Source organism: Cyclobacterium sp. L-R, from assembly GCF_056859355.1.
In genome coordinates this window covers 1-57671 of sequence record NZ_JBSXOH010000073.1, presented here as the reverse complement: position 1 = coordinate 57671, position 57671 = coordinate 1, and the positions used below count along the sequence as shown (strand labels likewise).

Sequence of the window (57671 nt, the reverse complement as noted above, 5' to 3'; positions counted from 1 at the left end):
TCATTGTCAGGGTTGATCAGAATTCTGGGAACGGCAGCAAAATGCACCACTGCATCAAATTTTGGTACCCCATTGCCAGGCTCTAATTCATCTAAAGCGGCGTAGGAACTCATGGCATTGAACATTTGCCCGGAGTCTGTTATATCCGCTATCAAATTGTCCACCCCAGGATGATCCAAAGGTTTCAGGTCTACATTCATCACCCTATGTCCTTGGGCGAGCAGATAGGGAACCACATGTTTACCTGCTTTTCCCGATCCACCAGTAAAAAGAATTCGTTTTTTAGTCATGTATTTTCTTGTTAAATAGGTTTGAATATATTGTTGGTAAAAACATTGTCAAGGGAATGTCGATGGCAGCTTTTCAATCAATACCTTATTGAGGAGTGATCCTTAAAATTTTGTCTGGTTGATTAAGCACCACATATAATGCACCATCAGGCCCAAATTTAAGGTCTCGAACCCTGCCATAACCTTTAAGGATCATTTCTTGTTGTACCACCTTATGGCCGTCGATAGTTAGTCTTCTTACTTCCTCAAAGGCAAGTGCCCCTATGAATAAATTGTTTTTCCATTGGGGAAACAAGGGACTGTCAGAGAATTCAGCTGGGGAAACGGCAATGGATGGATTCCAGTAGATAATGGGCTGCAACATTCCTTCCTGATTTGTTTGGGTAGATACAACACTCCCATCATAGTCTATTCCATAGGTAATATTAGGCCAGCCATAATTACCGGCTTTCTGTAAGATGTTCAATTCATCACCTCCCATAGGGCCATGTTCTGTAAACCAGATTTCACCAGTATCGGGATGTTGAGCGATTCCTTGAACATTTCTGTTGCCTATTGTAAACAATTGAGGCAATGCACCGGGTTTATTTATAAATGGGTTGTCAGTGGGAATACTTCCATCAGGATTGATACGGTAAATCTTTGCTACTGGCTTACTCAGATCCTGAGCGTCTTCGGCATATCCCATATCACCAATCGAAAAATACAGGTACCCAGCTTTGTCAAATAAAAACCTGCATCCCCATCGATTTCCTTTGGTCACCAGAAGGTCATTCGGTACTTCAAACAGGGTTTGTTCGGCTATCCATTGGTTTTGATTAATTTTTCCTCTTACAATTTTGGTCATGGCAGGAGCAGAGTCATCAGTAATACGCTCTGGGGCATAACTAAAAGCCAGATAGATCCATCCATTTTTTTGATATTCAGGATCAATGGCAATATCCATATATCCACCAGTTCTGAACTCTTGGGATTGAGGAACTCCTTTAATCGGGTCTTCTGAAGGGGTTCCTTCCACTATCCAGCGAAGCATTCCACGCCTTTCAGATACTAGTGCACGGTTCTTAGAGACAAACTCAAGGGCCCAAGGAGTTTTGATAGCATCAATTACCCATTCCTCAATCTTCAAATCATATTTTTCAGTTTGAATATCCTTAGGAATGGAACGATCCATATTTGGTTGAATTTTCTGGGCCTCAGAAATAAAATCGACCAATGATTTGATCTGATCAGTACTCAAAACCTGATTCCAGGCAATCATTTCGGTTTCGGGTATCCCAAAAGTAATATTCCTAATCATCAGGCTTGTGCTTCTACCATATTTCCACTCTGTTTTGATAAGGGAACTGGCTGAATTGCCTTCCAGATTAGCTCCATGGCACCCTGCACAATAGGTTTTATATAATTTCCCCCCTTCTTGTGCAAGCACTACTATGGACAAGACTGAGAATTGGAGCAACAATAGCCAAAGTATTTTGAAAATTTTCTTCATTATTATGGTGACCTTTATGCAGCATTAAGAATAATGAAATATACTATTTTTGGATATTGCATCCAATTTTGGTGCACCTGGAGTATTTATACTTTCGATTTTTAAGTTAAAAAAACCTAATTTAACATTCTGCAATATTGACCGGGATTTTTGCCAGGCCTCCTTCAGATGTTTCTTTGTATTTAGATTTCATGTCCAAAGCCGTTTCCCACATTACCTGAATGACATTGTCTAAACTCAGGCGGGCTGCTGAAGCGTCGCTTTCCAGAGCCATGTAAGAGGCAGTGATGGCCTTAATGGCCCCCATGCTATTTCTTTCAATACAAGGAATTTGTACCAAACCGCCAATTGGATCACAAGTCATGCCCAAGTGGTGTTCCATGGCGATTTCTGCGGCTTGGCATACCTGTTCTTTTCTCCCGCCAAGTGCTTCTGTAAGGGCGCCTGCTGCCATAGAACTTGAGACACCTATTTCAGCCTGACATCCTCCCATGGCTGCAGAAATAGTTGCCCCTTTTTTATAGAGGGTACCGATCTCTCCTGCAGTGAGTATGAATTTCACGATTTCATCCTCATCAAAATTTGGCGTAAAACAGTAAGCATACATCAGTACAGCAGGGATTACGCCAGAGGCCCCATTGGTAGGTGCAGTAATGATTCTACCAAAAGAGGCATTTTCTTCATTTACCGCTAAGGCAAAAACACTTATCCATTTGTTGACAGTGTTAAAATCTTTTGGCCCTTTTTTTATGGACTTGATCCAATCCGCTACATTATTAAATTTTTGTCCCTGCAAAAATTTTTTGTTCAGATCGTAAGCCCTTCGCCTAACCTTAAGTCCTCCCGGTAATAGCCCTGATTTATTTACACCTCTAAAAATACAGTTTTTTATTTCGTTCCAAATGTAAAGGGCTTGTTTTCTGGTTTCGGCCTCACTTTGCCAGGCTGTTTCGTTAAGCATTACCAGCTCAGAAATGGTCAGGTTTAGTTTGTTACAGTTATCCAAAAGGTCTTTTTGAGAATGGCAGGGGTATTCTGTTTTGATAGGGTTTTGGGCTATTTGATCAGTAGCCTGGGTAACCACAAAACCACCACCTACGGAAAAATATTCCCGAGAAACAAGATTACCATCACTTAGACTAGCATCAAACCGCATCCCATTCGGATGGTAATCCAAACTTTTTTTGAATTCAAAAAGGATGTGTTGCTTGTAGTTAAAAGGAATGGCATGGCTTTCTGAAATATTGATGCAAGCGTTTTGATTTATTTGGTCAATTTTCTCGTCTATTTTATCCGTATCGATAGTAAGGAAATCCTCATTAGAGAGTCCCAGCATCACGGCTTTGTCGGTACCATGTCCTAAGCCTGTTTTTGCGAGTGAACCATACAAGTAGGTTTTAATCTCTGTGACTTTGTTGATTTGCTTGTTTTTATTCAGGTGATTTAAAAAAGACAAGGCTGCCCTCCAGGGTCCCATGGTATGGGAACTGGATGGTCCAATGCCAACTTTTATTATTTCAAAAATGCTTATTGATTCCATATTGATTTTTGGCCTAACCAATTACCATTTGTAATATCATGTAATTTACGTCTAAGGATTCAATAGGTAATAATCTAATGGGGCTTTAATTGATTTAACGCTCATTGAGTCAAATCAAATTATGAATTTTTGGCTAAACAGAAAATCTATCTTTCTGCCAATTCAATTGATTGGTCGCGATGTAATGTTGTATCCTTTCGAAGGAGGCTGAATTTCGGATGATTTAGTCCTGTCCAACAAATTAACAATTATCCATTAGTAATTAACAATTGCCATTCCTTTTATCCAATGGTATGCGCTTTTTTGGATTGCTTTTTAGTGAACGCATGAAGGAATTCAGGGGCAAAGTCTGCCCCACAATCCCAGCCAATTGTCCAGCGGTCTTTGGTGAAATTTTTAAAATAATTAATATCCTTCAATGGTTCGAAAACCTCTCCCCATATTTCGTCTTTTAAGTCTACGGTCCCAGTTAATCCGTCCGAAAAAGTTAACCTTATTTGGTAATCTGATACGTATTCCGCTTGTTTGACTTTTATGAGTAGTGTATTCCCTGTTATTAGTCCAATGGTTTAATTTTGTTAAGAGGTTTCCGTTCTTCTATTCGTTACCAGTTTTCAAGTAGCGCTTCTTTGTTTTGATCCAGCCATTCATATACAAGACCTAGTGCTCTTCTTGAAATTTTACCAGTTAATTCTCCTGTTTCAATATTTACAATCGCCTCATAATCCTGATACTCTACGTGAAAATGAGGAGGATTATATTCATTGAAGTACATTTTGATAATTATTCCGTAAAATCTGCTAATCTCTGGCATCCTTATTATTCAAACTTTAACATTTTAATATAGGTAAACCTGATGTAAACAATTGGCTTTAAATGGATAAAATCTGGCTTTGCAATTATTTCCTATTCTATTTTTCAATTCACAGGATTGCTTATCACGATGTATTTAAGCCTAGTTATTTAAAATAATTTGCATAAAATAAAGAAAAATGTTTTTTCTTTATTCCTTAGTTTATGCCTAATTTTTTTAATGTTATTATACAAAGCCTTCCACCTATCTCCTATAGATTGCCCTTGGATAATCTGACATTCTAATATGGTCTTTCTCTAATTCATTCAATGCATTCTTTGCAATCCATTTTGCTGTAGGGCTTTCAGTATCCAGAATTTCCTGGGCTACTAATATGGCTTTTTTATTGAGGTCAGTGTTTCTTTTCCCAATATTACGGAATGCCCAATTCACCGCTTTTTTGACATAGATTCTCTCATCATTTACTTCTCGCTTAATGATGGGGAAGAAGGGTTCAAATATTGAATTGTCTGACAATTTATCTGCCATACAGTAGGAAGCCATAATTGTAAAGCCTGCTCTTTTTTCAAATTCAGGTTTCCTTTTTGTCCATTCCAAGATCTTTTCAAGGGCGAATTCACTTTTAGCAAACAGCCCCATAGAAAAACTATCACATACCTCCCAATTCTCAAAAGTTTTGACCCATTTTTCCATCAAGTCAACGGTAACATCCTTGGGCTTGAAAATTTTGCTACATAAAATGCGGGCTTCGTAAATACCGCTATCAAAAAGTTGCAGGGCAAGTTCATTGTCCTTGCCAATCTCTTTAGCGATCTTCTTTAGTTCTGAATGATATATCCCCAAAGAGTTATTAGAGACAATCCCAAATTTCCTTTCCTTAAAAACGACCTTTTCAGGATTTTGAAGCGCGTAAAGTAGTTCTATGGTTTCCTTATAGGTCACTGGTTTCTATATTTTTAAATTGATATTATCCGCCTAAACCCTAATTTTCACTCCAAAATTTCGGAACATTAACAATTAATAATTAACCATTAATATTTATCATGAATAAAATACAATAGCTTTTGCAATTCTTTCTTCTGCACGCTGGAGCTTCCTATGTAATTGTTAAAGAAGGTGCTGAAGAGCAGTACTTTTCCACTTTTGGTGAATAAATAACCACTGAGTGCGGTGCTCATAGCAAGGGTGCCTGTTTTAGCGAAAATATAGGCAGGTTGCCCCGGATCTGCCGGGTACCAGTTGCGGATAGTTCCAGATTCTCCACCTGCCGGGAAGTAGGCTTTGATCTTTTCCATAGGGATTTCCGTATGGATTTTTTGAAGCAACTTTACTACCGAGCGAGGGGTAAACATATTCTGTGGAGAAAGCCCAGATCCATCCACCCACTGTGGCTCATCAGGCAGATCTGCCAACCATTGTTTTTTGGCATAGGCGATGCCTCCATTGATATTGATGGAGTCTAAAACAGCATCAGAGACCAGGGCCATCAGCTGTTCGGCCAAGAAATTATCACTAATTTTCATCATCTGCGCATACAAGGAATCTGCCTTAACCGTTTGCAATTTCTCATGTGACCCTTGGGTAATGCCCTTGTTTTCTAGGAGTGTTATTTGTTTTCCCACAGCTTCCTGCAAGAGGTTTTTGGTCAATGTGGCAGAGGTAATAAATGGTTTATCGGTTGCAAAAGTCAAGCTGTCTTTTTCTTTGTTTATGGCATATTCATAGGTATTTCTTTTAAAGTCTCTTTGGATAAAATAATTATCTGGAGGCGTTCGATTTGATGGCATTAGCGGTAAAAGGACAGATTTTGGATAGGGTGATGCTTCCGCTAACTCAGCTCTTTTAGAAAAGCGCAAAACATTTCCATAAATGGGCATGGCGGATCGCTCAGCAGCAAAATAGTAAGGAAACCAGTTCCATGACCAACCCGGGCCATAGCTGGAAAGCTGCTCAAAATTATCCACTAGATACAATTTTTTATCCTCCTTTTTTAGAAAGTTCACAACAGTACTGTCCTTAAAGTCCGGGTGCAAAAGTGAGGGGTCACCTGTTCCCCAAAAAATTAGCGAATCGCCCTGGTAGGTATAATTTAGCCCATTGATATATCCATCACCAAGGGCTTTGTAGCTGGTGTAAAAGGTGAATATTTTAGTATTGGAGGCAGGAATAAAGTACTTGGCTTCATTCAATTTCACCAGGGTTTTGTCCTTTACCGGATCATAAAGCATAAAACCCATGTGCCCTTTTTCAAACACATCTGAAGTACGTACAGTCTTGTTGATTTTTTGAACGGTGCAGGAAAAGAATAGCAATATGCACAACCATTTACAATGTTTCATAGGAAAGGTCTCTGAGAAATACATTTTAATCTGGCTTTTAAGCCCTAGGAAAAGTAACATTTTCCGGCCAATTGGGGAAGTGATTTTAGCAATTACTGGCTATACACTGCTTTAATTGTGATCAATCAGTTTCACAACAAAGCTTAGGTAAATTGATTTTGTCAGCATTGTTGCAGAAAAAAAGGGAAAATACTGCCAAAATCCGGAGTCGGGTATACAATTTACCATGGGAGCAGCCCATGGCTACATGTACATCATTCTTTCTGGCCTGAAAGGAAAGTTTTCGTTGTTTTTAAGAAAAATCCCCTCTTTTTGTCATAAAGAGGGGATTTAAAACTATTACTCGTTCCACCAAATCCTGTCCAAAAGGGTGACATCAGGGACATTTTGCCCATTTCTGCTCACCTCATTGTCTGGATAGGCCAGCCTTCTGATGTACTGTCCGTTGAGATTGCCATTTAGGTTATCAGGTAAGGTCATGTCTTTATAACTGTAATCAAACCTTCTGGCATCATTCCAGGTTTCTGGGTGGAGGAAGAGGGCCACCCATTTTTCTTTCATGATATCTGCTAGGCTAAGAGAGGATGCTCCCATGCTTACTTCTGGATTATTGAGATATGCCATTTTATCGTCAGCGCTTACCTCTAGCATGTCCATATGGGCTTCAATTCCCTCAAGATAGGCCGCATATGCCCTGTCGGGGTCCGTTGGTAAAGCAACTTCTGCTTCTATGAATTTCTGCTCTGCATAGGTGGCAATTAAAAGAGGGGATTGCTCAGAAGTATAATATTGTCCGGGAATCAGGGTAGATCTTGCACCTTGTTCAGGTGCATTGCCTCTGCCTGCCCCATTGGTGACACCTATGTACTCCCCATCATCCGTGGCCCCAATCATCAAAGGCATTCTTGGATCCATTGTAGAATAGGACGTTCCATCCAATGCTTCTATAAATTGGGTTGAAATCCATCCTCCTAAAAGTAGGTTTTCATTGTCAATAGCCTCTTGAGCCCAGGGGTTGAATCGCTGCTCAAAGAACACCACAGTGGCATCATCTTCATTGCTCATCATGCCATTGTCTAGGGCGGTTAAAATGGTCTGCGCATTATAAGCCGCTTTTCCTTTTGTGTGAAGCATAAACCTGGCCTTAAGCATGTTACCAAATTTTATCCAGGAAGAAACGTCCCCTTTGAAGATGAAATCGTCATCTCCTAGGGAAAGGGCCGTAGTTCCTGAGAGATTTTGGATCCCTTGATCGAGTAGGCTAAATACCTCTGTATACAATTGCTGGTCATCATTATAAACTGGTGTGACCGAAGTAAAATCAAAACCTTCTGAATAAGGGACGTCTCCAAAAATATCAACAGTCATTCCCAGGTTAAGTGCCATTAGGATTTGGCCGGCCCCTAGATAGTGTCCTGCATCTTCTTCTTCGGCCTTTTGCATCAGGTCTGTCAAATCTGTCATCACATTGTACAAATCAAACCACAGCCCACTATAATTGCTCGCATCCATAATATCTGAAGCACCAGCTGGATTGGGCGAGGCCAGGTATTGTACATAATGGGAGGTGATGCTACCAATTGCTTGTACATTGAGAGAAGTCTCGTAAGTAGCATTGGTCATCAGTCCAGAAATAGGTGAATCCTGCGGATTATTAGGATTTTCGTTGACATCGAGAAAATTCTCACATGAGCTTAAAGCTAAAAAGAGCATTAGGCCGAGTATAGTATATATCACTTTCATAATTGCAGTTTTTAAAGTCCAAGGTTCAGGTTAAAGAAAAAGCTCTGTACGCCGGGATAGCCCAGACCAGTTAAACCAATGGCATTACCGCCAGCCCCGGCAGAAAAAGACTCTGGATCAAATCCGTCCCAAGGGGTGTAAAGGATAATATTATTGGCAGCTATAGAAACTCTTGCTGTTCTAAACGGAGTTCTTTCCAGTAGACCAGGGTTTAGATTGTAACCAAGGGTGATGTTGCGTAATTTGATAAAACTGGCATCACTGACAAAATTCTCACTTGTAGTTCTGTAATGATTTCTCCAGTATCCAGCCCCATAATCTATGCCATCAGGTCCTTCTCCTTGACCCAGCCAAACTTCTTTTGTGTTAAGACTTCCATCAGCCAGCACTCCATCAAAAACCCTAAAATCTTCCCGAGCCTCCGTGAATTCATTCTTGCCAAATGCAGAAAGGAAGTTCGCATATTGATTGTATTGTTCTAAACCTGTTCTGAAGTCGATAAGGAAGGATAATTCGAAATCTTTGTAGTTGAAATCATTTCGAATTCCACCAATCCATTTGGGCACAGCATTACCTAAGATAAGCTGTGTACCAGTTCTAGATGGAAAACCATTGGCCCCAATAATTACCGGAAGACTGCGGTCCAAAAACAAATTGTCAGGATCTGAACCAAACCTTTGGTAAGAACTACCAAAAATATTACCATAGGCTTCTCCTTCCAATAGTTTCATAGTAACGGTTGATCCCGCGTACCCAAATTGGCTTCCCACCACAATTTCATCAATGCCTTCCTTGATGGCTTTAATTTCATTATTATTGATGGATAAGTTGGCGGAAATGTTCCATGAAAAACCTTGGCTTTCTATTGGACTTCCGCCCAAGATAAATTCAAATCCACTGTTTTGGATCTCACCAGCATTGGTGATATAAGAAGAAAAGCCTGTGGCATCGGATACCGGAACAGGGATAATCTGATCTCTCGCATTAGATTTATAATAGGTGACATCAAAATTGGCCCTATTGTTCAAAAATGCGGTTTGCAAACCAAACTCAATAGAAGTAGTCTGCTCTGGCTTAAGTGCCAAATCTCCATAAACCGAATTTCTTGTAAAACCTACCTGACCATTCAAAGGAAAAATGGAAGGTGAGACATAAGTAGCACCTAGGATATGTGGATCAGTATCTTTCCCTACCTGTGCCCATGAGGCCCTTAATTTACCGAATGTCAACCAGGAAGGTAGCTCCATATTTTCGCTAAACACATAACCCAAGTTAAAGGAAGAGTAGAAAAAGGAGTTGTTGTCCTTGGGTAGGGTAGAAGAAATGTCATTCCGTCCGGTGATGTTCAGGAAGAGGTAATTTTTATAATCAACCATCAAATCTCCATAAAAACCTACCAATCTTCTTATGGATTTGTATTGACTGGCAAAAATCTGAGAGGCTGCACTGAGGTTGTAAAATTCAGGAATAACAAAATTTTCACCACGTGCTGTAACTCGGTCATATTTTCGCTCAAATATATCATTACCCAACCTCAGGCTGGTATTAAGGTCAGTAGAAAACTGTTTCTTTAAAGTAAGGTAGAAGTTAGAGGTTAGGTCCCTGCTGTTGATCCTTGTTTCCTCCAAATAACCTGTTGAACTTAAAGGAACCTCTCCGTCAATACCTTTTGGTCCAGGAGTGATTTCTGTACGTTGGTCGCTGTAGAAGTCATTTCCCAGGCGATAAGAAAAGGCAAGCCAGTCGGTAGGGCTGTAATTAAAATTGATATTTCCTATTACCCTATTGACATCATCTTCATAAGTTGCAAAACGCGCATCATAGATTGGATTGGTGTTGGAATAGGTTCTCATCGTTCCATCCTCATTGATATAATCCCGGACATCGGTGGTTTCGGACCAGTACATCATACGCTCCATAAACCGGTCATGAGGAACCCTATTTCCTCCCGAGTTGCTGTAATTGACAGATCCAGAGAAATCAAACTTCTCAGAAACCTTCACGTTTCCTGATAATTTGGCGGTGGTTCTGTCCCAACTAGAAAAAGGGATGATACCTTCCTGTTTTAGGTTGCCAAAGGAACCATAAAAAGTAGCCTTTTCATTACCTCCGGAAATGCTCAGGTTATTGTCGAGCTGTACGCCGGTATTAAAAACCCGGTTCCAGTTGTCCTGGTATTTGTGATCGGGAACGGTTTGTTGTACTTCTGCTATAGGCGCTCCCCAAGATGGCCAAAAGCTAGATGGCTGGTACTCTCCACTAAAGCCCTGACCATATTTGTCCTGTAATTTTGGCAATTGGTTGAGGGTTTCAAAACCTACTGAGCCATTGTAATTAACCCTGACTTCTCCTGCCTTGCCCTTTTTGGTGGTGACAATTACCGCACCATTTGCAGCCCTTACTCCATAGAGAGCGGTTGCTGCTGCACCTTTCAGTACAGAAATGGAGGCCACATCATTGGGGTTAAGGTCGGCCATTCTGTTCGATAGGCCCCTTGGCGTACCAGTAGACTCGATGGTGGAGTTATCCACAGGCACACCATCCACGACAAAGAGCGGTTGGTTGTTAGCTCCTGGGTCTAGGGAGTTGATCCCTCTGATGATGATCCTTGCTGACTGGCCTGGAGCACCACCTGAGTTGGTTATCTGAACACCAGCTGCTTGACCTTGAAGGGAATTCACCAAGTTGGGCTGTTTTGTTTTGGTAATGGCTTCTGCATCTATGTTTTGAGCAGCATAGCCCAGTGATTTTTTCTCCTGGGAAATACCAAATGCCGTCACAATAAATTCATCCAAACCTTTTGCTTCGGATTCCATTACTACATTTAGGTTCTGCTGGTTGCCTACCGTAATGGTCTGGGAAGCATACCCAATATAGGAGAAAACCAGTTCGGTGTTTGAATCAGGGACATTAATGCTGAAGTTCCCGTTAATATCAGAGACCGTACCGGTACCTGTACCTTTTGCTACAATGCTAACACCTGGAAGACCTTCCTGATCCTCTGCAGATGTCACTTTTCCGTTGACAGTACTTTGCTGAGCCATAAGGCTACCGTTAATTAGCAATAGTAACAACGTGAATAAACAATAAGTAAAATTTTTCTTCATAAAATTTAACCGATTAATTGACGATAATTTAACAATTCAAATAGTCTTTAATTTTTAACCTGAAATGGCTAATAAGGCTAAAGGGAAGTTGATTTTATCAAAATTTTCTTCCCAAAAACGATGTTTTTGCCTAATAGAGGTTAAATGGGGTTAATTTGTGTTAATGAATTACCATTTAAGTTAATTATAAATAATTCAAAACCTCCAAAAAGCCAAAATAATTATCAATTAATTAAATTTAATTTTGACAATGGAAAAGTCAATTTATGGGTTATTATCACTACTTGCCTCAGGGGTTTTCTCGAGGAGATAAATATTAGCACATTTGTTCCCTTACTTTTTATAAAGATTTAATGACTTTTCTTAAAATTTGTATTTAACCTCGCTCTTGAGAAAATTGATATATTTGAATATGAAAAGAACCAAAAAAGTCAGCAATATCAATACCATGGAAATGATTTCTCCTGAGGGTTTGAATGAAAGCCAGGCAAATTTGATAAACTTGGCAAACAAAGCAACTGACAAGGCCTATGCACCTTACTCTAATTTCCGGGTTGGTGCAGCGCTTGTTTTAGAAGATGGACAAACTTTCTGGGCAAATAATCAGGAAAACATATGTTACCCTGCAGGGATTTGTGCAGAACGGGTACTTTTAAGTTATACACATTCCAATTTTCCAGACTTAAAACCCCTATCAATAGCCATTGTGGCCAAAAAATCTGATAATTCTGGTTTGGCTACTGTTACTCCTTGTGGCTTGTGCAGACAGACAATTAGTGAATACGAGATGAAATTTGACAGCCCTATTGAGGTGCTGATGCTCCGTGCCGATGGGCATGTTTTAAAGGCTGATGGAATTGACCAATTGCTTCCTTATAAACTTGAAGATTTAAATGAATAATGGTTCAAAATGAAATACAGTTTCAGGCCAAGCAGACTTTTTCGCTTAGCCATGCACCCTTAGGAGAGGAAAAAACGATTTGGATTGTCTTTCATGGATATGGTCAACTGGCCAAATTTTTCCTAAGGAAATTCAATTTATTATTTGAAGACAATACCTTAATAGTGGCTCCAGAGGGGCTCAACCATTTTTACCTTAAAGGTTTTTCGGGAAGAGTAGGGGCCAATTGGATGACCAAACATGAGCGAGAAATTGACATCACCAATAGTAATGCTTACCTCAATGGAATAATAGAAGAATTGCTTCTCAAGTATGAAAATATGCCTCAAATTAATGTTTTGGGGTTTTCCCAAGGAGCGGCCACTATGAGTCGATGGATCTGTCAATCAAATCTAAAACCAACAAAAGTGGTTTTTTGGGGTGGAGCCCCTGCTTATGATTTGGAAACTTCCCTAATGCTTGAAAGGCTTAACAGCAGTCAGGTCATTTTGGCATTGGGTGACAATGATCCCTTTTTACAATCAGATATTTATACCCAAGTGGAAAACCGCCTTTCCGATGCTGGTTTTGCCAATTTTAAAGAACTGAAGTATTCAGGAGGCCATGAATTAGAGGCAGGATTGCTCAAAGAAATATTTTTGATGTAATTTTGCCCCATGAGGATTTTGTATAACCTGGGAATGAATTTGCTCGATCGGCTAATGAGAATTGGCAGTAAACGATCTGACAAGCTCAAGCTCGCTGTAATAGGAAGAAAAAAGACCTTTGAAGAAATAATCTCCTTTAGGAAATCAAATCCTCAGGAGCTGGCTTGGTTTCACGTGGCCTCTCTAGGTGAATATTTACAAGCAAAACCTGTCATTGAAGCATTTAAAAAAGAACATCCACTTTGGTCGGTAGCTGTTTCTTTTTTCAGCCCTTCAGGTTATGAACAAGCCATCAAAAAAAAGCAGGATTGGGTAGATTTTATTTGCTACCTCCCTATTGATACCCCCAAAAATGCCAATCGATTTGTGGACTTACTTTCACCTGACATGGCTTTTTTCATTAAATATGATTTGTGGGCCAATCACATCCTTGCAGTTAAAAAGAATAAAATCCCCCTTTATCTGGTGGCAGCGTCTTTTAGGAAAAAGCAGGTGTATTTTTCTTGGTATGGTGGTTTTTTTAAACAACTGCTCTTTTGCTTTGATCATGTCTTTGTACAGAATGGAGAGTCCAAAGCCTTACTTAAAAAAGCAGGAATTAAAAATATCAGTTTGACAGGAGATCCTCGGTTCGACAATGTATACAAGACCAGGCTTCAACCTAAGTTGTTTCCTGAGATAGCACAAGGTATCACTAAGAAGGTGATGGTGCTTGGTAGTGTATGGCAGGAAGACATGGATAATCTGATTCCTTTTATTAATCAATCACATGGCTTTCAATTTATTATTGCTCCTCATGATATTCATCTAGGAACCATTGAAAATTGGCAGAAGGCAATTACCTTGCCTTCAATAAAATATTCTGAATATAGAAAAGAGGAGCAATCTGGTACCTGGGATGTTTTGATCATTGATAATATTGGTATGCTTTCTTCCTTGTATCAGTTTGCCTATTGTGCGTATATTGGCGGTGCTATGGGTAAAGGGCTTCACAATATCCTAGAGCCCTTGGCTTTTGGAATACCTGTTTTGTTTGGTCCATTAAAGAAGGTTTCGAAGTTTCCAGAAGCTGAAATAAGTAAGCAATATGGATGTGGATTTGCTGTAAAGGATGAAACAGAAATTAGGACAGTCATGGAAAACCTTGGCGGAAAAGCAGCCTATGAACAAGCTTGCGATTCAGCAAATAGCTTGGTGAAGGAAAATTTGGGAAGTGCTGAAAGGACGGTTGCAATCATTAAGAAAGAGACATGGAAGGAAGAGTGATCAAGACAACGGGCTCATGGTATGAGGTGAAAGTTGGAGACAAGATGATCAAAGCCAGGCTTAGAGGAAAGTTCAAGCAGGACAACCTTAAATTAACCAACCCCATAGCCGTAGGTGATTATGTCATTCTGGATAGGGAAAAAAACCAGGAAACAGCGGTAATAAACACCATAGTTCCGAGGGATAATTATATCATTAGGAAATCCACCCGAAAACAACATTTTTCGCATATTCTGGCGGCCAATGTTGATCAGGCTTACCTTATGGTGACGGTTAGAGATCCAAGAACTTCTTTGGGTTTTATTGATCGTTTTTTGGTAAGTACAGAAAGTTTTAGAATTCCCTGCACGCTACTTGTCAATAAGGTAGAGACTTTAACTAAGAAAAAGGACCTGGATTTTTTAGAAGAGCTTCATGACATTTATGCTCCTCTGGGTTATCCAATTATTGAGCTTTCTGCCTTACATGATAAGGATTTAATGGAAAAATTTGAACCTGGACTGACAGGGAAAACTACCTTGATGGCAGGACATTCAGGTGTAGGGAAATCTACATTGCTCAATAGATTGGTACCGCAAGCAACTCAGGCAACTCAGGAAGTTTCAAAATTTTCTTCAAAAGGAGTACATACTACTACCTTTGCAGAGATGTTTCCATTTGGTGAGTCTGGGTATTTTATAGACACTCCCGGTATCAAAGAGTTCGGGATTCTGGATATTGATGACCAGGAACTTTCTCACTATTTTGTAGAATTAAGGAAATACCTGGGACAGTGTAAATACAATAATTGTAAACATATCAATGAACCCGGTTGTAAAGTCCTGGAGGTTCTGGAACAGGGGTATATACATCCTTATCGCTATGAAAACTACCTGAAAATTATGAGTGAGGAGGACAGTCACCGCTAAATATAGTGAACCTAAATTCCTTTGGTTATTGGCAAAGTAAAAAGTGAATCAATACTTTGAAAGCAAGGGCGATTCGGTTAATTTCATTAAAATTTTGACAAAGGCACAGAAATGACGCAAAAAGCAAAAATATTGGTATTGAACCATCACCAAATCCAACAAAAAATAACGCGAATAGCGTTTGAGATTTATGAAAGGAATGCTGGTGAGAAGCAGTTGACCATTGCCGGACTTACCGGAATGGGGTATGTGTTCGCGGAGTTAATGGTCGCTAAATTAAGGGAAATAGCTTCTTTTGATGTGCAGTTAATTAAAGTGGACTTAGACAAAGAAAATCCAAAAATTGAAGAAGTGGTTCTTTCACCACATGCTCCCTTAAAGGGGAAGTCCATAATCTTGGTGGACGACGTTTTGAATACTGGTAAAACGCTTGCCTTTGCAATGGTTCCATTTCTTGAACATGAGGTTAAAAAAATGGAAGTTTTGGTTTTTGTCAATAGGAGTCATAAACTCTTTCCAGTAGCCCCAGATTATACAGGCTACGAGCTTGCCACCACCCTTAGTGAGCATATAACTGTAAACTTAGACCCAAAAGCATCCACCGTTCACCTTCACTGATATGTCTGTACACCAATCTACCCACCTGAAGCGAATTACTACCCACATTCTTCAGGAAATGAAAAAACGAAAGGAAAAAATTTCCATGCTTACGGCCTATGATTTTTCCATGGCTGGCATAGTGGATGCTGCAGGAATTGACATGATATTGGTAGGGGATTCAGCTTCAAATGTAATGGCTGGACATGAAACTACCTTGCCTATCACATTAGACCAGATGATCTACCATGCCACCTCCGTGGTTAGGGCAGTAGAGCGAGCATTGGTAGTGGTGGACATTCCTTTTGGTTCTTATCAAGGCAACAGTTCCGAAGCACTAAGGTCTGCCATCCGTATCATGAAAGAGTCAGGAGCACACGCTGTTAAAGTGGAAGGTGGGGCTGAAATCAAAGAGTCAGTGATTCGAATTTTAAGTGCAGGTGTACCTGTAATGGGACACCTTGGATTGACTCCTCAGTCCATATACAAATTTGGAACTTATACTGTAAGGGCCAAAGAAAAGGATGAGGCCAATAAGCTTTTGGAGGATGCGAAGATTCTAGAGGAGTGTGGCTGTTTTGCGCTAGTACTTGAAAAAATTCCAGCTGCTTTGGCCAAAGAAGTTGCAGCAGCAGTAAGCATACCTGTCATAGGTATTGGGGCTGGACCGGATGTTGATGGTCAGGTGCTTGTACTTCATGACATGCTGGGAATTACACAAGAGTTTCAACCTAGGTTTCTTAGACAATACGCAGACATTAGAAATACCATGCTAAAAGCTGTAGGCAATTATATAAAAGACGTTAAGTCTAAGGATTTCCCGAATCAAGATGAGAGTTATTAGCTACTATCTATAACCTAGGGGGAAAATGGGAATATTTTGGGTTTTCATGTATTTTTGGCCTACCATTGGTACCTGATTATTCTACTTTATGTATACTATCCTCCTTAGGCTTATTATTTCTTCTAATCTAGAGGCTTGGCCTTCTGATAAAGATATTTTTCGTAATTTAGCTGACAATTTTAAATTGGAATTCATTTTAAATACAATCAGAAAACATAAATACATATGAGTGACAAAACCCCCAAAATTCTTTATACCCTTACGGATGAGGCACCGGCATTAGCCACCTATTCTTTATTGCCTATCATAAAAGCATTTACTGACTCGGCTGGGGTGTCTGTAGAAACAAGAGATATTTCCCTTTCAGGTAGAATCATCGCAACGTTTCCTGAGTTTTTGAAAGAAGAGCAGAGAATCAGTGACGCCCTTACCGAGCTAGGAGAAATAGCTAAAACCCCTGAGGCCAACATCGTAAAGTTACCGAACATCAGTGCTTCTATTCCACAACTAAAAACAGCCATTAAGGAGTTGCAGGAACAAGGGTATGGGTTACCAGATTATCCAGATGATCCGAAAAATGAACAAGAGCAAAACATTAAAGACAAATACGATAAAATTAAAGGTTCTGCAGTAAATCCTGTATTGAGGGAAGGTAATTCAGATAGAAGGGCGCCGCAGGCTGTTAAGCAATTCGCTAGAAACAATCCTCATAGCATGGGAAAATGGAGCCAAGACTCTAAATCTCATGTGTCAAGTATGACTGAGGGGGATTTTTATGGTAGTGAAAAATCAGTGACCCTTCCTTCAGAAACTAGTGTTAGTATAGTGCTTCATGGAAAGGATGGTAAACAAACTAGCTTAAAAGAAGGCCTTCCTTTGCTGAAAGGTGAGATTATTGATGCTGCTGTTTTAAGTGTATCTGCATTGAGAAAATTCCTTAAAGAGCAAATAGCTGAAGCCAAAAAACAAGGTGTTTTGTTTTCATTGCATATGAAAGCCACTATGATGAAAGTTTCTGACCCTATCATCTTTGGCCATGCAGTAACTGTTTTCTTTGCACCGGTATTTGAAAAACACGCAGCTGTACTTAAAGAAGCTGGGGTAGATCCAAACAATGGCTTTGGAGACCTTATTGCTGCTTTGGATAAGCTACCAGCAGATACGCGCAAAGCGATAGAAGCTGATATTGATGCATGTTATGCAGACAGTCCTGATTTGGCTATGGTTAACTCTGACAAAGGCATTACCAATCTACACGTACCTAGTGATGTAATTATTGATGCTTCCATGCCTGCTATGATCAGAAGTAGTGGACAAATGTGGAACAAAAACAATCAACTTCAGGATACAAAAGCAGTAATACCTGATAGATCCTATGCGGGTGTTTACCAAGAAACCATTGATTTTTGTAAGAAAAATGGTGCTTTAGATCCAACCACAATGGGATCTGTACCTAATGTAGGCCTTATGGCTCAAAAAGCAGAAGAGTATGGTTCTCATGACAAAACTTTCGAAATCCCTTCTTCTGGTACTGTAAAGGTAACAAACGCTTCAGGTCAGGTTATTCTTGAAAATGAAGTTGAAGAAGGTGATATATGGAGAATGTGTCAGGTAAAAGATGCACCAATTCAGGATTGGGTAAAGCTCGCTGTTAACCGAGCAAGAGCTACAGGTGTTCCTGCAGTCTTTTGGTTAGACAAAAACAGGTCTCATGATGCTGCGCTTATCTCAAAGGTTGAAACCTACCTGAAAGATCACGATACACAGGGGTTAGATATTTCTATCATGTCGCCTAAAGAAGCTACTCGCTTTTCTCTTGAGCGCATAAAAGATGGAAAAGATACCATATCAGTAACGGGTAATGTATTGAGAGATTACTTGACCGATTTATTCCCAATTTTAGAATTAGGTACAAGCGCTAAAATGCTTTCTATAGTACCTTTGATGAATGGTGGAGGTTTATTTGAAACCGGTGCCGGAGGATCTGCGCCTAAGCATGTTCAGCAATTTGTTGAAGAAGGACACCTTCGTTGGGACTCATTGGGTGAGTTTTTAGCTCTTGCGGTATCTTTGGATCATTTGGGGGATACCTTTAACAATGACAGGGCAAAGGTCTTGGGGAAAACATTAGACCAGGCAACGGCTAAATTCCTAGATAAAGGCAAGTCTCCTTCTAGAAAAGTAAATGAACTGGATAACCGAGGAAGTCATTTTTATCTTGCCATGTATTGGGCAGAAACTTTGGCCAATCAGGATGATGATGCAGCATTGAAAACAATTTTCACCCCAGTGGCTAAAACCATGGCTGAGAATGAGGAAAAAATTGTTAGTGAATTGAATGGTGTGCAGGGAAGTCCTGTTGACATTGGAGGTTATTACAAACCTGATGAGGAAAAAACATCCGCAGCCATGCGACCTAGCCAGACTTTAAATGATATATTAAAAACAATCATAGCATAGTTGCTCGATTGAAATTAAATAAGCGTAAAAAAGCCGGAAGAAATTTTCTTCCGGCTTTTTTTATGTGTTTCCCAATTCATTTCACTAAAGAATTGGGAGTAAAACCTATAACTTACTTATAGTCTTTTGATTTTGATATTTTTAAACCACACATCATCTCCGTGGTCTTGAAGTACAATTTTGCCTTCCTTGAACTTGGCAAAGTCTTCCCATTTCGAGAATTTACTTTCAGCTACCATAGCATTCCACTGATCATCCCAAAGAGATGTTTCTACAGTCTTCACACCATTTAGGAAAAACTGCAATGTGTTATTGTTGATAACAATTTCAGTTTTGTTCCATTCACCTACTGGTTTTGAAGCGTCTTGAGTAGATTCAATCATGTCATAAAGATCACCTGTTCGGTGGGTAATGATTTTACCATCTTTATGTCCATCGTTGTCAAGCAACTGGTACTCTGGACCTGTATGGTAAGGTCTGTCGTAGTTTCCGTTGTCCTGAACATGGAACATGATGCCGCTATTTCCGTTTTCAGAAATTTTCCATTCTATTTCAAGGTGAAAATTGCCAAAGGTTTCTTTGGTGATCAAATCTCCTCCGTCCTCTTTTTCAGAATTAAAGTAGAGCACACCATCGGCAGCCTCCCAGGCTTCTCCTGGCTGGTCTTTGCCATATCCAGTCCATCCTGTCAGGCTATTGCCATCAAATAAACTTATCCACTCTTCCTCAGTCACGATGATTTCTTCAATATTTTCCTCCGCAGTACTGTTATTACTTGTAGCAGGGCCACAGCCCACTACTGCAAGTGAAAGTGCTGCCATAGACAAAGTTGTTCTTATCATTTCAAATTATTTCTTTAACAAGAGAACGAATTTTGCAAGATTTTTGGCATCTTCTTCAGAAAGATTAGGGTGAGCTGGCATAGGTATTTCTCCCCAAGTACCTACACTACCTGCTATAACTTTACCTGCCAAAAGCTCAATATTCTCGTCAGTTGACTCATATTTAGCTGCAACATCAGCATAAGAAGGTCCAACGATTTTCCTTTCAAGCATATGGCAAGAAGGGCAATCGTTTTGTCCCATTAACTCTGATCCTTTGATGAAAATAGGATCATCTTTGTACTTTTCTTCCAAACTGATTTCTACAGGAGCTGGTGGAGGTGCAGCAGCAGCGCTTTCGCTAGATGCGGATTCAGAACTACCGGAGCCACCACAGGCTGAAACGGCTACCATTGCGCTGGCCATAACAGCCATACTTAAATTCAAATTAAACTTCATGGTTTGTAATAGTTAGATTAATTAATTCCCAATAATTTTTTATTTAAACCTTCATCCATTCCCGTGGATGCAAAATCATCGAAGGTTTTTTCAGTTACATGTATTATTTTGTCGCTTATAAATTTAGCTCCTTCGATTGCACCATCTTCAGGGTGCTTAATGGCACATTCCCATTCTAGGACAGCCCATCCATCAAAATCATATTGCGAAAGTTTACTAAAAATAGCGTTAAAATCAACCTGGCCATCTCCCAATGAGCGGAATCTTCCTGCTCTTTCTATCCAGCTAGAATAGCCACCATAAACACCTTGTCTCCCTGTAGGATTAAACTCTGCATCCTTAACATGAAACATTTTAATTCTGTCTTTATATATATCGATAAAATCAACATAATTGAGACACTGTAATACAAAGTGACTTGGGTCATAAAGGATATTGGCTCTTTTATGGTGATTTACCTTTTCTAAGAACAAATCAAAGGTAACGCCATCGTGCAAGTCTTCTCCAGGATGTAGTTCATAACAAACGTCTACACCATATTTATCGAATTCATCCAATATTGGCAACCATCTTTTTGCCAATTCTTCAAAACCTGTATCCACAAGTCCAGCGGGACGCTGAGGCCATGGATAAACAGTGTGCCACATTAAAGCACCACTAAAGGTACCATGGGTGGTCAAGCCAAAGTTTTTACTGGCTTTTGCGGCCATCATGAGTTGATTGGTAGCCCATTCTTGTTTGCCTTTAAGATCACCCGCTAGTTCTGCAGGAGCAAAAGCGTCAAAGAGTTCATTGTATGTAGGACTTACAGCTACGAGTTGTCCTTGTAAATGCGTAGAAAAATCAGATATTTCAACACCAGCTTCTTTTACGGTATTTTTAATTTGGTTGACATAGTCCATGTCCTCCGCTGCTTTCTTCAAGTCGATCAGTCTGGCATCCCATGTAGGGATTTGAACTGCTTTGTATCCGATGCTTGCAGCCCAGGTACAAATGTCTTTTAAATTATTAAAAGGGGCTTTATCATCTACAAACTGGGCCAAGAATAAGGCTGGTCCTTTAATGGTTTTCATAAAGATTTAGGTTATTTAAAGTTCAAATTTAGTCCATTTTTCATTAGAATTACTACTTTTTACCACATGCTCTACAAAAGCCATTCCTCTTAAGCCATCTTCAGCACCTGGAAAGTCTTCCCATTCTTTTTTCGGTGTTTCACCATTCTTTCTGGCGTAAAGGCATCGGGCAAAGTTTCTATATAAATTGGCAAAAGCTTCTAGGTAACCTTCAGGGTGTCCTCCTGGTGTTCGGACGTTTTCTGTAGCCGCTGAAGACAAGTAAGGAATATTACCTCCTGCTCTATATATCTGATCAGGTGCTTCAGGGTGACGTACTATTAAAGTATTGGCATTGTCCTGTTCCCATTCCAAACCAGCTTTCTCACCGTAGACCCTGATTTTGATGTTGTTTTCTGCGCCTGGAGCAATTTGGGTTGCCATCAAGACGCCTGATGCGCCATCTTCAAACTTCAACAATACGGCCCCATCATCATCAAGGGTTCTTCCCTCCACCACACAATTAAGATCCGCACATAATTTAGTCATTTTCAATCCACTTACGTATTCGGCAAGGTTGAATGCATGAGTTCCAATGTCTCCCATACAGTTGGCAATACCGCTTTTGCTAGGATCTGTTCTCCAGATCGCTTGCTTATAATCGGTGTTTTCCAGTTTGTTCCATAACCAACCTTGAGGGTATTCTACATAAACTTTTCTTACTTTACCTATAACACCGGTAGAAATTAAATGTTTGGCCTCCTTCACCATTGGGTAGCCGGTATAGGTATGGGTTAAGCAGAACATCAGTCCTGTTTCTTCAATGATTTTGTTCAGTTCTTTGGCTTCTTCATAGCTAAAAGTCATAGGCTTGTCTAAAACAACATGAAACCCATTCTGCAATGCCTTTTTGGTAGGATCAAAATGTACGTGGTTAGGGGTGACTATTGCCACAAAATCGATTCTTTCAGATTCGGGTAATAACAGTTCCTTTTCAAACATTTCATCGTAAGAGGCATACACCCTCTCAGATGGAAGAAAAAGTTCTTTACCTGTTTCCGCAGATTTTTCCGCACTGCTACTAAAAGCACCAGCGGCCAATTCAATGATGCCGTCCATTGCAGCGGATATTCTGTGGACAGCCCCTATGAAGGAGCCCGGTCCACCTCCGATCATCCCCATTTTAAGTTTTCTGTTACTCATTCTTTTGGTCTTTGGTTTTTTTGATTTCTATATTTCCCTTTTTTCTTTATATATTTCAATGGTTGATAATGAACCTACTATTTTTTGCAAATAGAAGAAAATATTTTTAAGAAATTGAGAAATAGTAAGCTTGCTTTCTGAAGTGATAAATTTACGTTAAATTGGCTTAAATTTTAAATTATTCTACAGATTGTTTACTAAGGGTTCTTGACTAAATTCGATCAAACTAAACGCTAACATACCAAAAACTATGACTTTAAATAATAGGTTTAAGCTTTCCCTAATGATGTTTCTTGAATTTTTTGTTTGGGGATCCTGGTACGTTACTTTAGGTACATTTTTAGGGAACAACCTTCAAGCAAATGGAAGTCAATTGGCCGCCGCATTTTCTACCCAGTCCATAGGTGCCATAGTGGCTCCTTTTGTAATTGGCTTAATAGCAGATAGGTTTTTTAATGCAGAGAAAATTTTAGGGGTATTGCATTTGTTGGGTGCGGGCTTGATGTACATGATGTTTTCATCTTATAGCTTTATCGCATTTTACCCATATGTTCTGGCTTATATGATTATATATATGCCCACTCTTGCATTGGTTAACTCCGTTTCATTTAACCAGATGAAAGATCCGGCTAAGGAATTCAGTACGATTAGAGTTTGGGGAACCGTAGGGTGGATCGCTTCAGGGTTGATGATCAGTTACTTTTTTGTGTGGGATAGTTCAGCTTCAATTGGTGAAGGAATGCTTAGAAATACCTTCTTGATGTCTTCAATTTCTTCGGTAGTTCTAGGGCTTTTTGCTTTTACACTTCCTAAAACACCTCCTGTTGTATCTCAAAAGGGGGATAAGCAATCCATTGTTGAAATACTAGGTTTAGATGCACTTAAGCTATTGAAAGACAAGGATTTTGCTATTTTCTTTCTATCCTCTATTTTGATATGTATTCCATTGGCCTTTTACTATCAAAACGCCAATCCATTTCTTTCAGAAGTTGGCCTGACCAATCCCACAGGGAAAATGACAATAGGACAGGTATCTGAGGTATTGTTTCTTCTTATGATGCCCTTCTTTTTCAAGAAATTCGGATTGAAAATTACCTTGATTGTAGGGATGGTGGCCTGGGTTGTGAGGTACGTATTTTTTGCCTTTGGTGATGCGGGTGAGGGCACCTATCTATTACTTATAGGTATTGCATTACATGGTATTTGTTACGATTTCTTCTTTGTTGCTGGTCAAATATATACAGATTCTAAAGCTGGACCCAAATACAAAAGTTCTGCTCAGGGTCTTATTACCTTGGCCACTTATGGAGTAGGAATGCTTATAGGTTTTTGGATAGCTGGAATTGTTTCTGATTCTTATTTAGAAGCAGACGGAATGCATATTTGGAAAAATATTTGGCTAATACCTTCTGGTATTGCTTTGCTGGTGACCGTTATTTTTGTTTTGTTTTTCAAAGACAAAGATTTTATCAAAGCCAATGCTGAAAGGGACAGTTTGAAGAACAATAATATCACTGAATAGTTGTGTGGGCGTATTGGCTATGAATCAGTCTATTTAGAGTATTTATAAATTGGAACAGTTGAATTCAGGAAAAAGGAAAAATTATAACATTTCTTTAATAAAATCAATATTATTGCAATACCTAAAATAAACAATTAAAGCATATGGCTAATCAAAGTTATGACGCTATTGTCGTTGGATCAGGGATCAGCGGCGGTTGGGCGGCAAAAGAATTAACGGAGAAGGGGTTAAAAGTACTTCTTCTGGAAAGGGGTCCTAACGTAGAGCACGTAAAAGATTATAAAAACGCGACCAAAGCACCTTGGGAAATACCTCATAGAGGAAGGCGTACAATCGAGATGTTGGAAAATCACCCGAATCTTAGAAGAGATTATGTTTTGAATGAGCTTAACCTTGATTGGTGGGCGCATGAGGATGATTCTCCATATGTAGAAAAAAAGCCTTTCACCTGGTTTCGTGGTTACCAAGTAGGAGGTCGTTCCTTGCTTTGGGGAAGACAAAGTTACCGTTGGTCTGATACTGATTTTGAAGCCAATGGCAAGCAAGGCATAGCAGTAGATTGGCCTATCAGGTACAAAGATCTTGCACCTTGGTACAGTTATGTGGAAAAATTTGCAGGTATTTCTGGAAACAGAGATGGTCTTGATATTCTTCCTGATGGAGAATTTATGCCTGCAATGCCTTTGAACTGTGTTGAAAAGAGTGTGGCTGACAGGGTCAAAGACCATTTTAAAGGTGCCAGAGTTATGACAAATGCTCGGATTGCCAATATTAGCCAGCCTCTTCCGGGTAGGCCTGGCTGTCAATACCGAAATAAATGTTCTCTTGGTTGTCCTTATGGTGGTTACTTTAGTACCCAATCCTCTACATTGCCAGCAGCAGTGGCTACAGGAAACCTTACATTAAGGCCTTGGTCAATTGTTACCAAAGTGCTTTATGACAAAGACAGTAAAAAAGCTACTGGAGTAGAGATACTCGATGGTGAAACAAATGAAACCATTGAATTCAATTCTAAAATTGTATTCCTTTGTGCTTCAGCATTCAATTCAGCCGCAATTTTGATGCGTTCAGCTACGGAAGTGTGGCCTGAAGGATTAGGAAGTAGTTCTGGAGAGCTTGGACATAATGTAATGGATCACCATTTCAGACTTGGTGCCAGAGGAGTAGTAGAAGGCTTTGAAGATAAATATTACTTTGGAAGAAGGCCTGGAGGATTTTATGTTCCAAGGTACAGAAACCTAGGAAACGAAAGTAGAGATTATATTAGAGGCTTTGGCTTCCAGGGTGGTGCCAGCAGACAAGGTTGGAGCAGAACCGTTGCTGAATTGGACTTTGGTGCACCTTTAAAAGCAGAACTTACAGAGCCAGGCGACTGGACTATAGGTATGACTGCTTTCGGTGAAATCCTTCCTTACCACACCAATACCATAAAGCTCAGCAAAACCGTAACCGACAAGTGGGGAATCCCTGTCTTGGAAATGGATGCAGAAATCCACGAAAATGAGAAAAAAATGAGGGTGGACATGAAAAATGATGCAGCAGAAATGCTTGAAGCTGCAGGTGTAAAAAATGTCACCACTTATGATACTGGATATACCTTCGGACAAGGTATTCATGAAATGGGTACAGCAAGAATGGGAAGAGATCCTAAATCTTCTGTTTTGAATGGCCACAATCAAGTGTGGGATGCGAAAAATGTATTTGTGACTGATGGAGCAGCAATGACTTCAGCTGCTGCACAAAACCCTTCGTTGACCTACATGGCCATGACTGCTAGGGCAGCAAGTTTCGCTGTTGAAGAATTGAAAAAAGGTAATCTGTAAACCCAAACTGAAGAGATATGAATTTTATGAATAGAAGAGAAGCACTTAAAAGTGTGGTCCTCATGATGGGAGGGACCATGGTAGGTGCTAACGTTATTTTAACTGGATGTGCTCCTGATTCACAGATTGAAGGACTTGATTTTTCTGAAGATGAATTGGCCTATATGGATGAGATCGGAGAAGCAATTATCCCTACTACGGATACTCCCGGAGCAAAAGCTGCGGGTATAGGTTCGTTTATGGCCATGATGGTGAAATCTACTTATACTGAAGAACAACAAAAATCCTTTATTAACGGTCTTAATAAGTTGAAGAGCGATTTCAAGGCGGCTAACAAAAAGGATTTTATGGATGCTACGGTAGAAGAAAGGACAAATTTCTTAAACCAAGTTAATAAAAAGGCCATGGTTCCTGCTACTGAAGACAATAAAGAGGACAAGTATATTTTAATGATAAAAGATCTGACTTTATTGGGCTATTTTACTTCGGAAATCGGCGCTACTCAAGCGCTTAGGTTTGTGGAAACCCCAGGTAGGTATGAACCTTGTATTGAATATAAAAAAGGGGATAGGGCTTGGGCTATCTAACCCTTCTTAACTAAAAAATACAAATCCCGCCTGTAATTGGCGGGATTTTTTTATGTGTATTTTTTGGAATGCTACGTGAAATTATGTATTATACATGGATAAACCATCTGTAAAACATGATATATCTAATATGCAATATTATAATTTCCTTAAACCTTTTGCTGATCTGCAATTCTGATGGGAGATTCAACAATAATGAGCTTGCAACCGAAACTCAAACTCATTTTAATTCGAACCAAAATTTGGAAAAATTTGCTACAAATAAAGTTATTCCCAATGAGATCAGGGAATTAACACTGGAAGCCCTGTCTTATTTTCCAGATTTGATTAACACAAAAATTGACTTTCAGTTCAAAAATAATATTCACGGATCTGTAATGCAGGCACAACCAAAGGTGGGTTCCTTATTTGTGCATTCAAAAGAAAACCGTGCTTACAAAATAAAAATCTCGAGGAACCTATTTCTTGAAGACAACCCTATCCCTATTGAGCAGTTGCCTGATGATGTGTTGTTGGGCTGGATAGGCCATGAGCTTGGTCATATTCAAGATTACATAGAAAGAGGCTCTATGAACTTATTGGGCTTTGGTATCAAATACTATTTGTCTAATAGTTTTGTGACAAAGGCAGAAATTGCAGCGGATAGCTATGCCGTCGCTCATGGACTTGGTGAGAAAATAATAGCTACCAAAAACTTTGTGCTTAACCATGACCAAATCCCTCTGGCCTACAAGCAAAAGATAGAAGCACTTTATTTATCTCCAGGTGAAATACTTAGTATGGTAGATCCTGAACTTGGTGAGGAGAATAATACCTTGGAAGAAGAATGAGTTCTAAGTAAAATTGTGATTAATCGGTGAAAGGTTAATAAAGAATGCGTTGTGTTACATCATTTTTTTCACTTCTCTTTTTCCTACTACCATGTAGCTTTTTACAAACTCACTGCCGTGAATGTGTTCAGCAGAGGCAGGGGCAGAGAGGCTTTGCTTGATTAATGTTTATAGCGATTAGATTTTAGAAATATCTGCTTTTCGGATATAGGCTTCTTTATTGCCCCACTGAACCTGGTACCACATGTCCTTGCTAGAAGTGATTGTTACCCGGTGCCCTGCTTCGACTCTCCTTACGAGATTTCCAGCTGCCGAAGGGCTATCCATAATTAATACTGGTCCCCCAGTTATGATTCCCGTGTCAGGCTTGTTTATGAAGTTATTACTTACGAATGCAATGACTAGAAATAGAAGGGAGGGATAATAGAACACCGTACGTTTTTTAGGAATTACAAAGACCAGGATTAAGAACACAAGCATTAGTAAAGCTGCTGTGCCAGAAATTATGGTTTTGTACTCCAACAATAACCTCAAAAATCTATCTTGGTCAGAAACCTGATAGCCTTCGAGCGAGGATTGGCCGGTCAAAGATTTTATTTTATCAATGACTTCGGGGTTGGGATTGTAATCATAATACTTCGACAAATACAGCGATGCTTTTCCATAGTCACCCAAGCCTTCAGAAATGAAGCCCATCTTTAAAAGCATTGCAGGAGAATAGGCTTCCTCTTCATAAAGTAGAGTTTCGTAGCCTTCTAAAGCCTCTTTGTATTTTTTTTCTCCAAACAAACTATCAGCAGTGATCAGGTTAGTTTTTCCCGTGGTCTGACTGTCAGCCTGATGTGAATAAAGTAATGAGAAAGCTGATAAAAAAACAAGAAAGATCCGTCTAAGATTTGGCATTTTCAATATAGTCCTTTAAATTTGCAGTCCAATTACGGGAAACTAAGGCGAAAAACCAAGTATTCTTTTGATATTAAACCTTGCAAAAGGGAGGTCATATAATTGGGAATTTTGATTCTGTAGCTCAGCTGGTAGAGCATAACACTTTTAATGTTAGGGTCCTGGGTTCGAACCCCAGCGGGATCACATCAAAACAAAAAAAACCTGTTCATTTGAACAGGTTTTTTGTTTTACAGTCCCCTGTTCAAGAATTTTAAGGTAAGTCAGGCAGTGTTCTAGTTTTTTTTTTGCTTTAAGAAAATAATGACCATCTCATATATATTCTATTTAATGAATTTGGCCTAGTTTTTAATTGACTCATTCTATGATATCTTCAAAAAATATGGGAATTGGGTGAAATTTCGGTTAAATTTATTTTGACAATAAATTAACCTAGGTAAGACAATGTTTCGCAGATTGATTTTTATATTTCTGGTGATCACGGGATTGTCCTGTAAGCCCAATTTACCTGATCCAATAGCTCAGGCAATGGAAGAACTTCCAGAGCAGGTGGATTTTAATATCCATGTTAAACCTATCCTTTCAGACAATTGCTTCTCTTGCCACGGCCCTGATGAAGCTGCCAGAGAAGCGGGAATGAGGCTGGACCTTCCTGATGCTGCCTATGCAGCGACCGAGGAAAGTGGGAAAATACCTTTAACCCCAGGAAAATTAAACCAAAGTGAAGTCTTTCACCGGATCATTTCTGAAGATCCAGATTACCTGATGCCTACGCCTGAGTCTCACCTCACCTTAACCAATAGACAAAAGGCAATACTTATTAAATGGATTCAATCCGGAGCAAAGTACCAACCTCATTGGGCTTTTATTACTCCTAAATTACCTGCACTTCCTGCTCCTAAAATTAAAGATTGGTCCAATCAACCCATTGACCTGTTTATTGGTCAAAAACTCGTGGAACATGGACTTGAACCTTCTCCATCTGCCTCCAAAGAATTGCTCCTTAGAAGATTGAGCCTGGATGTAACCGGTTTGCCTCCAAGTTTAGAAGAATTGGATGCCTTTATAGCGGATGATTCAGAAAATGCCTATGAGAAGCAAGTTGATCGTTTGCTAAGCTCACCACATTATGGTGAACAAATGGCGATGTTTTGGATGGACTTGTCAAGGTTTGCAGATACCCACGGATACACCGTCGATAGGTTTAGAGACATGTCTCCATGGAGGGATTGGGTGATAGAGGCTTACAACCAAAACATGCCCTATGACCAATTCATTATAGAACAGCTGGCAGGAGATCAACTTCCCAATCCTACTAAAAAGCAAAAGCTTGCGACGGCTTTCAACCGAATACATCCCCAAAATATGGAGGGAGGAATCGTTCAGGAAGAATTTAGGGTAGAATATGTTGCAGACAGGACCAATACACTTGGCAAGGCCTTTATGGCCCTAAGTCTGGAATGTGCAAGATGCCATGACCATAAATTTGATCCGGTAAGTCAAAAAGAATATTTTCAGTTAAGTAGCTTTTTCAATCAGGTAGATGAAGCAGGGCAAATTTCCTGGGACAATGCCATGCCTGTTCCTACCATGCTTTGGACGGATGAAGAAAAAGACAAACTGTTGAAGATGTTAAAGAATGACATTGCCAAGGCAGAAGTTGCCTTGGTAAACATCAAAAAAGAAGAACAGGCCAATCTTGAAAGCTGGATAAACAATCAGTCTTATAAAAACACCCGCTTTTACATTCCATCCAAATCACTAATTGCCCATTTTGACTTCGATAAGCTCCCTATTCAGGACAGAATAAAGCCAACTGTTCAAGGCATTATGGAAGGTATTGGAGAAAAAAGTAGGCAACCCGATTTGGTAGAAGGGTATAAAGGAAAAGCAGCCACGCTCAATGGGGATAGTTGGTTGAAAATGGGAGGCGTTGGTAGTTTTTCGAAAGACCAGGCTTTTAGTGTAGGGATTTGGGTAAATATTCCTGCAAATCTTGAAAATGGGGTCATCTTTCATACTGGCAACGGTGCTGTATTGTTCAATAGAAGAGGTTACCATTTGTATTTAAAGGAGAACAGGCTGGAAATGATACTCGCACACACGGCTCCTTATAACGTCATTAGTAACCATACCCTGGAAGATATACCAAGAGACGAATGGGTTCATCTGTTGATGACCTATGATGGCTCTTCCAAAGCAAAAGGAATAAAAACCTATGCCAATGGGAAGTTAATGGCCAGCGAAATGTCCAGAGATAATTTGTATAAAGACATTCTATTTGATGGTAATGACCAACCAGGCATTCAGTTGGGCGCTGTTTGGAGAGGAAGAGGATTGAAAGGAGCCGCTGTTGATGAACTTACGATATTCAATAAAGAATTGTCGCCTTTGGAAATATTGGAATGGATTCAACCAGATCTATTGGCACAAACGTTGAAAAAGAGTGCTAAAGATTTAAATGCTGAAGAAAGACTTTCCTTAGAAACTTTCTACTGGAACAACATCTCCCCCAATTATCAAAGCCAATTAAAAAAACTAGAAGCCGCTCGATCTGAACATTCTGCTGCTGTAGAGCCGATACAAGAGGTGATGGTCATGGATGACATGAATCCAAAAAGGAATACCTATATATTGGAGCGCGGGGAGTATGCTGCACACGGGGAAGAGGTAGATCCCAACACGCCGACCTCTATTCTTCCCATGCCCGAAGATTATCCAAAAAACCGACTTGGTCTTGCGCGCTGGTTGGTAAATGACAAACATCCGCTTACGGCGAGGGTGGCAGTTAACCGTCTTTGGCAGCAGTTTTTTGGTAGAGGATTGGTAGCCACTTCTTCGGATTTTGGTAATCAGGGAGAAATGCCAAGCCATCCGGAATTGCTGGATTGGCTGGCCGTTACTTTCAGAGAATCGGGTTGGGATGTGAAAAAAATGCAGAAAATGATCCTTATGTCTGCCACTTACAGACAATCCTCACTGGCAAGTAAAGAACTTCAGGAAAAAGATTATGACAATATTTGGTTGGCAAGAGGTCCATCAGGTAGGATGCCTGGGGAGATGATTCGTGACAACGCCCTTTATGCGAGCAATATGCTTGGCAAAGCTTTGGGGGGACCAAGTGTCAAACCTTATCAGCCGGATGGCTTGTGGTCTGTAAATGGTGGGCAATACGTAGAGGATACTGGGGAGAACCTATTCAGAAGAAGTTTATACACCTTATGGAAAAGATCTGTTCCCAATCCTACTTTGCACATATTCGATGCTCCAGAAAGGTCTGAGGCTACAATTAAAAGGCAAGAAACAAATACCCCACTTCAAGCATTGGTATTGATGAATGATCCTATTTATGTGGAAATTGCTAAGGTCATGGGCATGCAGATTGCCACCCAGCAAGATACGAGCAAGGCTATTCAAGATGCTTTTCGAAAACTCACCGGAAGGTTTCCAAAAGAACAGGAATTGGCACTTTTGCTAGATTTAAGAGAAATAGAGCTAAAAAAGTTTAAAGAAGCACCAGAGAAAATGGATGGATGGCTCAATAAGGGGTCTTATCCTATCGAAGAAAAGCCGGACAGGTACCAGTGGGCTGCAAATACAGTTGTGGCCAGCGCTATTCTTAACGCGGATGCTACCATTACCAAAAGATAATATGTGCAATCACCATAAAAATAATCGCTTTCAAGCCTACCCAGACCTTCACGAGCTGGAGAAAAAAATAGACCGTAGGCATTTTCTTACCAAAACGGCCATGGGCATGGGGGGACTGGCTTTGGCCTCCTTATTTTCTGATGATGGGTTGATGGCTAAAGACATGGATTCTAGTTTGGGGACAGCCCTGCCAGGGCTTCCTCACCATGCGCCAAAGGCAAAAAGGATTATTTATCTCTTTCAAAGTGGAGGTCCTTCGCAATTGGATCTTTTTGATTACAAACCAGGCTTAAGCGATATGCACGGCAAAGACCTTCCCGAGTCCATTAGGGGAGGACAGCGACTTACAGGTATGAGTGCCAATCAAAGTATTTTTCCCGTGGCGCAGTCCAATTTTAAATTTCAGCAATACGGAAAAAGCCGAACCTGGGTGAGTGAGTTAATGCCCCATACGGCAGAGGTGGTGGATGAACTTTGCTTTATCAAATCCATGATCACTGAGCAAATAAATCATGATCCAGCCATAACCTTTATGCAAACCGGTCATCAGTTGCCCGGAAGACCCTCTATGGGTGCCTGGCTTTCTTACGGATTGGGTTCCGAAAATCAAAACTTACCAGGCTTTGTGGTCTTGGTGTCCAAAAATGCGGTTAGGGATCAACCTCTGTATGCCAGACTTTGGGGCAATGGCTTTCTGCCTTCCCAGCATCAAGGCGTACAATTCAGGTCAGGTAAAGATCCTGTGCTCTTCTTGAGCAACCCGGAGAACTATGACGGACATGATCGAAAGGAAATGTTGGATTACCTCAAGGACTTAAATGGCATCCAGTTTGATACCTATGGTGATCCTGAGATCAATGCCAGAATTGCCCAGTACGAAATGGCCTTCCGTATGCAAACTTCTGTTCCTGAAGTATCGGACATGACCGATGAGCCGGATTGGGTATTTGATTTGTATGGTGAAGAAAGTCGTGATCCCGGAACCTATGCTGCCAATTGTCTTTTGGCAAGGAAGCTGATAGAGAAAGATGTGAAGTTCGTCCAGCTTTACCATCAGGGTTGGGACCAACATGGAAACCTTCCAGGTGGAATAAAGAACCAATGCGCAAAAACCGATCAGGCCACCGCGGCCCTGATTAAGGACCTTAAACAAAGAGGCTTGCTCGAGGACACCCTGGTAGTTTGGGGTGGAGAGTTTGGGAGAACAGTTTACAGCCAGGGAACCCTTACAGCCGATAATTATGGAAGGGACCATCATCCACGTTGCTTTACCATGTGGATGGCGGGTGCAGGAGTGAAGCCTGGGTTTACTTATGGAGCTACGGATGATTTTGGATACAATGTGATCCAAGACCCAGTGCATGTGCATGATTTTCATGCAAGTTTAATGCATCTATTCGGAGTGGATCACGAAAAACTCATCTTTAAACACCAGGGCAGAAGGTACCGCCTTACCGATGTGGCAGGGAATGTGGTCAATGACCTGTTTACATAATTTTTGGACGAAAAAAAATATATAGCTTACGACATAACTTTGTCTCGACTTATAGGTAGAAACCTAACCTGGGGCCAAAGTAATGCCCCCTCTTTTTAAAAAATTGATTGTAATAAACTGCCCCCCTGAATTCCTATACTCCATTTGTTGTTAAATTCCTTCCGCAAACTAAATTGAGCAGGAAAAGTTATGACTTGAGAATAATCGTCTACATTAAAAAACCAAACCTACTGTTTTTTGGTATTACATTAGGTTCCAACCAAAACGGGAAAGCTTATGAGATAAATAGGGTGTTACTTTTGAATAGCATCAAATCGTTTTTGTAGATCCTCAAGGTCATTCTTTTCATCAATTGAGCGTTCGGCCAAGCTAAGGATCATTTCAGCATGCTTTTTTATCACTTGCTTGTGTTGCTGGTCCACTGCAAAATCATGAAGTGTGGCCATGGCTTCCATCAAGTGGATTATTACAGGAGGGTTAGCCTTTGAGTATTGTCTAATAGCATTGTATGCGGCCCCCATCATTCCTTCAAAAGTCAATGCATTGGCGTAGATTCTCAACCTATTCTGTTCTCCAACTCTATAAGGTGAAGGAAACTTTACCGTGGTCAGGTAAGCCATGGTATTGCTTAGGTTGTCAATACAGGCGATGGCTGTATAAGGGTCATTTATACCCGGTGACAGCGCCCTGGCAGCTATTTCCACCATCTGGTGGATGGCATGCTCTGCATCCTGTTGGGAGGTGCGTGTTCTGCCGGTTAGGAAGTTGTCTTTTAGAGGTTCCAGCTCTTCTTCAGACAAGTTTTTATGAGAATAAACCTTTCCTATTTCTCTGTCTATAAATAAATAGTCTCCGGGGCGAAAATAAAGCTCAAGAAAAAGGTCTTCACCGGAAACGTGTTCCATTAACTTTTCAGGATCCACATATTGTAAATAGCCTTCTTTATTGCTTTTCAGAGGCTTTGAATAGGTAAATCCGGCCTTAATTTTTTCTAAGTCAAAAGAGAAAGTTGCCGCATCACCGATTTGTTCCGGGAAAAGGATTTTTAAATTCTGAGAAAGATTTTTGGAGATTTTGTCAATAATATTGTCCGCTTGAATGCTATTGGCTACATGATGTATAAAAATAATTAGCAATACGATATTGCCTATGGTCATCAATAAGGCAAAAAACACGGAAATGATAGGTGTAAATTCCAGTTGATCGGTATCTTTCACTGTATTGAGCACAATCAAGCAGTAAATGTACAAGGATACGTAAGTCCCTAATACCGTCTGATTGATCCGGTCATACATGAAATTCTTTATTAGCCTCGGGCCAAATTGACTGCTTGCCAGTGTGAGGGCTACCAGCGTAATGGAGAAGACAGTTCCTGCCACTCCAATCATTGCACCTGCTATTGTAGAGAGAATATCCTTAGCGGCATTTGGACTGCTGGGGAACAAATATTTCCAGCCACCTTTGGGCTCAAATCCATGCGTGTTATCCAGATAAACTAGCCAGAATGGTAGGGCGATACCAAGAGCAATAATCAAAACAGGTACAAACCAAAAAGTAGACTTGAGTTTAGACCACCAGAAAAATAATTTTTTCATACAAAACCTTTTGTGTAACTGAATTCAAGTTACCAAATAACCCTCAATTTCCTACGAAAAAAATCTTCAAGAGGAATACACGCATTTTTTAGAAAGAAGCTGATTTCATGTGGTCCTTAAAGGGCTACCAATCAATTCATCAATATTTACGCTATAGAAGGGGAGGGATTCACTGGGTTTTGGCGGCATTGTTGCCTTTTTTTCTGCAACAATGCTGACAAAATCAACCTATTTTTTCACCGTAAAGGCAGCCACTATGCCCGAAGTAACAATGCCCATGATTGGAGCTCCCAATACACTTTGAATCATGTAGCTCTTAAAATTAAAATAATCATTGGCCTCCTGCAGGGTCATTTTATCATTTTCTACGGCATAGGCGATAACATTTTCAAAATACTGTGGGGTAATGAAAGAAAGGGTTATCCACTGAGTCAAAGGGGTAAGGATGGTCACCGCCAAGGTAATTAATAAACCTGTTTTGAACCCCTGCCAATAGGTCATTTTTCCCTGATAATAAACACGGCGTTTTTCCAACAAGGCAAAAACGTAAATGGCGATCGCGGGAATGGCAATTAAATTGGTATAGGTGGCATGATGAGCAATTAAGTCATCATGCAAACCCACAGATCGTTCTATAAACATCCAAAGAAGCATCATTATGGAGAAAATCAATCCCCATTTGATCTCAAGACTATATTCTTTCATGGTTTGTTTTATTTCATTGAGTACAATCCAAAAGTATTTCCTTCAGGGTCCATACAAATAGCGCAAAAGCCATGTTCACCTATCTGGAACTTTGGCTGAAGCACTTTGCCCCCTGCTGTTTCCACTCTGCTTTGTTCATCGGCACAGTCTTCACAGGAGAAGTAAATCAATGTTCCTCCGGTACCGGGTTTCATTTCACTCGACTTTACCAAGGCACCAGAGGAATTTATAGCTCCATCTACATAAGGAAAGGCGACCATTCTTAGGTCTTCCATTCCTCCTGGAACTTGCATGTCTTCAAGTTTTTTATTCAGTACGGTTGAATAAAAGGTCTTTGCCTTATCCATGTCTTCTACATAGATTTCAAACCAGTTAACGGGGTTTACATTTGAGCTCATAATTCGTTTTTTTTTTTAGATTTATATGGAAAAGTATATAATATAGCAAAAAAATTTCTTGTCTTATGACAAGAAATTCAAACTTCTTTAGTGACCTCGTTTCTAATTCTGCTTAAAGAGGTATCCGTAACGCCCAAATAAGTGGCTATCTGCTTCAACGGAGCCTGTTGGATAATCAAAGGTTGCTCCCTTTGAAGTCTTAAATACCTATCCTTGGCGGAATCCGTGATCATATGCAGGGATCTCAGGTTGTTTTCAAGAAGAGAGTTGGACATCCATGTTCTTCCCCATTCTGCAAAACCGGGGACGGATTCAAATAAAGCTTCAAAATCTTTAAAGTCTATTTTCCAGCATACGCAAGGAGTTACTGCTGCAATGTTTTCTTTTGTTGGAACTCTTAGGAATAAAGAGGCCACCTCGATGATTACGTTGCCTGGGCTGAAAAAGCTGGTAGTGATGTCTTTGCCAGAACTATTAACAGCAAAGGCCCTGGCTAGGCCGGACTCCATGCAGTAGTAGGCATTGGATTGTTGACCTTCGCTTAGAATGGCTTCACCCTTTTCAAAATGAACCCTATGGTGTGCTGCAAAAATGTCCTCACAGGCCCCTGAATTTAACTGAGGATGCTGGTAGATGGATTTAAGTATTGAAGATGGATTCATGAGAGACCTGATTTGAAATTTTGCTTACACCCATGATTTACCAATGCACATAAATCTTGCCTGTACTTTTTCCCGATTCTAAAGCCATATGTGCCTCTGCTAGTTTTTCAATTGGGAATGCTCCACCCACTTTCGGCGCAATTTCTTTATTGTTGTACAATTCAATAAGTTCCTTCAGGCAGGTTCCTATTACGTCTACTTTATGATCTGCAAAACGCAACATGTTTACCCCAATAAGAGCCTGGGCTTTCATCATCATAAATAGGGGGCTTACGAAACCGGTTTTGAGCAAAAAGGATACATCATTGAGCAGATTGTTCTTTTTCCCACTTCTGGCAGCACCACCGAAACAAAAAAGTTTGCCACCATAAGCGAGCAATTTAAGGTCATTTTTAAAACTATTGCCTGCCACGGCATTGAAAATATGGTCTACTGGGCGTTTACCCAAGTTTTTGATAATCCATTTTTTGTAGTCTGTTTGAGTATAGTTTATGGGATAATCTACCTTTAAAGCTTTCAGGTACTCCATTTTTTCATCCGAACTACAAAGTCCAATTACTTTTACTCCTTTTAACTGGCAAAGCTGAGTCAGCGCTGTGCCCACACCACCAGCACAAGCGTGTACGAGGGCTATTTCACCTTTGCGCATTTGCTGGAAATAATGGGTCATATAATAAGCGGTGCAATATTGTGTGGCCAGCGCACAGGCTTCTCCCCCTGAAATTTCTTCTGAAATCACACCCAATGCCCTGTAGTCTGCAACAGCCTCAGTAGCATATCCACTAAATCTAGTAAAGGCCACCACTCGTTTACCCATTAAAGATTTCGGTGCCTCAGCACCTGTTTTTATCACTTTTCCTACTACTTCATAGCCTGGTACAAATGGAATTTTGGGTGCTTCCTTATAAAGGCCATTTCTAGCCATTACGTCTGCATAATTCAAACCAAAGCCCTCTACCTCAATACACACTTCATTGGCTTTGGGAACTGGTGAATTAACTTCCTGAATTTTAAAAGCTTCATCAGCATGCCCATATTTTATTATTGTTGCCTGTTTCATTCGGAAGGTTTGTTTTGACCGTATGAATATACAATTTTTATCCAATTCTAGATGTACGGTTTTATTAGAACCTGTTGATGGTTTTCCTTCACAAAATTTATGTCAATGGATTAGTCGCCAAAAGTGATTGAATCAATTGTTATACCAACAATAATCAATATTTTTAACCTTTGTAAAACCACTAATAATATGAAAAACCACTTCAACCGCAGAAAATTTCTTCAATATTCAGGCATGGCAGGTACTGCAGCCTTATTACCAGGCAATGCAATTTCAAAGTCTGAACCTCTATTCCCCGAAAATGAAATAGGCCTTTCAAAATTTGAATTGGAAACGCCCTCATTGTGTCTGGATCTTGACATAATGGAATCCAACCTTAAAAAGGTGCATGAAAACCTACAAGGAACAGGGATTGGTGTAAGGCCACATACAAAGACACATAAATGTCCGGCAATTGCTAAAATGCAGATGGATGCCGGGGCCATTGGTATTTGTACTGCCAAATTATCAGAGTCTCAAGTCATGTTGGAAAATGGTATTTCTGAAGTCCTGATGACAGGGGTAAATATCAGCTCTTCTAAAATTAGGAAGGCAATGCAATTACGGAAAAGACATTCCGGTTTTATTCAAGCAGTAGACAATAAACAAAATGCCAGAGACCTACAAGATGCTGCCAAGGAAGCAGGAATCATCGCTGATGTAGTTGTAGATTTGGATGTTATCCGTCGGTCAGGAGTTCCTACAGGTCTTCCGGCCCTTGAATTGGCGCAATTGGTTGACCAACTTTCTAATTTAAGGTTTAAAGGTATACTCGCTTATGATGGTGGGGCACAACATATTAAGGGGTATCAAAAAAGGTTAGAGAGAACCGTCCAAACTTTTGAACCAGTTTCAGCGACCTATGAAAGTATGATACAATCTGGCTTGAATGTTGAAATCTTCAGTGGGGCAGGGACAGGTACCTACAATATGATGGGAGATGTACCTGGGTTTACTGATGTTCAAGTTGGTAGTTATTTGTTTATGGATACCCAATACATGGTCATTGGCAGTAAGGGGAATGAAAACCTTTACGACGATTTTGATCCTTCGCTTACAGTACTCGCAACTGTGATTAACAACAATCATCCCAATAGATTAATTACAGACTCGGGCGCAAAGTCCTTGTCCATTAATAAACCTAGTGGGATGGTGATTGGAGAACCAGGCTTTAGCTATAACGCAGGGTCAGATGAATACGGAACCGTTACTTTTGAAAAGGCCAATAGAGCCTACAAGACTGGAGATTTACTGGAAATAATTGTTCCACATTGTGACCCCGTTGTTAACTTATATGATCGAATATATGGGATTCGAAAAGGGAAAGTAGAAAGTATACTGCCAATAATGGCAAGGGGGCATTCTCGATAGCAAAAAAAAACTTATGACCACAAGATAGGATACAGGTAAACTATTTTGTGGTCATGAGAACTCAATTTTCTAAGCTTACTTTTTGCGGACTACCGTTATTTCCTTTGTCATCTTCTTCTTTACTAACCACAGGTTTTGAAGTCCACATGCCAAGCATCATGGCGAAAGAAGTCAATATAATTACTTGAATGATCAATGAATCGTTGATTATAGATACTGACATTGCCACTGGAACACTCAGGTACAACAAGATAGTTACCAAACCTCTTGGAGAGATAAACATCAAAGGCAGGAGGTTTATTTTAAAAACCTTTAACACAAGGGCTCTAAGTAGGAATATTCCGGCGGTGATGGAAATGGACCAAATTAGTGTCTCCGAATTGAAAAGTTCATTGGTTTCGATTAGAAATCCGAATACAAGGAAGAAGAGGGTTCTTATCAAAAAGGTGAGTTCCATGGTCAACTCTTTGAATTTTTTAATTTCTTTTTTGAAGCTTTTGGTATGTAATTTTTTAACAACTACGCTTTGTTTCAACTGGTTGAGATTACCAATAAAGAGTCCAAAAAGAAGTATAAAGATAAGAGCAGGTAAATGGTAAAGTTCAGACACTGCAAAAATCAGCACGATCATTAAAATAATCGGGGCAAATTTAACAGGGTGTTTGATACGACTTAGCAAAAAAGCCAGCATTATGGTGGCAAAGAAGGTGACGATTAATATCATGACGATCTCCCCAAAGAAAAGGCCTAGGGTTTTTACATTCATGATCTTCTTTTCAAGTAGAAAATTGAAAAGAAGCACCCCGAAAATATCAGAAACACTACTCTCGTACGTTACAAATTCACGGTTCTCAGTCCTTAAATTTTGAACAGAGGGGATGGCAATGGCACTGCTTATTATGGCAAATGGTATGGCGTTAAGCAAAGCAGTCTTAAATTCTACATCTCCAAAATATTGAATAGCATAGGCAAGACTAAAACTAATAACGACAACAGGAATAATGGCGACTAAAATTGTTTTACCAACAAATGATAATTTAGAAGTATCAAAATCAAGTTCTAGTGCACCCTCTAAAACGATCAATACCAGTCCGATAGTACCTAAAAATGGCAATACTGTGGTAAGGTCCGGAATGTCTAAATCAAAAAAGACTGCTGCTTGGTTTGCTGACCAACCCATTGCAAATAATAAAATCACTGGCGGGATTTTTGTTTTAGCAGAAGTAATGTCAAAAAAGTACGCAAAGAGCATTAAAGCACAAAGTACAATGATAATGGGTAGGGCCATAGATGGTTGGTTTAAGTTTAGGGGGTTTTCGCCTATTTCTGATTAATCAAAACCCTGTATTTCCTCATTAATTTAAAGTATGCCAAATATAAAATTACAATAAAGTCTGTCAAGTTAAAAGTTTAGCTTTTATTAAAGCTTAAATTTTTCTTAATTTAAGACTGTTAATTGACGAATTTATACCACCTTCTTAACCGACTTATGAAACTATTTTTCGCATTTTCCCTTTTTGTTTGTGTATTCTTTCAAGATCCGGTTTATGCCCAAAAGTCGTTGCCATTGGGTTCTCACCCACCTGCGCTTACCTTTGATCATTTCCCCAATAGATCCTTTGCCTTCGTATGGCGAAATTGGAATCTTGTAAGTCCTGAGAAAATGGCTGAGACCATTCAGTGCAAACCTTCTGATATAATTCACCTTGCACAACTTATGGGTTTGGAAGATAAGAAGCTCTTGCCTGAAAAATTCCAAGAACAAATATATATTACTTTGCTTCGTAGAAATTGGCATTTGCTTCCCTATGATCAGTTGCTAACCTTATTGGATATGGATAGTGAAAGATTGGAATTTGCTTTGAAAGAAGATGACTTTCTTTTTCATAAGTTTGGCAACCTCAAACCGGCCAGCCCAAAATTAATTTTTTCCGGTCCGACTGAAGCTGAAATAAAAAAAGCCAATGATATAAAGGAAGTTATTCGCCCTATTCTTGCTAACAATGAAAAGAATCCTTCGGAAGACCTTTTTCAATTTATCGAAAAACTTAAAACTTACGATGAAGAGGAAGTTCTCGTTCCTAGAGATTCACTGAAGGAGGTTCAGCTCCGTTTTATCTATTCTTATTTCGGCATTTTTGGGGATCCTTTAATGGATGAAGAAAACGATCCCTTTCCCAATGGGCTCTTACAAAAATTAGCACAGAAAGGTGTTAATGGGGTATGGATGCATGTGGTACTCAACCAACTTGCCCCAGGAGGAGAGGCTTTTCCGGAGTTTGGAGAAGGTAGCGAAACTCGGCTTAAGAATTTGCGGAAAATAGCGCAAAGAGCTAAAAAGTTTGGCATTGACATTTACTTGTACATGAACGAGCCACGTGCACAACCTTTGGCATTTTTCGAAGAACGTTCAAATATGGCAGGGGTAAAGAAGGATGACTTTATTACCATGTGTACAAGTAATGAGGAGGTGAGGAACTGGATGGAGCAATCACTCACCCATGTTTTTACTGAAGTACCCGAGTTGGGAGGAGTATTTACCATTACTGCTTCAGAAAACCTTACCAATTGTGCCTCCCATGGGGGAAAGGACAAATGCCCCAGATGTAGTGAACGACCTTATGAAGACATTATCGCAGAGGTAAACCGAACGATTGCCAATGGAGTTCATGCTGCAAGACCTGAAGCGAATGTAATTGCTTGGGATTGGGGGTGGAACGGTCATGGGATGGCAAGAGATGTGATAAACAAATTACCGGAAGATGTGTGGTTGATGTCAGTCAGTGAATGGGCCAAACCTATCGAGAGAGGCGGGATTCCCAATACAGTAGGAGAATATTCTATCTCTGCAGTAGGACCAGGGCCTAGGGCAAAATCCCATTGGAGTGGAGCGAAGAAGAATCTACTTAAAACGGTCGCAAAAGTTCAGTTTAACAATACCTGGGAATTGTCCGCAGTTCCTTGGCTACCAGTTATGGATTTGGTAGCTCAGCATGCAGCAAATTTAGCGCAAATGGACATTGATGGGTATATGCTCAGTTGGACGCTCGGGTCCTACCCATCGCCAAATCTTGAAATAGCTAAAAAATTTTCAGATGACCCTGATGCAAGCATAGAAGAAGTGTTGAATTCCCTAGCCTTGGAAAGGTATGGAAGAGCTGCCGTGCCTTATGTACGTAATGCTTGGACTACATTCAGTACTGCTTTTGAAGAATATCCCTATGATATTAGAGTGGTTTATTCTGCACCTCAACAGTATGGCCCATCCAACCTTTTATTTCTGGAACCTACAGGTTATCGTTCTACCATGGTAGGTTTTCCCTATGATGACCTTAAGGGTTGGTCCGGCCCATATCCTCCTGAAATTTTAATATCACAATTTGAAAAAGTGGCTACTAAATGGGAGAAGGGGTTGAAATTTATAAAAGGTGCCATTGAGGTTACTGAAGACGAATCCTATAAAAAGCTATTGGAAGAAGACCTAAACTTAGCGAAGGCGGCTTACCTGCATTTTTTATCTGTTGGGCAGCAGGGTCGTTTTATAATGGCCAGAGACAATTGGCTTGAAAGCCAAAAAACTGATAAAGTGCTTCGGGATCAGGTGAAAGCTATTTTACTGAAAGAAAAGGAAACAGCAATTGACCTGCTTGAAGTAACAAGTAAGGATTCCAGAATAGGTTTTGAGGCCTCTAACCAATATTATTATGTGCCACAGGATTTGCTAGAGAAAGTAATCAACTGTCAATTTTTGATCAATGAACTTGATAAATAGCTTCAATCGCTAAAGAAATAGGAACCATGGATTTTAGCCATGGTTCCTGTCCTACCAATTTTTAACCCATTCACTTACTTATTATTGGGCTAAGAAATTAAGCTTTATTTTTTTCTCGCTATTCAATGACAAGATTCTTGTTTCTGGGATATTTGACCTCATATTTCAATTCCAGTAACTTGGTATCCGAAGGTGCCAACTTAAACTCCCACTTAATCTCACCAGTTTTAACGTCATGTTTTCCTCCAGAAAGGCTTTGTACTTCTACCTCTATTTCTTCCAAAGTAGAAACAGGCACCTGGTCCAAAACTACCATGGAAACGGGTTGGCTTTTATTGTTTTTAATAGTGGTTTTCCACAATCTGCTTGCCGTCTTTTTATTGCCTAAAAAAGATTTTTCTGTGAAATCACTTTCTTTCTCCCTTTCTATTGTGACCATTTTATCTCTACCCAGTGAGATTTCCAAGGTGTCAGTAGCATAGCGCACATCCAGCAGACTTTTACCTACGAAGGTTTGTTCAAAAAACACATTGGCCTCTCCTTCCAAAAGTTGGTATTGCTCCCAGTTCGTAATCCCAGCAATCAGGTAAGCCGTGTTACTGACTTTGGGAACAGCAAAATATTGGTAGAAAGCAGGCAATTCATAGGTTACCATATCCACAGTATAATTTTTACTGTCTGATTGAATGGAATAAGGGGTATTGATTTCAAAATTAATGGACGTTTGGTTTTCCACCTGAGCCATCGGTAAAGGTTGACTTTGCAATTCCTGTGCATCATCAACGTCAAAATTAGCCTCAATTCCTTCAGATTTACCTTTCAAACGTTTACTAATTCCATAACCGGTTACCACTATCTCATCTAATGCAACCTGATCTTCTTTCATAACCACATTCATAACCTCAGCTCTAATTGGTCGGGATTGAGAAACATATCCAATGTAAGAATAGGTCAATTGGCTGGCATTGTTTGGCAAGGCGATGCTGTAATTACCGTCAAAATCTGAAACGGTTCCAATAGTGGTTCCTGACACATTAATGTTTACCCCGGGAAGCCCTATACCTTCAGCATCCATCACCTTCCCTGTCACAGCACCTGTTGTTTGCGAATAACGTGGTGGGGCTGTATTGTAATTAAGTAGATAAGGTCGTAATTCCGGTGCAACACCTGAAACGCTTGGCTCTGCTGAGGAAAAAGTAAGTTTAATATTGTCCCAATCTACCTTGGTGTCTTGTCGGACATTCGCTTTGTAGTGCAAGCTAACTGGGCTATTGATGTCTTTGGCACGGATGTCATAAGAAGGAAACCAGCCAGCATTGTCAACAAGGTAGGACAACTCGAAAGAATAACTACCGGGCACTTTAGCAGCTACTCTTACCAAGACCTCTCCTGTAGCAAACTCTTTTTCACCAGCCAGAGAATTGATTTGATTCTGAAGGTTGTTTTTCTCTTCAAGTAATTTCTTAATCGTACTGTTCCTTTCGATAGTTTGCAGTTTTAAGGCAGTGAGTTGATTGCCATAATATTCAGCAGCCTGTTTGAGAGTGGCCACATTTAGGGTTTCGTTTTTACCTCCTATCAATCGGTTGGTTTGGAGAAAAGTGATCTCCTCTTGGGCGATGGACAAAAAAGTGTTTTCCAATTCGATCTTTTCATTGATTTGTTCAAGGTCTTTGTCCAGCTTAAGAAGCTCCTCAGACCTTACCGATTTATCCAGAAAGTTTTGCTGGTGATTAATGCCCAAGACAGTCAACTCATCTCCAGCTTTTAGCTGTATGCTTTTGGGAGCTATAAAAGGGGAGAGGTTGGTAAATTTGACAATGGATTCCCCTTTAGTCAATTGGACTGTTTCCTTTCGTAGCACCTGTGCACCTTTTAGAAAGACGGTGGCTTCTACCACCTTGGATTTGACTTCTTTTTCAGGTATTTCCTGAGCGAAAGATTGATTATAAACCAGGAAGAACAAAAGGATGGACAAAGCTTTCATAAATATTGGATTGAATTGTTTTTATACAAATAGGATAAGTGAGCTTCTAAAAAAATGGTTTGTTGCGATGTTTTGCAAAAGAAAACACATTGCTTTTCGCTACTTACTTTTCCTATACGAGGCAGATACAATAAAAGTCACAAATCAGGCCAAAAATCTTAAAGCGGAAAAATGTAATGAAAGTAAATTCAAAATGGATTAAATTAAATGGTAAAGACTAATTTTAAATTAATAGAGCTATATAAAATTTTACCCTAAAATAAATGTCTAGACACTAGCATCTTTTACCTTTTCTTAACTATTTTGAATGAATAAATCAATTCAGTAAATCGCTGGGAATTGTAGAAAAAGAATTGGTTCACAACAGGTTATTCGCCTCAATTACTACTTATAAGTAAACCATGGGAAAGGAAAAATATTCAATCGGCTTTATTTTCATTATGCTATGCCTTTGTCCGTTAATGGCAAAGGCTCAGGAAGATAAAGCGGTCCGCCAGGAATACTTGAGGGAGTTGATTCTATTGCAGGAAAAACCTTCCAGCCATGATAGCTTTGTTAGTTTACATGACCTTACCTGGGAAGATTGGATAGAAAGAACTGGAGAATTACCCCCTAATTACGGGGTAATTCCCTCCATTCCTTTTTTGCCTGATCCACTGATCATTGGTGAAGGCAAAGAAAATGAGAAGGTTACTACCATGGCTCAATGGGAGTCTCAGCGGGAGTATTTCAAGGAACAGGTTAAACACATCCTTTCAGGGACTTTCCCTGATCCTCCCACCAATTTGAAAGCTGAGATCTTGTCTGAAAGGACAGATAATGGGGTTAGGATTCAGATGATTGAACTCAGGTTTGGAGAAAACCACAAGGCCAAATTGACCTTGGAAGTGTTTACCCCACCTGGCGAAGGACCATTTCCAGTATTTATGACCCAGTGGAACCACAGAGGATGGGCACAGATAGCCGTAAGGAGAGGTTATATGGGGCTGATTTATGCCGGGGCAGATGCGAAAGACGATACCCGGGAATACCTGGAACTCTACCCTGATTATGATTGGTCTACTTTAATGGCCAGAGCCTGGGGTGCTCATAGGGCGGTGGATTATTTGTATACCTTGGATGAGGTGGATAAATCCAAAATAGCCATAGCCGGTCATTCCAGAAATGGAAAACAATCCTTGTTTGCCGCCGCTTTTGATGAGCGTATTACGGCTACTATTACAAGTAGTGGAGGAACAGGAGGAGAATTCCCTTACCGATATACCGATGAAAGGCATTCCAATGAATCCATTGATTACCTGGTTTCCAGAAGAACCCATTGGTTGCATCCCCGCATACGGTTTTTTTCAGGAAGAGAGCATAAAATGCCCATCGATCAAAATTCCTTAATGGCTTTGATTGCTCCAAATGCTTTGATGTTGAGCTCTTCCATCCGAGAAGGAGGTGGAGGAGATCCTTGGGCCATTGAGCAGATTTATACTTCACTTACCAAAGTTTATGACTTTTTGGATGCTCCAGAAAAATTGGGCATACGGCTGAGAGATGGGGAGCATGCGGTTTCAGAAAGGGATTTAGAGGCCTTTATGGACTGGCTGGACATACAGTTTGGCAGAAAGAATTTCCCATGGGACAATCACCTGAGTTACAATTATAGCTTTGAAAAATGGAAGAGAGAAAGTGGAGAATCCATTGAGCTAAGTAAGTTTCCTATCCAACCGGCCCCAAATATTCCTGTCAATGGATCCCATTTGGAAAAGACCCAAGAAAAAATAAAACAGGACCTTACCTGGCTGTTGGGTGATGAACCTGCAGGTTTACCTGCCAGTGACATTGAGACCCTAAGCCAAAAGGAAGATTATGTCAGCAGTTTTATGCCTCGACCAAGGGTGAAAAATGGTAAAAAACTTAACATTACCCCCTACAATGCCATGGGCGATTATTTGTATGGATCCCTATATTTCCCTACGGATGAAACTGGAGAAAGAATAACAGCGGCCAATGGTAAAATGCCTGTGCTTATATTTCTGCACAAATACACCAATACGGGCTATGATTCGGAGTTAAATGCTTTGATTGATGGGCTGTTGGCCAAAGGGATAGCCGTTTTGACTTATGATATGATCGGTTACGGAGCCAGAATAGAAGAAGGCACTTTGTTTTACCAGAGATATCCCCATTGGTCCAAGATGGGCAAGATGGTCATCGATGCCAGAGCGGCGGTGGACGCATTGGAAAGTTTGGACTTTATAGATAAGGACAAGATCTTTGTTGGGGGCTATGCTTTGGGAGGGACAGTAGGCTTGATCACGGCTGCACTGGAGCCAAGAATAGCAGGGCTTGCTTTGTCCAGCGCTTTTACCCCTTTAAGAAATGCCTCTGAAGATGTGGAGGGATTAAAAGCCTTTTCCCATTTGTATGGGCTAATTCCAAGGTTAGGGTTTTTTGATGGTGAGGAAAACAGGATTCCTGTGGATTTTCCTGAAATGCTCGCCAATATCGCCCCAAGACCGCTAATGGTCATTTCTCCGGAGTTAGACAGGCATGCTGACCATGATAATGTCATTACTACCATGGAAGGTTTAAAGCAGTTGTACCAAAAATTGGGAGTAGGCGATGCACTGGAATGGCAAAGTCCCCATGCTTTTAACCATTTTACGGAAGCCCAACAGCAAGAGATGATTAAATGGTTGGTGCAGGAAGTGGCAAAATAAATGAATAGCACTTAAGTTTGAGAAAAAGATACAATTCGATCATGACAATTTTTAATAGGTCTGTTTATGGTGGGGAAGGTTGCCCTTCCGGCGTCAATTTTAATAAAATGAAGCGGGTGATGCTACATTATCCATTGGTTTTTTTGTTGGTGTTTTTAGGCTTGGTATTGGAAAGCAAGGGACAATTCCAAGGCAAAACCTTAGACATAAGGTATATCGAACCGAATGAGGAAACCGGGACTTCGTTGGGAACGGTAGTGGGAGATGTTCCATTGGCTTTTACGGATCAAATTTTCCCTTTTGACGCTAATGGGAGCTTGGTAGGATCAATTGATCTCAAAATACAGGTTACTCAGGTGATTAAAAACGTGGAAGGAGCCTTGGAAGTAGCAGGCACTGATTTAAGTAAGTTACTTAGACTAAATGTATACCTTCAAAAAGAAGAACATTCTAAACCTGTTCGTGAGTTTATTAGAGAAGTATTACCTGAAGGAGCATTTCCGGCCATTACCATAGTAGTTGCTAACCAAGCTCGGGAGCAGGTTTTAGTGAGCATGGATGGGATTGCTGTTACACCGATGACATCAGTTACATCCAGGGGAGTGAATCTTCCGTTTAGCAAAGGGCTTAACGAAAAAACCAATCGTGCAGCTGTTGCTATTTTACCGGCAGGTAGGAAGGTATTTATTGCAGGTCAGGCTGAACCAGGCAAAGACCTTTTGGAGGCCAGTGACAAAACCATGCAAAATCTATTTGCTACCTTGGCATATATAGGGGCTAGTGGCAGTGATGTGGTCCAGGTTAAAGCTTTTATCAATCCCATTGAGGATGCGGCAGCAGTAGAAGAAGTGATCGCTGCTTTTTTCAGAGGGCAGCAAGTACCCCCCATTGTCATGGTAGAATGGTTGGTGGAAGAAAACAAGGCTGAAATAGAATTGGTCGCTTCGGCTCCTGAGCACTACAATGACAAAGAAGCCGTCAGTTATTACGCTCCACCGTGGATGATTCAGGCTACAACTTACAGTAGGATAGTAGACATTAAAGAAGGAGGGCTATTGTTTACTTCCGGCTTGTATGCGGAAGATGGAAAAGATGAGGAAGAAAAAGCGAGAAACCTTTTTGGCACCTTGTCGCGAATTCTTGAAAAAGCCGGATCCAGTTACGACCACCTGGTAAAAGCAAGTTACTATCCCTCCCATGAAAAAGGGCGTGAAGGCTTGATGAAAGTACGAACCGAATTTTACAATCCCGAAAGACCGCCTGTAGCTTCCTTGATAAGGATTCAGGGAACCGGCCATGAAGGCATTTACTTAAATGTCGATATGGTTGCAGTGGTGCCGGACTGATTTGGTAAAGCTTTTCAAGCCCTGGCCTCAGGACTGGTCAAAGTTTAGCGAAGCGTAACTTTAGACCCAAAATGAAAGTTGAAAACTTTCATAACCCTTGCCTGAGTGTAGATTGCATCTACACTCAAATATTCAACCGGAATGTGATTGGCTATTGAGAATAGGATATTGAATTTTAAGACTTTTTTATTGGTTAAATATATTAGTTGATTTACTTGAGTTGAAAACTTTCGTCATGATAGGTCGATTTGCTACTATCGCTTAAACTTAGACCATAGGAAACTTTATTAATCATTTATTAACTTAGTGGAATAAATAAACCAGATAAGGATGGATATTCAATCAATAAAAGTAGACTTAATCGATTGGATCACAAAGCTAGAAGATCGAAAAGTACTTGAACAGATCCAGGCTTATAAATATAGGCAAGGTGAAGGGTTAAGTAAGGCTCATAAAGCATTGCTGGATGAGCGGATAGCTTCCTATGAAAAAAATCCCAGCAAAGTGGTGGATTGGAGCGATGTGATGAAGGAGATAGAAAGCAGCCAATGAGCTATAAGGTAAAGCTGCTCAGCGAGGCCAGTTTGGATATCAAAGAAATCATTGAATGGTACAATGAAGAAAAGCAGGGTTTAGGTAGACGCTTTTATAAATCTTTGAAATCAAGGCTAAATTACATCAGTAATTATCCGTTTCACTGTCAGGTTGCATATAGAGATATTAGAAATATATTGGTCGATAAGTTTCCTTATCAGATTCATTTTAGGATTAAAGAATCTGAAAAATCCATTATTGTTATTGCAATTACCCATACTAGCAGAAATCCTAGAGTGTGGAAAAGAAAAAGATAGTTTCGACTAAATGTAGCATTACCTCTGGTCAAAGTTTAGCAGCGCGTAAATTAGAGCAGAAGGAAAAATATATGAAAAATAGTATATTTGATAAGAGGCAGTTTTATGGATATTCAGGCAGAGAAATTACAGTTGATAGAATGGCTCGCGGGACTAAATGATGCCAAAGTACTCAATGAGTTTATTGCTTTGAAGAAAAAAAAGGAAGTGGATTGGTGGGATCGGATTAGTGCTGAAGAGCGGGAAGAGATTCAAATAGGTCTTTCTCAAGCAGATAAAGGTGAGGTTACCCCCCACAAGGAAGTAATGGCGAATTATAAGAAATGGCTTTAGAAATTGTATGGACTAATCGTGCCCAAACAGGTTTTTCGAGAATTATTGAGTACTTGGAAACTCAACTTTCATAACCTTTGCCTGAGTGTAGATTGCATCTACACTCGAGTATCCAACCGAAAGGTAATTTGGTATTGAGAATAGGATATTGAATTTTTCAACTTTCCTAACCGCATCCAAGTGTAATTTGTAAACGCTCACCTTTACCAAATTATCAAAACTTTTACCATGTCGAAACCGATTGCTCTATTCAATATCCACAGTTAACCGCACAAAGCCCATTTCGTCTTGCCTATTTATATACATCCATATTTTACCGTCCTTGACAAAATGGTAGCCAGGTGGTGTATTTAGCGCTTCAACAAGAGACGCTGCAATCACATTAAAATCAGGGTCAAAAACAGTCAGGTACACGGCTGATTCAGTATCCTGATAATTTTCTACATCCTTTCCTATTTTGATAATTTTATGGGAAAACCGGTAAAACAGCTGCTTCTCTTCATCCCAAAGGGGAGCCATAAAATTAATCTCCTTACGCATGTCTAAGGATGTTTGCTTAAACGCCTCTTCGTTTTCAAAATCATGATTGTATTTCCCTGTTTTTTTATCAGCAGTCAATTTACTCTGGTAATCGATCTGCAACAGGCTGTCATTATCATAAATGAGAATACTGTTTGAAATTTCATTGCTGATAATGTAACTTTCTTGGTGCTTACTTATCGTTACAGTTGGAGAGGACATTTGGATTCTGGAAGGACTACTTAACCTAAACCGAAAATTTTCTAATGCTTCAAAAGGTAAAGGTACTTTAGTGAGGGATTGGGTTTCTGTATTCAAAATTCCCAAGGCATAGGTTTTCTCACTATTATCTCGAATCAATCCTATCATGGTGTGTAGATCAACCATCTGGTTACTTAAAAATTGAAAACTTTCACTTTCTGCCATCTTGTCTCCGGCAAATGCTCTATCATTAAAAGTAAATTCACTCCTCTTGCTTCCTTCTAAATCGAATAGTCCTACATTCATATAGCCCATAAAGGCAATGGAATTGGAGGAAATGAGGTTCAATCCAAAAACCATCCCGCCTACGCCATTGGGTCCTTCCTTTTCAAAGGGAAGTTTATCTGCCAGTATCCCCTTGTTCAAATCAATCTTTTCGAGGGTATAATCATTTGGGTTAAAATTATACAAGTATTGTTTTTTCTCATCAAGTGCAGCCACCTGAAGCCCGGCATTTAAATAAAGAAATTCATCTACCGGATCGATTAGTAGGGTATCAAGCGTAAAATGTATCTCCAAAGAAACATTCACTTTGCCCTCGTTTTTTTCTCCACAATAAACTAATAAACCACATAGAACAATGATGAATGATTTTTTCATAGATAAAGGTATATTTTATTAGGTAGGAGTATTTATGATTTTCTAAATTCGATTATTGATTACAAATCAAAACTAAGGCGGACAAACCCCATCTCGTCCTTAATATTCTCAAAAATCCAAATTTTGCCGTCTTTGGCGAAATGGTGAGCAGGTGCTTTGTCCAAGACAGGCACCCGAGACTCCCGCAGCATATTTAAATTACCATCATAGACAGTAAGATAGACTTTGGCTCCAGATGGATTAGGTAAGAGTTGACCAGGAGGAGGGCTTGGCTCTTGACTGTAATCCAATTCGTATGAAAATCTCAAATACACCTGACGGCTCTCGTCCCAGAAGGGACTGTTGTAAGAAATTTCAGCCAAGCTTTCCCTGAGGAGCTCTTGAAACATGATTCTGTCGTTTATTTTTTCGGGGAAAACGGTTTCTTTATCACGGGGAATCCAACCGTCTTTAAAAGTCTTTTCGCGAAAATCTTTCTTTCCGGGTTCCTTAATAGATAGGTCTGAACTTCCAAACAAGCCCAGCAATACCTTGCCATTGATCACCTTCAGGTATTCCCCGCCTCCTACAAACAAAGAAGTCGTCCCATCGTCAAAATCCGTTTGGTATTGAATTGATTTTTTTAATAAGGGATTTTTCACTTTTCGGTAGGTTTTTTCATCGATATCCCAAAACAAGACTTCTGGTTCCCTATTACCGGGAGCTATATATACGCCGGCATAAGAAGAGGTGGTACCGGGTAAACGCTCAGGATATAGCACGTTCCCCTCTTCGTTATTTGAAACAAATGCCGGTATTTCCGATGGTCCTACGGAAAACAGTTTTTTTCCGCTGCTGTTAAACAAGGCATGCTTTTTATAGCCCGACATCAAAAACCTGTTCTCTTCAACAAGTTTTATTCCAAGCATATATTCCCCTAAACCATTCGGCCCTTCTTCTTCGAATGGAAGTATGGAAGCAAGCACCAACTTATCCAAATCGATCTGCTCTATAGAAATGGTTTGCCGGTTTAGGTTATACAGATATCGTTTTTTATCGTCAAGTACAGCTGAACGCAGTTCATTGTTCAGAAACAGAATTTCTCCTTTGGAATCGATTTTTACAGTATCAAGCGTAAAATTCAAATCCGCAACTATCGCTTTTTCACCGGAAGAATCGGCAGATCCACATGCCCACAAAAAGAAAAAAAGCAAAGCGTAAAAGAATTGTTTCATGGGTTTTATAGATTTAGAGAGAAAAATAAAGAAAAAATGAGCGGGTTAAAAGCTAATTCTGCTTAAAAACCCCAGTCTGGTCTAAGTTAATTGTGCATAATTTACACCTAAAATACCCAAAGCTTTCAACTTGCCCAAGTCGAGGTAATCCAGAACAACAAGTTAGGTTCCATTTCCCTCCCATAGTCTATGGCGGTATTTTACTGTTTTAGACCGGTATTTAACTGTTTGGAAATTGGGCTTACAAGCTAATTTCCAACTGAATTTGCAATTCGGTTTTGAGAATAGGAAAAAGATCTCGAATTTTAAACCTATGCCAATTAGATAAGGATAATGGAGCAATTACTTAAGTTGAAAACTTTCGTAATGATAGATTGAAGTAATCACTATCCCTCAATTGATGGTATTTCTATTTTAAAGTTTACTTATGCGACTTTCAAAGATTTTTTTGAGTGTATTTTATCTATTGCTGGTAGGTTTTCATTCCAAGCTATTGGCTCAGGAGAGACCTCCAAATATTGTTTATATTCTGATAGATGATTTGGGTTGGAAAGACCTGGGTTGCTATGGGAGTGAATTCTATGAAACGCCAAATATTGACAAGCTAAGGGCCCAAGGGATGAAGTTTACAGCTGCTTATTCTGCAAGTCCTGTTTGTTCTCCTTCCCGTGCCAGTATATTGACAGGGAAAAATCCTGCGAATATCGGTTTTACGGGTCATATAACTGCCATTGGTAAGCACAGGTATCCGGAGGAAGGAAGGATTATTCCACCGGAGGATTATATGCACGTTTCGCTTGAAGAAAAAATGATTCCTGAAATTTTGCTTCAGTCAGGCTATACCTCGGCAAGCATAGGTAAATGGCATGTTGGGGAAGAAGAAAAGTACTTTCCTACACATCAAGGTTTTGCTATTAACATCGCGGGATATGAACATGGCAGTCCACCGACCTATTGGGGGCCATTTGAATCGGAAAAAATCTGGAACCCAGTGATAAAAAATCTGGACAATAGGGAAGAAGGGCAATATTTAACCAACAGACTAACCGATGAGGCCATCAATTTTATTGGTGAGAATAAAGAGGGTCCCTTCTTTTTATACCTGTCCCACTATGCGGTGCATACCCCTTTAGAGGCGCCTGATTCCCTGGTAAATAAATATGAATTGAAGTTAGAAGGGCAAAAGGAGCAAAAGAATGCGATTTATGCAGCCATGATAGAGAATATGGACTGGAATGTCGGAAGGTTATTGAAGTCCCTGGATTCACTTGGCCTTGAAGGTAATACCATTGTTATTTTGGGAAGTGACAATGGAGGTGAAGGTAGGGTGACCAATAATGCCCCACTTAGAGAAGGTAAAGGGTATATTTATGAAGGTGGGATCAGGGTACCTTTAGTGATCAAATGGCCGGGAAAAGTCAAGCCAAATAGTTCATCCGATGTACCTGTGATTACGGATGATATGCTTCCGACGATTCTTGAAATGGCAGGATTAAGCAATGACAATCAGGACATAGATGGTGTTTCTTTGCTTCCATTATTGACCGGTGAAGGTGGATGGGATCGTGACATGCTCTGTTGGTATTATCCACATTACAGTCCACAAGCCAAAATGCCCGGGTATGCCATACGCATGGGAGATTATAAATTGGTAGAATACTATGACCCTCCATCCGTAGAGTTGTTTGATCTTTCTAAAGATATAGGAGAAAACAATGATTTGAGTGGGGTGGATGTTCAGAAAGTGGAGGAAATGAAAGCATCTTTTAAAGAATGGCTGATGGAATTTAATCCTATCCTACATACCGATAACCCCAATTACAATCCCAATTATAGGTCCAATTAAAATAGCAATTTTCAAGTACCGTCTGGTCTAAATTTAGAGAAGCCACAGAAAGGAGTTTCCAAACCTTAGCGTCTTAGCGCCTTTGCGAGGATCATGCACAAAGTAAACGTTGAAAGCTGCACGCAGAGTCGCGGAGTCGCAAAGAAATAATTTAAGGCCCTTTGCGTCTTAGGGCCTTCGAGAGATACTCTAGGCTGGCCTAAGTATAGCAAAGCGCACCTAAGACTCAAAATGACAAAAGTTTTCAACTTTCATACTTTCCCAAGATTAAAATAAACGTTAAGAGTTTCGCACAGAATTGCGGAGCCACAGAAAGGATTTTCAAAACCTTAGCGCCTTTGCGAGGATCATGCACAAAGTAAACGTTGAAAGCTTCACGCAGAGTCGCGGAGTCGCAAAGGAGTATTTTAAAGATTTTAGTGTCTTGGCGAGAGCCTACTCTAGGCTGGTCACCCAAAATGACGAAAGTCTTCAACTTTCAAAACCGCACTAGGAGTAGATTGCATCTACTCCTTCCTATCTAACGAAATCTGCAATTCCTTTTAAGTCTGAATTATAAATTTTCCAAAGGCCAAGTTTAATGTACTTTCCCAATTCTACTCTAATTATCTACCGTTAACACTTAAACTTCGTCTAAAAGGTATTCAAAAGCGATTTTATAAAAGAGAAAATTCGTTAACTTTATAACAAGAAACTTCATTAATATGGACCTAGCTGTTAAAAAAATTGAATTGATTAATTGGTTGACCACTCAAGATGAAACTATGATCAAAAAAGTTGATGCCTTGCGTAGATCTTCAATAGAATCAGCCTACCGAGCAAGAATGGGTGAGGATCTGGAATCCAAATTAACCCGATCGAAGGCCGACAGAAAGAGTGGTAAGACTCACAGCCAAGAAGATGTTGAAAATTTTTTTAAAAGTAAGTGGGACCGGTGAAGAAATTACAGGTGATTTGGACCGATGAGTCGTTGAATGATTTAGAAATCATTTATGACTTCCTTGCGGAAAAATCCCGAAAATCTGCAAAAAATGTTGTCTAGTCTATCTTAACTAAAACCAGACAATTAGAAACTTTTCCCGAATCAGGATCACCTCATGAGGCCAATATATCGATAGTGGGTTCATACCGCTTCCTAGTCCAAGGAAATTATAAGATTATCTATAGTATCGAAGGAGACGCTTTGTATATAGAAGCCGTAGTGGATACCAGACAGGATCCCGCTAGTTTAAGGGTTTAACTATCCCTTTATTGGTCTAAATTTTCTGCCCTATATAGGGCTATTCCCCTAAGATCCTCACCAAAAACTTTTTAAGACCTTGAACTACATGCTTATGACGAAGTTTATGATTTCCTTCTCCAGGTCTAAATCCCTATAAGTTTTATGGTGATGAAAGGTAGATTGTATTTACTATTATTATTGATTTGGACTATTGGTTGTTCAAAAGATGGAGATTCAAAGCATGTAAGCGGAGAGGAAGAACTCTTCGATGAGTTTTATCTAAGTTTTTTTAATGATAGAGTTTTTTCAAATGTCTAGAATTAATTTTCCTTTGAGGGGAGGTAGTACAGAGTATGTTTTTGATGAGCGTATTCATCCAGATATTGAAAATAACAAATTCATGGTTTCTGATGGAAAATTCTATTGGCAAGAAAAGGGCTGGGTTCACCTTAATGAAATGGATAAATCAAATCTTAACTACAGCCTGGAATTTACCAATAAAACCAATAAAGTAGATTTAATTATTAAATCTAAAATAGATGACTTCATAATTGTTATGGAGTTTGAATTAATTAAAAAGCAGTGGTATTTGGTTTATTATAGTTCAGACTGGTATTAGAATATGGAACCTTGTCTAAGTTTAGCAAAGCGTAACTTTAGACCCAAAATGACGAAAGTTTTCAACCTTCATTATGCATTCTCAGGTAATATAAGTCGAAAGTGTTGCCTACCCTCTGAGTGTCCAACTTTCAGCATCTTTTGAAGTGTGGAATACAGCAACAATTAGGAAATGTTTTTTGGTTTCATTGATACGGAAGTGAATGCCGTATGGGAATTTTTCCAGTAAGAAAATACGGGTGTTGCCGTACCTGATTTGAGTTTTAAGTGGATTGCCTTGAATGCTTTCAACAGCTTTGGAGACATGCTGACCAAACAAACTGCCTAAGTTAGTTTTTTGCTCTTCATACCAAAGGAATGCTTCTCTGATATCATTTTCGGCCACCTCAGCAATCGAAATGGAATAGGCCATATTACTTTTTGAAGATCTCTTCTTTAGCCTCTTTCCAACTTCGGGTTTTCATCTCTCCATCATTGATCATTTGCAATCGTCTGTTGACTTCATCCTGTTGCCATTGGGGAATTACCCCTTCTTTATTGATGGTTACATAATCTAAGGTCTTAATGTAGGTCAGGAAAGCATCAAATTTGTTGTCCTCTATATCAAGTGTGATTTTCATAAGCTCATTAATTAAAATAATTGCCTTTTATTCAATAGGAAATACCATTACAGAAAATCTCAGTAATTCTTTAATCCTAATATAGAAGAAATTTTTTGGCCTTCAAAACCGTCTGCTCTAAGTTTAGCGAAGCGTACCTTAGACCCAAAATGACAAAAGTTTTCAACTTTCATAACCGCACTAGGAGTAGATTGCATCTACTCCTTCCTATCAAACGAAATCTGCAATTCCTTTTAAGTCTGAATTATAAATAACCTAAGGGCTAGTTTAACCCGAAATATGCAATAGACAATCTATTACGTGCTAAAATCGCTTCAAAATGAGCCACTTCGTTGCTGTTTTGAATTTCACCATAGCGGTGCTATGCTAAAATCTCCAAACAGCCTGATTTTGTTGCGATTGTAACACTTCCCGTAACCACGGGACAGGCTTTACCCCTGACTATTGTCATGAGGGAGAAATCCTATTAGATAATGCGGGTTTAATGTACTTTCAATTCTACTCGCGCCTTACCGGTTGGGTCCAGGCCAGTTGATTTTTCATGTTTTCAACAGGATTGTGCTGTGGTTCAGAAGAGGTAATTTTGCACCGTACAAATAGCAAGTCAGCACTTACCTCAAAAGATCCAGCATTGCCTTCAACGGTCT

At 39.9% G+C, this 57671-nt stretch carries 48 protein-coding genes and 1 tRNA gene (1 of these 49 running past the window's edge); 24 read left to right on the top strand and 25 right to left on the bottom strand.

The genetic code is table 11. From position 1 onward, the window contains the following. The 9 genes from AC13EX_RS12345 to AC13EX_RS12305 form a co-directional block, all read right to left on the bottom strand. On the bottom strand, window positions 1–290 hold the beginning of the coding sequence (locus tag AC13EX_RS12345; RefSeq protein ID WP_482892913.1) for an NAD-dependent epimerase/dehydratase family protein. Its footprint begins 613 nt before the window's first position; the window shows 290 of its 903 coding nt (coding positions 1–290); it begins with the start codon at window positions 288–290; the stop codon falls past the left edge of the window. 85 nt (window positions 291–375) lie between these two features. Next, window positions 376–1782, bottom strand: a complete 1407-nt coding sequence (locus tag AC13EX_RS12340; RefSeq protein ID WP_482892912.1) for a PQQ-dependent sugar dehydrogenase — start codon at window positions 1780–1782, stop codon at window positions 376–378. Window positions 1783–1903: 121 nt separating this feature from the next. After that, window positions 1904–3322 carry an L-serine ammonia-lyase gene (locus AC13EX_RS12335; protein WP_482892911.1) on the bottom strand — a complete coding sequence of 473 codons (1419 nt, stop codon included), beginning with the start codon at window positions 3320–3322 and terminating at the stop codon, window positions 1904–1906. A gap of 281 nt (window positions 3323–3603) precedes the next feature. Beyond that, window positions 3604–3858 carry a DUF2442 domain-containing protein gene (locus tag AC13EX_RS12330; protein WP_482893072.1) on the bottom strand — a complete coding sequence of 85 codons (255 nt, stop codon included), beginning with the start codon at window positions 3856–3858 and terminating at the stop codon, window positions 3604–3606. A gap of 68 nt (window positions 3859–3926) precedes the next feature. Continuing rightward, entirely contained in the window at window positions 3927–4136 is a 210-nt protein-coding gene (locus tag AC13EX_RS12325) for a DUF4160 domain-containing protein (protein WP_482892910.1), read from the bottom strand. Window positions 4137–4379: 243 nt separating this feature from the next. Next, a complete protein-coding gene (locus tag AC13EX_RS12320) occupies window positions 4380–5078 on the bottom strand; it encodes a DNA alkylation repair protein (protein WP_482892909.1) in 699 nt (232 codons plus the stop codon). An 89-nt stretch (window positions 5079–5167) separates the two neighbouring features. Continuing rightward, entirely contained in the window at window positions 5168–6475 is a 1308-nt protein-coding gene (locus AC13EX_RS12315; RefSeq protein WP_482892908.1) for a D-alanyl-D-alanine carboxypeptidase/D-alanyl-D-alanine-endopeptidase, read from the bottom strand. A gap of 339 nt (window positions 6476–6814) precedes the next feature. Next, a complete protein-coding gene (locus AC13EX_RS12310; RefSeq protein ID WP_482892907.1) occupies window positions 6815–8218 on the bottom strand; it encodes a SusD/RagB family nutrient-binding outer membrane lipoprotein in 1404 nt (467 codons plus the stop codon). A gap of 11 nt (window positions 8219–8229) precedes the next feature. Then, window positions 8230–11262: a SusC/RagA family TonB-linked outer membrane protein gene (locus tag AC13EX_RS12305; RefSeq protein WP_482892906.1), complete on the bottom strand. Its 3033-nt coding sequence runs from the start codon at window positions 11260–11262 to the stop codon at window positions 8230–8232. A 475-nt stretch (window positions 11263–11737) separates the two neighbouring features. On the opposite strand from AC13EX_RS12305, the gene AC13EX_RS12300 reads away from it, so the two are divergent. The 7 genes from AC13EX_RS12300 to AC13EX_RS12270 all read left to right on the top strand — a co-directional run bounded on the left by AC13EX_RS12300 (window position 11738) and on the right by AC13EX_RS12270 (window position 18948). After that, on the top strand, window positions 11738–12226 hold the full coding sequence (locus tag AC13EX_RS12300; protein WP_482892905.1) for a cytidine deaminase: 489 nt from the start codon (window positions 11738–11740) through the stop codon (window positions 12224–12226). Beyond that, window positions 12226–12873: an alpha/beta hydrolase gene (locus AC13EX_RS12295; RefSeq protein WP_482892904.1), complete on the top strand. Its 648-nt coding sequence runs from the start codon at window positions 12226–12228 to the stop codon at window positions 12871–12873. The genes AC13EX_RS12300 and AC13EX_RS12295 overlap by 1 nt, the downstream gene beginning before the upstream one ends. Before the next feature lie 33 nt (window positions 12874–12906). Next, entirely contained in the window at window positions 12907–14139 is a 1233-nt protein-coding gene (locus tag AC13EX_RS12290) for a 3-deoxy-D-manno-octulosonic acid transferase (protein ID WP_482892903.1), read from the top strand. Beyond that, entirely contained in the window at window positions 14124–15047 is a 924-nt protein-coding gene (rsgA, locus tag AC13EX_RS12285; RefSeq protein ID WP_482892902.1) for a ribosome small subunit-dependent GTPase A, read from the top strand. Before AC13EX_RS12290 ends, rsgA begins: the two co-directional genes overlap by 16 nt. A gap of 111 nt (window positions 15048–15158) precedes the next feature. After that, on the top strand, window positions 15159–15665 hold the full coding sequence (locus AC13EX_RS12280; RefSeq protein ID WP_482892901.1) for a phosphoribosyltransferase family protein: 507 nt from the start codon (window positions 15159–15161) through the stop codon (window positions 15663–15665). 1 nt (window position 15666) lies between these two features. After that, window positions 15667–16488, top strand: coding sequence for a 3-methyl-2-oxobutanoate hydroxymethyltransferase (panB, locus tag AC13EX_RS12275; RefSeq protein WP_482892900.1), 822 nt, complete (start codon window positions 15667–15669; stop codon window positions 16486–16488). A 225-nt stretch (window positions 16489–16713) separates the two neighbouring features. After that, a complete protein-coding gene (locus tag AC13EX_RS12270) occupies window positions 16714–18948 on the top strand; it encodes an NADP-dependent isocitrate dehydrogenase (RefSeq protein ID WP_482892899.1) in 2235 nt (744 codons plus the stop codon). A 116-nt stretch (window positions 18949–19064) separates the two neighbouring features. Here the strand turns inward: AC13EX_RS12270 and AC13EX_RS12265 are convergent, their stop codons facing one another. Genes AC13EX_RS12265 through AC13EX_RS12250 form a run of 4 tightly spaced genes read right to left on the bottom strand, consistent with a single transcriptional unit; the run spans window position 19065 to window position 22483 of the window. Next, window positions 19065–19790, bottom strand: coding sequence for a 3-keto-disaccharide hydrolase (locus AC13EX_RS12265; RefSeq protein WP_482892898.1), 726 nt, complete (start codon window positions 19788–19790; stop codon window positions 19065–19067). A gap of 6 nt (window positions 19791–19796) precedes the next feature. Then, on the bottom strand, window positions 19797–20228 hold the full coding sequence (locus AC13EX_RS12260) for a c-type cytochrome (protein WP_048641587.1): 432 nt from the start codon (window positions 20226–20228) through the stop codon (window positions 19797–19799). A gap of 17 nt (window positions 20229–20245) precedes the next feature. Continuing rightward, on the bottom strand, window positions 20246–21301 hold the full coding sequence (locus tag AC13EX_RS12255) for a sugar phosphate isomerase/epimerase family protein (RefSeq protein ID WP_482892896.1): 1056 nt from the start codon (window positions 21299–21301) through the stop codon (window positions 20246–20248). Window positions 21302–21316: 15 nt separating this feature from the next. Continuing rightward, window positions 21317–22483, bottom strand: a complete 1167-nt coding sequence (locus tag AC13EX_RS12250; RefSeq protein ID WP_048641589.1) for a Gfo/Idh/MocA family protein — start codon at window positions 22481–22483, stop codon at window positions 21317–21319. 250 nt (window positions 22484–22733) lie between these two features. Between AC13EX_RS12250 and AC13EX_RS12245 the strand changes: the two genes are divergently transcribed. From AC13EX_RS12245 to AC13EX_RS12230, 4 genes are all read left to right on the top strand, one after another. Further along, on the top strand, window positions 22734–24005 hold the full coding sequence (locus AC13EX_RS12245) for a nucleoside permease (RefSeq protein WP_048641590.1): 1272 nt from the start codon (window positions 22734–22736) through the stop codon (window positions 24003–24005). A gap of 143 nt (window positions 24006–24148) precedes the next feature. Next, window positions 24149–25828, top strand: a complete 1680-nt coding sequence (locus tag AC13EX_RS12240) for a GMC oxidoreductase (protein ID WP_048641591.1) — start codon at window positions 24149–24151, stop codon at window positions 25826–25828. Window positions 25829–25854: 26 nt separating this feature from the next. Then, the gene (locus AC13EX_RS12235; protein ID WP_048644443.1) at window positions 25855–26415 is read left to right on the top strand and encodes a gluconate 2-dehydrogenase subunit 3 family protein; all 561 of its coding nucleotides are present in this window, start codon (window positions 25855–25857) and stop codon (window positions 26413–26415) included. Window positions 26416–26657: 242 nt separating this feature from the next. After that, window positions 26658–27245 (top strand): hypothetical protein, encoded by a 588-nt coding sequence (locus AC13EX_RS12230; RefSeq protein WP_240477952.1) that lies wholly within the window; start codon window positions 26658–26660, stop codon window positions 27243–27245. Window positions 27246–27422: 177 nt separating this feature from the next. Here the strand turns inward: AC13EX_RS12230 and AC13EX_RS12225 are convergent, their stop codons facing one another. After that, the gene (locus AC13EX_RS12225; protein WP_339713741.1) at window positions 27423–28148 is read right to left on the bottom strand and encodes a hypothetical protein; all 726 of its coding nucleotides are present in this window, start codon (window positions 28146–28148) and stop codon (window positions 27423–27425) included. Between the two features lie 113 nt (window positions 28149–28261). Between AC13EX_RS12225 and AC13EX_RS12220 the strand changes: the two genes are divergently transcribed. From AC13EX_RS12220 to AC13EX_RS12210, 3 genes are all read left to right on the top strand, one after another. Beyond that, a tRNA-Lys gene (locus AC13EX_RS12220) sits at window positions 28262–28334 on the top strand. 258 nt (window positions 28335–28592) lie between these two features. After that, window positions 28593–31799, top strand: a complete 3207-nt coding sequence (locus AC13EX_RS12215) for a DUF1553 domain-containing protein (protein ID WP_482892895.1) — start codon at window positions 28593–28595, stop codon at window positions 31797–31799. 1 nt (window position 31800) lies between these two features. Beyond that, window positions 31801–33294 (top strand): DUF1501 domain-containing protein, encoded by a 1494-nt coding sequence (locus tag AC13EX_RS12210; RefSeq protein WP_482893070.1) that lies wholly within the window; start codon window positions 31801–31803, stop codon window positions 33292–33294. A 293-nt stretch (window positions 33295–33587) separates the two neighbouring features. Here AC13EX_RS12210 and AC13EX_RS12205 read toward each other — a convergent pair whose 3' ends face one another. The 5 genes from AC13EX_RS12205 to AC13EX_RS12185 all read right to left on the bottom strand — a co-directional run bounded on the left by AC13EX_RS12205 (window position 33588) and on the right by AC13EX_RS12185 (window position 37714). Beyond that, entirely contained in the window at window positions 33588–34889 is a 1302-nt protein-coding gene (locus AC13EX_RS12205) for a DUF2254 domain-containing protein (protein WP_482892894.1), read from the bottom strand. Between the two features lie 228 nt (window positions 34890–35117). Further along, a complete protein-coding gene (locus tag AC13EX_RS12200) occupies window positions 35118–35594 on the bottom strand; it encodes a DUF4199 domain-containing protein (RefSeq protein ID WP_048641597.1) in 477 nt (158 codons plus the stop codon). An 8-nt stretch (window positions 35595–35602) separates the two neighbouring features. Then, window positions 35603–35992: a VOC family protein gene (locus tag AC13EX_RS12195; protein WP_048641598.1), complete on the bottom strand. Its 390-nt coding sequence runs from the start codon at window positions 35990–35992 to the stop codon at window positions 35603–35605. A gap of 77 nt (window positions 35993–36069) precedes the next feature. Then, window positions 36070–36654 carry a Crp/Fnr family transcriptional regulator gene (locus tag AC13EX_RS12190; protein ID WP_482892893.1) on the bottom strand — a complete coding sequence of 195 codons (585 nt, stop codon included), beginning with the start codon at window positions 36652–36654 and terminating at the stop codon, window positions 36070–36072. Between the two features lie 37 nt (window positions 36655–36691). Further along, the gene (locus tag AC13EX_RS12185; protein WP_482892892.1) at window positions 36692–37714 is read right to left on the bottom strand and encodes a quinone oxidoreductase family protein; all 1023 of its coding nucleotides are present in this window, start codon (window positions 37712–37714) and stop codon (window positions 36692–36694) included. A 189-nt stretch (window positions 37715–37903) separates the two neighbouring features. On the opposite strand from AC13EX_RS12185, the gene AC13EX_RS12180 reads away from it, so the two are divergent. Continuing rightward, window positions 37904–39124: an alanine racemase gene (locus AC13EX_RS12180; RefSeq protein ID WP_048641601.1), complete on the top strand. Its 1221-nt coding sequence runs from the start codon at window positions 37904–37906 to the stop codon at window positions 39122–39124. A 61-nt stretch (window positions 39125–39185) separates the two neighbouring features. Here AC13EX_RS12180 and AC13EX_RS12175 read toward each other — a convergent pair whose 3' ends face one another. Further along, the gene (locus tag AC13EX_RS12175) at window positions 39186–40412 is read right to left on the bottom strand and encodes a cation:proton antiporter (protein ID WP_048641602.1); all 1227 of its coding nucleotides are present in this window, start codon (window positions 40410–40412) and stop codon (window positions 39186–39188) included. Window positions 40413–40613: 201 nt separating this feature from the next. Here AC13EX_RS12175 and AC13EX_RS12170 point away from each other — a divergent pair, with 201 nt between their 5' ends. Further along, window positions 40614–42896 (top strand): hypothetical protein, encoded by a 2283-nt coding sequence (locus tag AC13EX_RS12170; protein WP_339713764.1) that lies wholly within the window; start codon window positions 40614–40616, stop codon window positions 42894–42896. Between the two features lie 118 nt (window positions 42897–43014). Here the strand turns inward: AC13EX_RS12170 and AC13EX_RS12165 are convergent, their stop codons facing one another. Next, entirely contained in the window at window positions 43015–44883 is a 1869-nt protein-coding gene (locus tag AC13EX_RS12165) for a DUF4139 domain-containing protein (protein ID WP_339713767.1), read from the bottom strand. A gap of 401 nt (window positions 44884–45284) precedes the next feature. Between AC13EX_RS12165 and AC13EX_RS12160 the strand changes: the two genes are divergently transcribed. The 5 genes from AC13EX_RS12160 to AC13EX_RS12140 all read left to right on the top strand — a co-directional run bounded on the left by AC13EX_RS12160 (window position 45285) and on the right by AC13EX_RS12140 (window position 50124). After that, window positions 45285–47594: an alpha/beta fold hydrolase gene (locus tag AC13EX_RS12160; RefSeq protein ID WP_482892890.1), complete on the top strand. Its 2310-nt coding sequence runs from the start codon at window positions 45285–45287 to the stop codon at window positions 47592–47594. A gap of 41 nt (window positions 47595–47635) precedes the next feature. Beyond that, window positions 47636–48940: a Rid family hydrolase gene (locus AC13EX_RS12155; RefSeq protein ID WP_482892889.1), complete on the top strand. Its 1305-nt coding sequence runs from the start codon at window positions 47636–47638 to the stop codon at window positions 48938–48940. Window positions 48941–49270: 330 nt separating this feature from the next. Next, the gene (locus AC13EX_RS12150; RefSeq protein ID WP_482892888.1) at window positions 49271–49492 is read left to right on the top strand and encodes an addiction module protein; all 222 of its coding nucleotides are present in this window, start codon (window positions 49271–49273) and stop codon (window positions 49490–49492) included. After that, window positions 49489–49791 carry a type II toxin-antitoxin system RelE/ParE family toxin gene (locus tag AC13EX_RS12145; RefSeq protein ID WP_014019956.1) on the top strand — a complete coding sequence of 101 codons (303 nt, stop codon included), beginning with the start codon at window positions 49489–49491 and terminating at the stop codon, window positions 49789–49791. The genes AC13EX_RS12150 and AC13EX_RS12145 overlap by 4 nt, the downstream gene beginning before the upstream one ends. 105 nt (window positions 49792–49896) lie before the next feature. After that, window positions 49897–50124, top strand: a complete 228-nt coding sequence (locus tag AC13EX_RS12140; protein ID WP_482892887.1) for a hypothetical protein — start codon at window positions 49897–49899, stop codon at window positions 50122–50124. A 246-nt stretch (window positions 50125–50370) separates the two neighbouring features. Here AC13EX_RS12140 and AC13EX_RS12135 read toward each other — a convergent pair whose 3' ends face one another. After that, window positions 50371–51504, bottom strand: coding sequence for a DUF4221 family protein (locus AC13EX_RS12135; protein ID WP_482892886.1), 1134 nt, complete (start codon window positions 51502–51504; stop codon window positions 50371–50373). Window positions 51505–51563: 59 nt separating this feature from the next. Then, entirely contained in the window at window positions 51564–52718 is a 1155-nt protein-coding gene (locus AC13EX_RS12130) for a DUF4221 family protein (RefSeq protein ID WP_482892885.1), read from the bottom strand. Window positions 52719–53145: 427 nt separating this feature from the next. Here AC13EX_RS12130 and AC13EX_RS12125 point away from each other — a divergent pair, with 427 nt between their 5' ends. The 3 genes from AC13EX_RS12125 (at window position 53146) to AC13EX_RS12115 (ending at window position 56405) form a co-directional block, all read left to right on the top strand. Then, window positions 53146–54564: a sulfatase gene (locus tag AC13EX_RS12125; RefSeq protein ID WP_482892884.1), complete on the top strand. Its 1419-nt coding sequence runs from the start codon at window positions 53146–53148 to the stop codon at window positions 54562–54564. A 704-nt stretch (window positions 54565–55268) separates the two neighbouring features. Beyond that, window positions 55269–55502 (top strand): hypothetical protein, encoded by a 234-nt coding sequence (locus AC13EX_RS12120; protein WP_482892882.1) that lies wholly within the window; start codon window positions 55269–55271, stop codon window positions 55500–55502. 594 nt (window positions 55503–56096) lie between these two features. Next, window positions 56097–56405, top strand: coding sequence for a hypothetical protein (locus AC13EX_RS12115; RefSeq protein WP_482892881.1), 309 nt, complete (start codon window positions 56097–56099; stop codon window positions 56403–56405). 108 nt (window positions 56406–56513) lie between these two features. On the opposite strand, the gene AC13EX_RS12110 is transcribed toward AC13EX_RS12115, so the two are convergent. Both AC13EX_RS12110 and AC13EX_RS12105 read right to left on the bottom strand, forming a co-directional pair. Further along, window positions 56514–56816, bottom strand: a complete 303-nt coding sequence (locus AC13EX_RS12110; protein ID WP_482892880.1) for a type II toxin-antitoxin system RelE/ParE family toxin — start codon at window positions 56814–56816, stop codon at window positions 56514–56516. 1 nt (window position 56817) lies between these two features. Next, window positions 56818–57024, bottom strand: a complete 207-nt coding sequence (locus AC13EX_RS12105) for an addiction module protein (RefSeq protein ID WP_482892879.1) — start codon at window positions 57022–57024, stop codon at window positions 56818–56820. Window positions 57025–57671 lie beyond the last annotated feature (647 nt).

What these genes read in the sequence shown, in the direction of transcription:
- AC13EX_RS12295 (WP_482892904.1), top strand. Translation starts at nt 12,226, where the DNA reads ATGGTTCAAAATGAAATACAGTTTCAGGCCAAGCAGACTTTTTCGCTT.
- AC13EX_RS12260 (WP_048641587.1), bottom strand. Translation starts at nt 20,228, where the DNA reads ATGAAGTTTAATTTGAATTTAAGTATGGCTGTTATGGCCAGCGCAATG.
- AC13EX_RS12315 (WP_482892908.1), bottom strand. Translation starts at nt 6,475, where the DNA reads ATGAAACATTGTAAATGGTTGTGCATATTGCTATTCTTTTCCTGCACC.
- AC13EX_RS12270 (WP_482892899.1), top strand. Translation starts at nt 16,714, where the DNA reads ATGAGTGACAAAACCCCCAAAATTCTTTATACCCTTACGGATGAGGCA.
- AC13EX_RS12215 (WP_482892895.1), top strand. Translation starts at nt 28,593, where the DNA reads ATGTTTCGCAGATTGATTTTTATATTTCTGGTGATCACGGGATTGTCC.
- AC13EX_RS12210 (WP_482893070.1), top strand. Translation starts at nt 31,801, where the DNA reads ATGTGCAATCACCATAAAAATAATCGCTTTCAAGCCTACCCAGACCTT.
- AC13EX_RS12155 (WP_482892889.1), top strand. Translation starts at nt 47,636, where the DNA reads ATGACAATTTTTAATAGGTCTGTTTATGGTGGGGAAGGTTGCCCTTCC.
- AC13EX_RS12135 (WP_482892886.1), bottom strand. Translation starts at nt 51,504, where the DNA reads ATGAAAAAATCATTCATCATTGTTCTATGTGGTTTATTAGTTTATTGT.
- AC13EX_RS12280 (WP_482892901.1), top strand. Translation starts at nt 15,159, where the DNA reads ATGACGCAAAAAGCAAAAATATTGGTATTGAACCATCACCAAATCCAA.
- AC13EX_RS12105 (WP_482892879.1), bottom strand. Translation starts at nt 57,024, where the DNA reads ATGAAAATCACACTTGATATAGAGGACAACAAATTTGATGCTTTCCTG.
- AC13EX_RS12290 (WP_482892903.1), top strand. Translation starts at nt 12,907, where the DNA reads ATGAATTTGCTCGATCGGCTAATGAGAATTGGCAGTAAACGATCTGAC.
- AC13EX_RS12115 (WP_482892881.1), top strand. Translation starts at nt 56,097, where the DNA reads ATGTCTAGAATTAATTTTCCTTTGAGGGGAGGTAGTACAGAGTATGTT.
- AC13EX_RS12170 (WP_339713764.1), top strand. Translation starts at nt 40,614, where the DNA reads ATGAAACTATTTTTCGCATTTTCCCTTTTTGTTTGTGTATTCTTTCAA.
- AC13EX_RS12165 (WP_339713767.1), bottom strand. Translation starts at nt 44,883, where the DNA reads ATGAAAGCTTTGTCCATCCTTTTGTTCTTCCTGGTTTATAATCAATCT.
- AC13EX_RS12150 (WP_482892888.1), top strand. Translation starts at nt 49,271, where the DNA reads ATGGATATTCAATCAATAAAAGTAGACTTAATCGATTGGATCACAAAG.
- AC13EX_RS12300 (WP_482892905.1), top strand. Translation starts at nt 11,738, where the DNA reads ATGAAAAGAACCAAAAAAGTCAGCAATATCAATACCATGGAAATGATT.
- AC13EX_RS12190 (WP_482892893.1), bottom strand. Translation starts at nt 36,654, where the DNA reads ATGAATCCATCTTCAATACTTAAATCCATCTACCAGCATCCTCAGTTA.
- rsgA (WP_482892902.1), top strand. Translation starts at nt 14,124, where the DNA reads ATGGAAGGAAGAGTGATCAAGACAACGGGCTCATGGTATGAGGTGAAA.
- AC13EX_RS12335 (WP_482892911.1), bottom strand. Translation starts at nt 3,322, where the DNA reads ATGGAATCAATAAGCATTTTTGAAATAATAAAAGTTGGCATTGGACCA.
- AC13EX_RS12305 (WP_482892906.1), bottom strand. Translation starts at nt 11,262, where the DNA reads ATGGCTCAGCAAAGTACTGTCAACGGAAAAGTGACATCTGCAGAGGAT.
- AC13EX_RS12145 (WP_014019956.1), top strand. Translation starts at nt 49,489, where the DNA reads ATGAGCTATAAGGTAAAGCTGCTCAGCGAGGCCAGTTTGGATATCAAA.
- AC13EX_RS12250 (WP_048641589.1), bottom strand. Translation starts at nt 22,483, where the DNA reads ATGAGTAACAGAAAACTTAAAATGGGGATGATCGGAGGTGGACCGGGC.
- AC13EX_RS12175 (WP_048641602.1), bottom strand. Translation starts at nt 40,412, where the DNA reads ATGGCCCTACCCATTATCATTGTACTTTGTGCTTTAATGCTCTTTGCG.
- AC13EX_RS12110 (WP_482892880.1), bottom strand. Translation starts at nt 56,816, where the DNA reads ATGGCCTATTCCATTTCGATTGCTGAGGTGGCCGAAAATGATATCAGA.
- AC13EX_RS12325 (WP_482892910.1), bottom strand. Translation starts at nt 4,136, where the DNA reads ATGCCAGAGATTAGCAGATTTTACGGAATAATTATCAAAATGTACTTC.
- AC13EX_RS12205 (WP_482892894.1), bottom strand. Translation starts at nt 34,889, where the DNA reads ATGAAAAAATTATTTTTCTGGTGGTCTAAACTCAAGTCTACTTTTTGG.
- AC13EX_RS12130 (WP_482892885.1), bottom strand. Translation starts at nt 52,718, where the DNA reads ATGAAACAATTCTTTTACGCTTTGCTTTTTTTCTTTTTGTGGGCATGT.
- AC13EX_RS12235 (WP_048644443.1), top strand. Translation starts at nt 25,855, where the DNA reads ATGAATAGAAGAGAAGCACTTAAAAGTGTGGTCCTCATGATGGGAGGG.
- AC13EX_RS12120 (WP_482892882.1), top strand. Translation starts at nt 55,269, where the DNA reads ATGGACCTAGCTGTTAAAAAAATTGAATTGATTAATTGGTTGACCACT.
- AC13EX_RS12310 (WP_482892907.1), bottom strand. Translation starts at nt 8,218, where the DNA reads ATGAAAGTGATATATACTATACTCGGCCTAATGCTCTTTTTAGCTTTA.
- AC13EX_RS12265 (WP_482892898.1), bottom strand. Translation starts at nt 19,790, where the DNA reads ATGATAAGAACAACTTTGTCTATGGCAGCACTTTCACTTGCAGTAGTG.
- AC13EX_RS12255 (WP_482892896.1), bottom strand. Translation starts at nt 21,301, where the DNA reads ATGAAAACCATTAAAGGACCAGCCTTATTCTTGGCCCAGTTTGTAGAT.
- AC13EX_RS12140 (WP_482892887.1), top strand. Translation starts at nt 49,897, where the DNA reads ATGGATATTCAGGCAGAGAAATTACAGTTGATAGAATGGCTCGCGGGA.
- AC13EX_RS12240 (WP_048641591.1), top strand. Translation starts at nt 24,149, where the DNA reads ATGGCTAATCAAAGTTATGACGCTATTGTCGTTGGATCAGGGATCAGC.
- AC13EX_RS12195 (WP_048641598.1), bottom strand. Translation starts at nt 35,992, where the DNA reads ATGAGCTCAAATGTAAACCCCGTTAACTGGTTTGAAATCTATGTAGAA.
- AC13EX_RS12340 (WP_482892912.1), bottom strand. Translation starts at nt 1,782, where the DNA reads ATGAAGAAAATTTTCAAAATACTTTGGCTATTGTTGCTCCAATTCTCA.
- AC13EX_RS12185 (WP_482892892.1), bottom strand. Translation starts at nt 37,714, where the DNA reads ATGAAACAGGCAACAATAATAAAATATGGGCATGCTGATGAAGCTTTT.
- AC13EX_RS12245 (WP_048641590.1), top strand. Translation starts at nt 22,734, where the DNA reads ATGACTTTAAATAATAGGTTTAAGCTTTCCCTAATGATGTTTCTTGAA.
- AC13EX_RS12125 (WP_482892884.1), top strand. Translation starts at nt 53,146, where the DNA reads ATGCGACTTTCAAAGATTTTTTTGAGTGTATTTTATCTATTGCTGGTA.
- AC13EX_RS12200 (WP_048641597.1), bottom strand. Translation starts at nt 35,594, where the DNA reads ATGAAAGAATATAGTCTTGAGATCAAATGGGGATTGATTTTCTCCATA.
- panB (WP_482892900.1), top strand. Translation starts at nt 15,667, where the DNA reads ATGTCTGTACACCAATCTACCCACCTGAAGCGAATTACTACCCACATT.
- AC13EX_RS12225 (WP_339713741.1), bottom strand. Translation starts at nt 28,148, where the DNA reads ATGCCAAATCTTAGACGGATCTTTCTTGTTTTTTTATCAGCTTTCTCA.
- AC13EX_RS12180 (WP_048641601.1), top strand. Translation starts at nt 37,904, where the DNA reads ATGAAAAACCACTTCAACCGCAGAAAATTTCTTCAATATTCAGGCATG.
- AC13EX_RS12160 (WP_482892890.1), top strand. Translation starts at nt 45,285, where the DNA reads ATGGGAAAGGAAAAATATTCAATCGGCTTTATTTTCATTATGCTATGC.